General features: G+C 36.9%; 64 protein-coding genes (2 of these 64 only partly in view). 41 read left to right on the top strand and 23 right to left on the bottom strand.

Features of this window, described 5'->3' with window-relative positions; all coding sequences use genetic code 11:
• The 7 genes from G415_RS0103085 to G415_RS10645 form a co-directional block, all read right to left on the bottom strand.
• Positions 1-28, bottom strand: partial view of a hypothetical protein gene (locus G415_RS0103085; RefSeq protein ID WP_022670125.1) — the 5' end (the start) only. It extends 539 nt beyond the left edge of the window; the window shows 28 of its 567 coding nt (coding positions 1-28); it begins with the start codon at positions 26-28; its stop codon lies off the left edge, out of view.
• Positions 25-873 carry an MlaD family protein gene (locus G415_RS10650; RefSeq protein ID WP_022670124.1) on the bottom strand — a complete coding sequence of 283 codons (849 nt, stop codon included), beginning with the start codon at positions 871-873 and terminating at the stop codon, positions 25-27. Before G415_RS10650 ends, G415_RS0103085 begins: the two co-directional genes overlap by 4 nt.
• Positions 858-1,616 (bottom strand): ABC transporter ATP-binding protein, encoded by a 759-nt coding sequence (locus tag G415_RS0103075; protein WP_022670123.1) that lies wholly within the window; start codon positions 1,614-1,616, stop codon positions 858-860. The genes G415_RS10650 and G415_RS0103075 overlap by 16 nt, the downstream gene beginning before the upstream one ends.
• Positions 1,613-2,677 carry an MlaE family ABC transporter permease gene (locus G415_RS09635; RefSeq protein WP_022670122.1) on the bottom strand — a complete coding sequence of 355 codons (1,065 nt, stop codon included), beginning with the start codon at positions 2,675-2,677 and terminating at the stop codon, positions 1,613-1,615. Before G415_RS09635 ends, G415_RS0103075 begins: the two co-directional genes overlap by 4 nt.
• On the bottom strand, positions 2,658-3,563 hold the full coding sequence (locus G415_RS0103065; protein ID WP_022670121.1) for a DMT family transporter: 906 nt from the start codon (positions 3,561-3,563) through the stop codon (positions 2,658-2,660). Before G415_RS0103065 ends, G415_RS09635 begins: the two co-directional genes overlap by 20 nt.
• Before the next feature lie 9 nt (positions 3,564-3,572).
• Positions 3,573-3,935, bottom strand: coding sequence for a roadblock/LC7 domain-containing protein (locus G415_RS0103060; protein ID WP_022670120.1), 363 nt, complete (start codon positions 3,933-3,935; stop codon positions 3,573-3,575).
• 64 nt (positions 3,936-3,999) lie between these two features.
• Positions 4,000-5,028 carry a hypothetical protein gene (locus G415_RS10645; protein ID WP_022670119.1) on the bottom strand — a complete coding sequence of 343 codons (1,029 nt, stop codon included), beginning with the start codon at positions 5,026-5,028 and terminating at the stop codon, positions 4,000-4,002.
• A 199-nt stretch (positions 5,029-5,227) separates the two neighbouring features.
• Here G415_RS10645 and G415_RS0103050 point away from each other — a divergent pair, with 199 nt between their 5' ends.
• Positions 5,228-7,240, top strand: a complete 2,013-nt coding sequence (locus G415_RS0103050) for a methyl-accepting chemotaxis protein (protein ID WP_022670118.1) — start codon at positions 5,228-5,230, stop codon at positions 7,238-7,240.
• 73 nt (positions 7,241-7,313) lie between these two features.
• The gene (locus G415_RS09625) at positions 7,314-8,951 is read left to right on the top strand and encodes a phosphoethanolamine transferase (RefSeq protein ID WP_022670117.1); all 1,638 of its coding nucleotides are present in this window, start codon (positions 7,314-7,316) and stop codon (positions 8,949-8,951) included.
• On the opposite strand, the gene G415_RS0103040 is transcribed toward G415_RS09625, so the two are convergent.
• Positions 8,914-9,453 (bottom strand): glycosyltransferase, encoded by a 540-nt coding sequence (locus G415_RS0103040; RefSeq protein WP_022670116.1) that lies wholly within the window; start codon positions 9,451-9,453, stop codon positions 8,914-8,916. The two genes, G415_RS09625 and G415_RS0103040, sit on opposite strands and share 38 nt — an antisense overlap.
• A 6-nt stretch (positions 9,454-9,459) precedes the next feature.
• Positions 9,460-10,059: a Uma2 family endonuclease gene (locus G415_RS0103035; RefSeq protein WP_022670114.1), complete on the bottom strand. Its 600-nt coding sequence runs from the start codon at positions 10,057-10,059 to the stop codon at positions 9,460-9,462.
• 76 nt (positions 10,060-10,135) lie between these two features.
• On the opposite strand from G415_RS0103035, the gene G415_RS0103030 reads away from it, so the two are divergent.
• From G415_RS0103030 to rpmB, 13 genes are all read left to right on the top strand, one after another.
• Positions 10,136-11,602: an ASKHA domain-containing protein gene (locus G415_RS0103030; protein ID WP_022670113.1), complete on the top strand. Its 1,467-nt coding sequence runs from the start codon at positions 10,136-10,138 to the stop codon at positions 11,600-11,602.
• A complete protein-coding gene (locus G415_RS0103025) occupies positions 11,602-11,880 on the top strand; it encodes a SemiSWEET family sugar transporter (protein WP_022670112.1) in 279 nt (92 codons plus the stop codon). The genes G415_RS0103030 and G415_RS0103025 overlap by 1 nt, the downstream gene beginning before the upstream one ends.
• Positions 11,870-12,643 (top strand): exodeoxyribonuclease III, encoded by a 774-nt coding sequence (gene xth / locus G415_RS0103020; protein ID WP_022670111.1) that lies wholly within the window; start codon positions 11,870-11,872, stop codon positions 12,641-12,643. The genes G415_RS0103025 and xth overlap by 11 nt, the downstream gene beginning before the upstream one ends.
• 1 nt (position 12,644) lies before the next feature.
• Positions 12,645-13,487 (top strand): glycine--tRNA ligase subunit alpha, encoded by an 843-nt coding sequence (locus G415_RS0103015; RefSeq protein ID WP_022670110.1) that lies wholly within the window; start codon positions 12,645-12,647, stop codon positions 13,485-13,487.
• Complete coding sequence (gene glyS, locus G415_RS0103010) at positions 13,484-15,499, top strand: glycine--tRNA ligase subunit beta (protein ID WP_022670109.1); 2,016 nt, start codon at positions 13,484-13,486, stop codon at positions 15,497-15,499. Before G415_RS0103015 ends, glyS begins: the two co-directional genes overlap by 4 nt.
• 2 nt (positions 15,500-15,501) lie before the next feature.
• A complete protein-coding gene (gene guaB, locus G415_RS0103005) occupies positions 15,502-16,956 on the top strand; it encodes an IMP dehydrogenase (RefSeq protein ID WP_022670108.1) in 1,455 nt (484 codons plus the stop codon).
• The gene (locus G415_RS0103000) at positions 16,949-17,482 is read left to right on the top strand and encodes a phospholipase D family nuclease (RefSeq protein WP_022670107.1); all 534 of its coding nucleotides are present in this window, start codon (positions 16,949-16,951) and stop codon (positions 17,480-17,482) included. The genes guaB and G415_RS0103000 overlap by 8 nt, the downstream gene beginning before the upstream one ends.
• Positions 17,458-17,868 (top strand): hypothetical protein, encoded by a 411-nt coding sequence (locus tag G415_RS0102995; RefSeq protein WP_022670106.1) that lies wholly within the window; start codon positions 17,458-17,460, stop codon positions 17,866-17,868. The genes G415_RS0103000 and G415_RS0102995 overlap by 25 nt, the downstream gene beginning before the upstream one ends.
• On the top strand, positions 17,861-19,657 hold the full coding sequence (gene lepA / locus G415_RS0102990) for a translation elongation factor 4 (RefSeq protein WP_022670105.1): 1,797 nt from the start codon (positions 17,861-17,863) through the stop codon (positions 19,655-19,657). The genes G415_RS0102995 and lepA overlap by 8 nt, the downstream gene beginning before the upstream one ends.
• Before the next feature lie 3 nt (positions 19,658-19,660).
• On the top strand, positions 19,661-20,332 hold the full coding sequence (gene lepB, locus G415_RS0102985; RefSeq protein WP_022670104.1) for a signal peptidase I: 672 nt from the start codon (positions 19,661-19,663) through the stop codon (positions 20,330-20,332).
• A gap of 3 nt (positions 20,333-20,335) precedes the next feature.
• Positions 20,336-20,890 carry a CDP-diacylglycerol--glycerol-3-phosphate 3-phosphatidyltransferase gene (gene pgsA / locus G415_RS09620; protein ID WP_022670103.1) on the top strand — a complete coding sequence of 185 codons (555 nt, stop codon included), beginning with the start codon at positions 20,336-20,338 and terminating at the stop codon, positions 20,888-20,890.
• An 11-nt stretch (positions 20,891-20,901) separates the two neighbouring features.
• Positions 20,902-21,102: a YgaP family membrane protein gene (locus G415_RS0102975; protein ID WP_022670102.1), complete on the top strand. Its 201-nt coding sequence runs from the start codon at positions 20,902-20,904 to the stop codon at positions 21,100-21,102.
• A 65-nt stretch (positions 21,103-21,167) separates the two neighbouring features.
• The gene (gene rpmB / locus G415_RS0102970; RefSeq protein WP_022670101.1) at positions 21,168-21,362 is read left to right on the top strand and encodes a 50S ribosomal protein L28; all 195 of its coding nucleotides are present in this window, start codon (positions 21,168-21,170) and stop codon (positions 21,360-21,362) included.
• Here rpmB and G415_RS0102965 read toward each other — a convergent pair.
• From G415_RS0102965 to G415_RS0102910, 12 genes are read right to left on the bottom strand one after another with little or no spacing between them, the layout of a single operon-like run.
• A complete protein-coding gene (locus G415_RS0102965; RefSeq protein ID WP_022670100.1) occupies positions 21,359-21,883 on the bottom strand; it encodes a ferredoxin domain-containing protein in 525 nt (174 codons plus the stop codon). The two genes, rpmB and G415_RS0102965, sit on opposite strands and share 4 nt — an antisense overlap.
• Positions 21,858-22,580 (bottom strand): sigma-70 family RNA polymerase sigma factor, encoded by a 723-nt coding sequence (locus tag G415_RS09615; protein ID WP_022670099.1) that lies wholly within the window; start codon positions 22,578-22,580, stop codon positions 21,858-21,860. The genes G415_RS0102965 and G415_RS09615 overlap by 26 nt, the downstream gene beginning before the upstream one ends.
• Complete coding sequence (locus G415_RS0102955; RefSeq protein ID WP_022670098.1) at positions 22,577-22,900, bottom strand: hypothetical protein; 324 nt, start codon at positions 22,898-22,900, stop codon at positions 22,577-22,579. The genes G415_RS09615 and G415_RS0102955 overlap by 4 nt, the downstream gene beginning before the upstream one ends.
• The gene (gene ligA, locus G415_RS0102950) at positions 22,901-24,904 is read right to left on the bottom strand and encodes an NAD-dependent DNA ligase LigA (protein ID WP_022670097.1); all 2,004 of its coding nucleotides are present in this window, start codon (positions 24,902-24,904) and stop codon (positions 22,901-22,903) included. It abuts the gene before it with no gap.
• Between the two features lie 11 nt (positions 24,905-24,915).
• Positions 24,916-25,605 (bottom strand): UDP-2,3-diacylglucosamine diphosphatase, encoded by a 690-nt coding sequence (locus G415_RS0102945; protein ID WP_022670096.1) that lies wholly within the window; start codon positions 25,603-25,605, stop codon positions 24,916-24,918.
• Positions 25,602-26,264 carry a rhomboid family intramembrane serine protease gene (locus tag G415_RS0102940; protein WP_022670095.1) on the bottom strand — a complete coding sequence of 221 codons (663 nt, stop codon included), beginning with the start codon at positions 26,262-26,264 and terminating at the stop codon, positions 25,602-25,604. Before G415_RS0102940 ends, G415_RS0102945 begins: the two co-directional genes overlap by 4 nt.
• Positions 26,245-26,700: a DUF2062 domain-containing protein gene (locus G415_RS10640; RefSeq protein ID WP_022670094.1), complete on the bottom strand. Its 456-nt coding sequence runs from the start codon at positions 26,698-26,700 to the stop codon at positions 26,245-26,247. The genes G415_RS0102940 and G415_RS10640 overlap by 20 nt, the downstream gene beginning before the upstream one ends.
• Positions 26,701-26,703: 3 nt before the next feature.
• The gene (locus G415_RS10635) at positions 26,704-27,312 is read right to left on the bottom strand and encodes a DnaJ domain-containing protein (protein WP_022670093.1); all 609 of its coding nucleotides are present in this window, start codon (positions 27,310-27,312) and stop codon (positions 26,704-26,706) included.
• Positions 27,309-28,172 (bottom strand): sigma-70 family RNA polymerase sigma factor, encoded by an 864-nt coding sequence (locus tag G415_RS0102925; RefSeq protein ID WP_022670092.1) that lies wholly within the window; start codon positions 28,170-28,172, stop codon positions 27,309-27,311. The genes G415_RS10635 and G415_RS0102925 overlap by 4 nt, the downstream gene beginning before the upstream one ends.
• Positions 28,154-29,581: a cysteine--tRNA ligase gene (gene cysS / locus G415_RS0102920; protein WP_022670091.1), complete on the bottom strand. Its 1,428-nt coding sequence runs from the start codon at positions 29,579-29,581 to the stop codon at positions 28,154-28,156. The genes G415_RS0102925 and cysS overlap by 19 nt, the downstream gene beginning before the upstream one ends.
• A 7-nt stretch (positions 29,582-29,588) precedes the next feature.
• On the bottom strand, positions 29,589-30,554 hold the full coding sequence (locus tag G415_RS0102915; protein ID WP_022670090.1) for a LysM peptidoglycan-binding domain-containing protein: 966 nt from the start codon (positions 30,552-30,554) through the stop codon (positions 29,589-29,591).
• Positions 30,551-31,333 (bottom strand): tetratricopeptide repeat protein, encoded by a 783-nt coding sequence (locus G415_RS0102910; protein ID WP_022670089.1) that lies wholly within the window; start codon positions 31,331-31,333, stop codon positions 30,551-30,553. Before G415_RS0102910 ends, G415_RS0102915 begins: the two co-directional genes overlap by 4 nt.
• Before the next feature lie 129 nt (positions 31,334-31,462).
• Here G415_RS0102910 and G415_RS0102905 point away from each other — a divergent pair, with 129 nt between their 5' ends.
• The 5 genes from G415_RS0102905 to G415_RS0102885 are packed head-to-tail and all read left to right on the top strand — an operon-like array spanning position 31,463 to position 39,249.
• Complete coding sequence (locus G415_RS0102905; protein ID WP_022670088.1) at positions 31,463-32,275, top strand: DsbA family protein; 813 nt, start codon at positions 31,463-31,465, stop codon at positions 32,273-32,275.
• On the top strand, positions 32,272-35,364 hold the full coding sequence (locus G415_RS0102900; RefSeq protein ID WP_022670087.1) for an AsmA-like C-terminal domain-containing protein: 3,093 nt from the start codon (positions 32,272-32,274) through the stop codon (positions 35,362-35,364). Before G415_RS0102905 ends, G415_RS0102900 begins: the two co-directional genes overlap by 4 nt.
• Positions 35,365-37,785, top strand: a complete 2,421-nt coding sequence (locus tag G415_RS0102895) for a homocysteine S-methyltransferase family protein (RefSeq protein ID WP_022670086.1) — start codon at positions 35,365-35,367, stop codon at positions 37,783-37,785. It abuts the gene before it with no gap.
• Positions 37,778-38,932, top strand: a complete 1,155-nt coding sequence (locus G415_RS0102890; RefSeq protein ID WP_022670085.1) for a sigma-54-dependent transcriptional regulator — start codon at positions 37,778-37,780, stop codon at positions 38,930-38,932. Before G415_RS0102895 ends, G415_RS0102890 begins: the two co-directional genes overlap by 8 nt.
• The gene (locus G415_RS0102885; protein WP_022670084.1) at positions 38,929-39,249 is read left to right on the top strand and encodes a DMT family transporter; all 321 of its coding nucleotides are present in this window, start codon (positions 38,929-38,931) and stop codon (positions 39,247-39,249) included. Before G415_RS0102890 ends, G415_RS0102885 begins: the two co-directional genes overlap by 4 nt.
• A 28-nt stretch (positions 39,250-39,277) precedes the next feature.
• On the opposite strand, the gene G415_RS0102880 is transcribed toward G415_RS0102885, so the two are convergent.
• Positions 39,278-39,700 carry an FKBP-type peptidyl-prolyl cis-trans isomerase gene (locus tag G415_RS0102880; protein WP_022670083.1) on the bottom strand — a complete coding sequence of 141 codons (423 nt, stop codon included), beginning with the start codon at positions 39,698-39,700 and terminating at the stop codon, positions 39,278-39,280.
• Between the two features lie 149 nt (positions 39,701-39,849).
• Here G415_RS0102880 and G415_RS0102875 point away from each other — a divergent pair, with 149 nt between their 5' ends.
• Together G415_RS0102875 and brnA are read left to right on the top strand one after the other, a co-directional pair.
• Positions 39,850-40,437 carry a hypothetical protein gene (locus G415_RS0102875; RefSeq protein ID WP_022669862.1) on the top strand — a complete coding sequence of 196 codons (588 nt, stop codon included), beginning with the start codon at positions 39,850-39,852 and terminating at the stop codon, positions 40,435-40,437.
• A 246-nt stretch (positions 40,438-40,683) separates the two neighbouring features.
• On the top strand, positions 40,684-40,932 hold the full coding sequence (brnA, locus tag G415_RS0102870; protein ID WP_022670082.1) for a type II toxin-antitoxin system BrnA family antitoxin: 249 nt from the start codon (positions 40,684-40,686) through the stop codon (positions 40,930-40,932).
• A gap of 84 nt (positions 40,933-41,016) precedes the next feature.
• Here the strand turns inward: brnA and G415_RS0102865 are convergent, their stop codons facing one another.
• Positions 41,017-42,090, bottom strand: a complete 1,074-nt coding sequence (locus tag G415_RS0102865) for an ATP-binding protein (protein ID WP_022670081.1) — start codon at positions 42,088-42,090, stop codon at positions 41,017-41,019.
• Between the two features lie 66 nt (positions 42,091-42,156).
• On the opposite strand from G415_RS0102865, the gene G415_RS10440 reads away from it, so the two are divergent.
• The 19 genes in view from G415_RS10440 to lptC are tightly spaced (at most 22 nt apart) and all read left to right on the top strand, a layout consistent with a single transcriptional unit that may run on beyond the window.
• Positions 42,157-43,434: an ATPase domain-containing protein gene (locus tag G415_RS10440; protein ID WP_026939541.1), complete on the top strand. Its 1,278-nt coding sequence runs from the start codon at positions 42,157-42,159 to the stop codon at positions 43,432-43,434.
• Complete coding sequence (gene kdsA, locus G415_RS0102855) at positions 43,431-44,246, top strand: 3-deoxy-8-phosphooctulonate synthase (protein ID WP_337587580.1); 816 nt, start codon at positions 43,431-43,433, stop codon at positions 44,244-44,246. The genes G415_RS10440 and kdsA overlap by 4 nt, the downstream gene beginning before the upstream one ends.
• Positions 44,230-45,270, top strand: coding sequence for an LptF/LptG family permease (locus G415_RS0102850; protein WP_022670079.1), 1,041 nt, complete (start codon positions 44,230-44,232; stop codon positions 45,268-45,270). The genes kdsA and G415_RS0102850 overlap by 17 nt, the downstream gene beginning before the upstream one ends.
• 7 nt (positions 45,271-45,277) lie before the next feature.
• Positions 45,278-46,090 (top strand): pyruvate, water dikinase regulatory protein, encoded by an 813-nt coding sequence (locus G415_RS0102845; RefSeq protein ID WP_051129532.1) that lies wholly within the window; start codon positions 45,278-45,280, stop codon positions 46,088-46,090.
• Positions 46,091-46,112: 22 nt separating this feature from the next.
• On the top strand, positions 46,113-46,604 hold the full coding sequence (locus tag G415_RS0102840; protein WP_026939539.1) for a hypothetical protein: 492 nt from the start codon (positions 46,113-46,115) through the stop codon (positions 46,602-46,604).
• 2 nt (positions 46,605-46,606) lie between these two features.
• Entirely contained in the window at positions 46,607-46,978 is a 372-nt protein-coding gene (locus G415_RS0102835) for a hypothetical protein (RefSeq protein ID WP_022670077.1), read from the top strand.
• 2 nt (positions 46,979-46,980) lie between these two features.
• Entirely contained in the window at positions 46,981-48,036 is a 1,056-nt protein-coding gene (locus G415_RS0102830; protein WP_022670076.1) for an AI-2E family transporter, read from the top strand.
• A complete protein-coding gene (purM, locus tag G415_RS0102825) occupies positions 48,036-49,031 on the top strand; it encodes a phosphoribosylformylglycinamidine cyclo-ligase (protein WP_026939538.1) in 996 nt (331 codons plus the stop codon). Before G415_RS0102830 ends, purM begins: the two co-directional genes overlap by 1 nt.
• Complete coding sequence (gene purN / locus G415_RS0102820; RefSeq protein WP_022670074.1) at positions 49,024-49,692, top strand: phosphoribosylglycinamide formyltransferase; 669 nt, start codon at positions 49,024-49,026, stop codon at positions 49,690-49,692. Before purM ends, purN begins: the two co-directional genes overlap by 8 nt.
• Entirely contained in the window at positions 49,682-51,109 is a 1,428-nt protein-coding gene (gene gatB, locus G415_RS0102815) for an Asp-tRNA(Asn)/Glu-tRNA(Gln) amidotransferase subunit GatB (RefSeq protein WP_022670073.1), read from the top strand. Before purN ends, gatB begins: the two co-directional genes overlap by 11 nt.
• Positions 51,106-52,383 (top strand): dihydroorotase, encoded by a 1,278-nt coding sequence (locus tag G415_RS0102810; protein WP_022670072.1) that lies wholly within the window; start codon positions 51,106-51,108, stop codon positions 52,381-52,383. The genes gatB and G415_RS0102810 overlap by 4 nt, the downstream gene beginning before the upstream one ends.
• 2 nt (positions 52,384-52,385) lie before the next feature.
• Positions 52,386-53,213, top strand: a complete 828-nt coding sequence (gene accD, locus G415_RS0102805; RefSeq protein WP_022670071.1) for an acetyl-CoA carboxylase, carboxyltransferase subunit beta — start codon at positions 52,386-52,388, stop codon at positions 53,211-53,213.
• Positions 53,214-53,564: a hypothetical protein gene (locus tag G415_RS0102800; protein WP_022670070.1), complete on the top strand. Its 351-nt coding sequence runs from the start codon at positions 53,214-53,216 to the stop codon at positions 53,562-53,564.
• A 2-nt stretch (positions 53,565-53,566) separates the two neighbouring features.
• Positions 53,567-54,544: a 2-hydroxyacid dehydrogenase gene (locus G415_RS0102795; RefSeq protein WP_022670069.1), complete on the top strand. Its 978-nt coding sequence runs from the start codon at positions 53,567-53,569 to the stop codon at positions 54,542-54,544.
• A complete protein-coding gene (locus G415_RS0102790) occupies positions 54,526-54,795 on the top strand; it encodes an acylphosphatase (RefSeq protein ID WP_022670068.1) in 270 nt (89 codons plus the stop codon). Before G415_RS0102795 ends, G415_RS0102790 begins: the two co-directional genes overlap by 19 nt.
• Complete coding sequence (locus G415_RS0102785) at positions 54,786-55,340, top strand: tetratricopeptide repeat protein (RefSeq protein ID WP_022670067.1); 555 nt, start codon at positions 54,786-54,788, stop codon at positions 55,338-55,340. Before G415_RS0102790 ends, G415_RS0102785 begins: the two co-directional genes overlap by 10 nt.
• A complete protein-coding gene (locus G415_RS0102780; protein WP_022670066.1) occupies positions 55,330-56,301 on the top strand; it encodes a KpsF/GutQ family sugar-phosphate isomerase in 972 nt (323 codons plus the stop codon). The genes G415_RS0102785 and G415_RS0102780 overlap by 11 nt, the downstream gene beginning before the upstream one ends.
• Complete coding sequence (locus tag G415_RS0102775; RefSeq protein ID WP_022670065.1) at positions 56,302-56,823, top strand: KdsC family phosphatase; 522 nt, start codon at positions 56,302-56,304, stop codon at positions 56,821-56,823.
• Positions 56,810-57,203, top strand: partial view of an LPS export ABC transporter periplasmic protein LptC gene (lptC, locus tag G415_RS0102770; RefSeq protein ID WP_022670064.1) — the 5' portion only. Its footprint extends 143 nt past the window's final position; only the first 394 of its 537 coding nucleotides appear in the window; its start codon is at positions 56,810-56,812; its stop codon lies beyond the right edge, outside the window. Before G415_RS0102775 ends, lptC begins: the two co-directional genes overlap by 14 nt.

The raw sequence follows: 57,203 nt of genomic DNA, 5'->3' as shown, positions 1-57,203 counted from the left end.
CAGAAACAGCCAATATTTTTTTCTTCATTTTACATTTTCCTTTCTGCCTTTTATTATAAGGGCAGGGTTTTTGCGTATCTCTATAATTAATTGCTTTAACTCAACAGTTGTTGAATTTATCTCCTTTATAGTGTCATAGCTCTCTTTTAATGTTGTTTGGTCAAGCTTTTTTAAACTACTGCTAAGTTGTTTTATTAGATTATCAAGATGCGAAACTGTTTTAGAAATCACAACTGCATCATCTTTGGCTTTGGATGTAAATTCATTTGCATTGTCAAGGAATTTGTTAAACTTGTCTGCACTAACATTCAACTTTTCTGACACATTTGCGAGATTTTTCATTAATTTTTTAAAGTTGTTTTGGGTATTGTTATCAAGCATAGAATTTATCTTGGACACGATAGCATTAATTTTATCTACAGTCCTTGGTAGTTTATTCATGATATCCTTTAAGCTGGATTCAACAGCGGGTATACACTGATACTTTAAGCCCAAGTTTTTAGGACACGCATAAGACTTATTCCTATCCATCAAGTCTATGTATGATATACCCGTAAGACCGTTTGATGATATTTGGGCAACTATATGGCTATCTATACGCAAATCCTTTCTAATAAGTGCATATATAAGCAAGTAGTCAGGGTTTTTCTTTGATATTCTAACCCCAACAACCTTTCCAACAGTTAAACCTTTATACTTCACGGGTGAATCCGTATGAAGACCGTTAACATTTAGATTGGTACATACTACATACTTTTTATAACTCCTTGATGTACCACTACCACCTATAATCCATACAATCATACCCATACCAACAACACTAAAAAGTATAACGAAAAAACCTACAGCAACATAATTTACCTTTGACTCCATTGATATTTCCTTCCTCTTAATCCATTAAACATCTTTTTTAACCAATCATCTTCAATGTCCATAATATCAGATGGTTTACCTTCTGCCAATACTTTACCCTCTCTTATCACACATGCCCTTTTTGCTATGTTAAACAGACTATCCAAGTCATGAGTAATCATAACAACAGTTATACCCAACAGTTCATTCAACTTTCTAATGGTATTATCAAAATCATCTGCACTAACAGGGTCAAGTCCACTTGTTGGCTCGTCAAGAAATATTATCTCTGGGTCAAGAGCTAAAGCTCTTGCCAATGCGGCTTTTTTCCTCATACCGCCAGAAAGTTCATATGGATACAGATTGGAAACCCAACTCTCAAGACCAACAAGTCTTAACTTAAAACTCACAAACTCATCTAAAAGATTTTTGGATAACTTTACTCTTTCCCTAATTGACGCCAAAATATTCTCACCGACAGTAAGGGATGTGAATAAAGAAGCAGCTTGAAACATAACACCGTACCTATTCCTAATAGCCTGTTTTTCTTCTTCCCTTGCCCTATTCAAATTAACTCCAAATACCTCTATAGTGCCCGAGAATTTTTCAAGCATAAGGATAGAGCGTAAAAGCGTTGTTTTACCAGAACCGCTCTTTCCCAGTATCGCATATATATCACCCTTATCCACTGTTATATCTATTCCTTTTAAAACGACCCTATCTCCAAATTTAACTCTAAGGTCTCTAACTTTTATAATACTCATACTCCAGCCAACCTAAATAACACCGAGAATATAGCATCTGCTATTATAACGGCAAATATTGAATCTACAACGCTTATAGTAACACTTTTTCCTATACTCTCCACATTCTTCTGAGTCCTAAACCCTTTAAATGAACCTATAGTTGCAACCAAAAACGCAAAAGCTGGCGCTTTCAATACGCCTGCAAGGAATGTTTTTATACCAATGGCATGGTGAAGCCTAAGCAAAAAATCTGAGAATGTAACATCAAGAGCTAATTTTCCAACAACTGCACCGCCAAAAACACCCATAACATCTGACAACACAATAAGTAGCGGAAAAACTATAAACATAGAGACAATCTTTGGAAAAACAAGCACATCTAAAGGGTCTATACCCATTGTTTTTATAACATCGATTTCTTCTGTTACTTTCATTATGCCTATTTGGGCGGTATAAGAGCTTGCAGACCTGCCAGCCATAAGAATTGCAACAAGCAAAGGACCTAATTCTCTTAAAACCGAAATACTAACCAAATCAACAACAAAAATATTTGCACCAAACTGCTTTAATTTTATAGAACCGTGATAAGCTATAACGGCACCAACCAGAAAGGATATGGTTGCAAGGATAGGAACAGCTTTAAATCCCATAATCTCTACATCATGAAGAATGGATTTAATCCTTATCCTTTTAGGATTTAAAAGTATCTTCACACTATTTAAAAAAACCTCGCCAACAAAACCTAAAAACAAATAAAACTCTTTTAGTCTATCTATTGTCCCTTTACCTACGGATTCTATAAAACCTATGTTGATAGAGGCCTTTTTCTTTTCTTCTGTTTTCCAATTTGCCTCAACGATATTTTTGAGTTTTTCCTGATTCAAAGTAAGTTCTAAATTTTTACCCAACTTGACAAGGTAACCTAAAAACAGTGTATCAATCTCTTTTAATTCTTTCGTGTTTATGACATCTACGCTTTTCTTATACTTTGAAAATTCAGAAATAAATCCTTTTAGAGTCTGGTATGTGGCTACGCCTTTTAAGAAAAGCGTTCTGTTTTTAACTTTTAATTCTAACACTTTTTAAATCCCGGGTGTTTGTTAAAACAACTCCCGCAATAACAAGAAAGCCACCTATAAGCTCATACAAACAAAATCTCTCTTTGAGCAAAACAACAGATGTTATAACACCAAAAACAGGCACAAGATTAACAAATACGCTCGAACGGGATGCTCCAATCTTTTCTATTCCTTTATACCAAGCACTGAAAGCAAAAATAGTGGAAAATACAACCATATAAGAAAGACTTAACCACGCTTTCAACGGATAATTGCCTATATTTCTAATGTTCCCAAACACAATTGCTGGTAGAAAAAACATCAAAGCTCCAAGAAATGCTGTCAAACAAACAGCTTCAAACACATCAATCCTTTTTAAAGCCTTTTTAGAAATGACAGAGTAAAAAGCCCACATTGTCGTTGCTACAAGCATAAAAAGGTCACCTAAATTAAATTGGAAATTATACAATATCCCAAAATTACCTTTCGACACGATGAATACTATCCCCAAAAAAGATAAGGCAACACCAATTTTACTGAAAAACGATAAATTTTCTTTAAGTAAAATCCAAGCTATCACTGCCGTTATGATAGGGTTTGCTCCGCTTATCAAAGATACATCTGAAGCTTTGGCAAATTTAAGTGCAAACAGAAAGAAAACACCGTATAGAAAAATTCCACTCAAAGCCATTAGAAAAATATAGGTAAAATTGCTTTTTAGTTTGAGTATGAGATTAAAAACTGATAACCTAAACACAATAACAAATAGAATACCAACAGCAAAAAATCTAATAAAGGCAAAAACAAAGGGGTGTATATAGGTTATCCCAACCTTCGCTATGGGAAAACCAACACCCCAAAATACGCAAGCTAAAACCAATAATAAATAGGTATAAAAATTTTTCATTCAACTAAATTAAAAAGCTTTTTGTATTTTTTCCGCAGCTCCTTTAATTTCCATATAAAGAAGACCAAGTTTTACTTTGTCGTTTGTAATAACCATCAAAACAGCTTCTTCGCCTGCGGATGTTATTACAATATAACCTTTGTCACCTTTAATTGTAACCTGTTGCGGGATGCCTTTTTCAAGTTCTTCAACGGCCCTTTCAGATAAAGATAACAAAGCTGCACTCATAGCTGAAACTCTATCCTCGTCCATATCAGACGGTAAATAACTACTTATCATTAAACCATCAGCTGTAACCAAAGCAGCTCCTTCTATATTCTGAGATGAATTAACAAGCTCTTGAAGCGTTCTGTTTATAAGTTCCTCTTTCATTTAGATATACCTCCCTAAACAAATTGCTTTTATTAAAAATACATAAAAAAGCTCTTTAATCAAGTTAAATCTTAAAGCCTATTCTAAAGGCTCCCCAATGCTTATCCCTCAATTTTATTTCGGACGAAATGTCAAACATTAAAACACCAACATCTCTTGGATAGGATTGAAGAAGATACTTTCTTGTATTTTTAGCAGCAGAAATACCCGTAAAGTCATTGAATATTCTCTTTGAACGATTGCCTATCAAATCTTTTTTATAATCGCCAGTTAAAGGTTTATCATAAATTGAGTTGTGTGCAGGTGCATAACCATTGTCATCAACTATGATAGCAAAAGCAAACTTTTTATGTTTCTTGAGAATTTCATCTTCTATTGGTTGAATATACTCTTTGGCAAAATCTGTAAATTTTGTATTGTATTTTTGTGGATTCGTGTTTTCTATAGGAACATAGTTTCTATCCCACAAATCTTCTTCTGTTATAACACCATCACTTATCGCCTTTTCAAATGTATCCTGAACCCTTTTTACAGCTTCAAATAGTATGTTAACTATATTCTCAAAATTCTCATCATGGTTCAGATTAAACTCTATAATATCCCATTCTCCTTCCCTTCTCATATATGAACCATCTTCTTGTTTAACCATATCAACAGACTTATAATAAAAGCCGTTTTTTATTATCATGTCTAAATACACGCTAAACAGCTGCGGGTAAGGACAGATAGTTGTCCCAAGCAAAGCACCTCCGACACCGGTTGGACAATACATACATCTATCTTTGTGGATTTTTATTGTTATACTCTTATCATCACCTTCAACTTCATACCCATTAGCAAAAAACATAAAATCATTTAGATTATCTAAAATTTCCTTATAAAGTTCCGTGTTCAATTCTTTTCCATCTATAAAAGGGAAAGTTCCCTTCTGCATCTGGTAGCGAGCAAGCCTTTGAGCTGCGGTTTTCATCGATGGTATTAACATAGCTTTACTCATAATACCTAAATCGAAAGTTGCACCCATTGTGCTTGCCCATAAAAGATGAGCCCCGTCTAATTTTTCGAATCTTTCTTGCTTCTCCTTCTCGCCCATTTTTAGCCTCCTTCTTTTATGGATGTTTGAAGTCATACTACAAAAATATTTTAAACAAGGCAAGGAAATAGTTAAAATTAAACAAACACTTGTTCAGATATTCATGGGACCTTTAATTATACTTAACATTGACATTTAAGATTTTCTGGTATAATTTCTTATACGAAAAATTTTTGTAAAAAAGGAGGGACATCAAAAGATGAAAAATGTAAGCTTACGGGCAAAAATAACTGCCGCAATATTTTTAACGGGCATTCTTATAGTATTTTTAGGCTCTATTTTCACCATTAACTTGTCAAAAAGTGGTATGAAACCACTGCTCATAACAACTATAAAATCAGAAGATGAGCTTGCTTTAAAGTTCGTTCAATCAACCTATAATAGCCTTCAAAATACATTAAAGAAAAATTTAGATGTTGCTTGGATGATGGCCATAGGAAATAGACCTGTAAGACTATCAGACAACAAAATAACAATTAAAGCTGTCAACCAGATAACACACGAAACAGAGACAATTGAAATACCGATTCTACTTGCTGGTGAGAAGATTTTAACGGTAAACAATCAGCTTACAGATGAAATTACAAAATTAACAGGTGCAAAAGCAACGATATTTCAGAGATTTAAAGATGGTTTTGTAAGGGTGTCAACGAGCATAAGATACAAAGACGGTAGAAGAGCCATAGGAACATATATACCAAACTCATCAGTCGTTGCTCAAACCGTCCTGAAAGGTAAAACATACTATGGAAAAGCCTATGTTGTTGATAGATATTACATAACGGCATACAAACCGATAAGAGTTGCTGGAAAAGTTGAAGGCATCTTGTTTGTTGGTGTTAGCATGAAAAAGTTCGCAGATGAACTACAAAAAACTCTCGCATCCATAAGAATAGGAAAGAGAGGCTATGCATTCATAATTGACGACAAAGGAACAACTGTAGTCCATCCCGATAAAAGCTTAATAGGAAAGAATGTTTCAGGTTTCTCTTTTGGAAAAAAGATGATCGAAGAGAAAAATGGAATCATTCAATACAAATTTAAAGGTGTTTTAGGAACAGTCGCTTTTAGGTATTTCGCTCCACTGCATTATATTATCGGAGTAAAAGTAATAAACAAAGACTTTACTATGCCGATAGTATCGTCAATCTTAAAATCATCAATTATAGCATTCATAGGTATGATTATTATTGCCCTCGTTGTCTCTACCCTGTTTGCAAAATCTGTTGTAGGAAGAATCAACAAACTGGTTGAAGCATTCGATAAATCTCTTTACGACTTGACGATATACCTTCAGAAAGCATCAAATGACGAAATATGTAAGATAACAGAGAAGTTCAATGAATTTACAAGGAGAAGAGCAGAAGCTGTAAGATTACTCAAGTCAATTGGAATAGATATACAAAGCTCTGCAGAACAATTTTCCGCATCAAGCAATCAACTAAAATCAAGTATGGAAAACATTGAAGAGAAGATGGAAGTAATAAACCACTCTATAAACGATGTTAGAGAAGCTGTTGACAGCATAGCATCAAACACAGAAGAAGTAAGCGGCTTTGTTGAAAATATTGTTGAGAACACAAGAAATGGTATAGATAAAATTACGACTGCAAGTTCGGTAATGGACGAACTTGAAGAGAACGCAAAAAGCACAGCAAAAGCCATAAAGAAGCTGTATGACACCTCAAGACAGATAGGAGAGATAGTTAATGTGATAAACGACATAGCAGAGCAGACAAACCTTCTATCTCTGAATGCTGCAATCGAAGCAGCACGAGCAGGAGAAGCTGGTCGTGGTTTTGCCGTTGTTGCAGATGAAGTGAGAAAATTAGCCGAGAAAACACAACATTCAACTCAAGATATCAAAGAGATTATAAAGAAGATTCAACTCGATGTTGACGAAGCTGTAAGACGTTCAAAAAAGAGCGAAGAGTCAGCATATAACGGCAAACTACATACAGAAGAAGTTAAAGAAATTCTCAACGAAATCGGTCAAGAGATGGAAAGCGCATCCAGTCAATTCAACAATATTGTAGCTGCGATAGAAGAGTTATCTGCAACATATTCAGAGATAGAAAACCAAGCAAAGGATATAAAAATAGCAACAAAAGAGATATCAAATGTTGCTGACAGCGTTGAGATAAAATCAAAACAGCTCCTTGAAAAAGCCAACCAGATAGCAGCAACTGTCTCAAAATACAAAATAAGTTAAAAGGCGCCCTGTGCGCCTTTGTCTTTTTAAACCACTTGTCATGCTTCTTTCTAAGTGCTAAAATTCCACTGCAATGAAAAGATTGAAACTTGAAGCAACTCAAACTCAAGTCATCGTAATATCTACAATCTTCATGATTATAGCTTACAATTGGGTTTTTTTTAGCAAATCTTTCACAGCTTTTCCAAATATATTTTTTATGCTGGCTTTGGCTCTGTTGCTGTTTATTACGATAACAACAGCACTTTACATAATAGCCAACAAATACACATTAAAGCCCTTCTTGATATTCCTGTTTATAACCGCTTCGCTTGCCGCATACTATATGCAGGAGTACTCAACAATCATAAACTCAAAAATGATAGAAAACATTTTCGAAACTGACAAAAGAGAAGTATTAGACCTTTTGAATATAAAAATGTTCTTAATGCTTCTATTCTTGGGTATTTTGCCTTCAATAATCCTTCTCAAAACAAAAGTAAAATATCGAAAACCAAAGGACGAGATAAAGGTTAGACTCAAGCTTTTTGCATTAAACCTTATACTCATACCAATTCTCTACTTTGTTTTTCCAAGAACTTGGGCATCCTTCTTTAGAACTCACAAACGATTAAGGATGTATTCGAACCCAACATTTTACATGTACTCCTTCGGTGAATACATAGGAAAAAGATATTTAACCAAACCCATTAAGTTTAGACACATCGCACTTGACGCTCACCTTGCACAAACGGAAGGAAAACCTAAGCTATTTATCTTTGTTGTTGGTGAAGCTGCACGGTATGACCATTTTTCACTAAACGGATATAAAAGAGATACAAACCCCAATCTCGAAAAGATAAAAGATTTATTAGATTACCCAGATATGCACTCATGCGGCACTGAGACTGCCGTAAGTGTCCCGTGCATGTTCTCTCCCTATACACGAAAAAATTTCTCAGTCAAAAAGGCAAGACACACAGACTCTTTGATGGATGTGTTAAAAAGAGCTGGAGTAAATGTCTTGTGGCGTGAGAATAATTCAGACTCAAAAGGTGTTGCTGTAAGGATAAAAAACTATCAAGATTTTACATCAGCCCACATAAAACCATACTGCAACAAGTTTGGATGCTATGATGAAGTCCTGCTTTACAAACTTCAAGACTGGATAAACAACATTCACAACAATAGGCCTATATTTATCGTTTTGCATCAAATGGGTTCACACGGCCCTGCATATTACAAGAGATATCCACCGCAATTCGAAAAATTCAAGCCAGTTTGTAAAACAAACCAGCTTCAGGATTGCACAAGGCAAGAAGTAATAAACGCATACGACAATACAATTTTATATACTGACAAATTTTTGAGCGATGTAATAAAGTTTCTGAAAAAAAATGAGAAAAAATACAGAGTGGGAATGTTTTACGTGGCAGACCATGGCGAAAGCTTAGGAGAAAACGGAATTTACCTGCATGGATTTCCGTATTTCATAGCACCCGATGTTCAGAAACATCCGGCTTCTGTTGCTTGGTTCTCTAAGGATTTTGGTATAGATTTAAAATGTGCAAAAAAACTCGAAGACAAACCTTACAGTCAGGACTATGTATTTGACACAATGCTCGGTCTAATGGATGTAAAAACAAAGATTTACAATCCTAAGCTTGATATGTATTATCCTTGCAGAGAAAAACTCAGCCAGAAAGAACAAAGTGCTTCAGGTAAAGATTAAGTCTATCTGTTGATATTAACTCAATGTTTTCAAGATTAATCTTACTAAAGGAAAAGACATTATAATCATAATCTAAATACTCAAGCGACATATAGTAATTGATCATCTTTCTTAGATTCTCTGAACCTTTCTGAAACCATAAAAAATAAATCCGCTTGTTTGAAGGCATTGCATCTTTACCTTCAAACTCCGTCTGCAAAATGTTAAGCAACTCAAAAAAATTGTCGCTCAATTTAATATCAAGGTCAAGGTAAAGGCCACCATAATGGTAAAGCAGCAAAAATCTTATTATGTCAGACTGAAATCTGAAATGAAAACCCTTAAATTTCGATAAATCATATCCAAACTCATCGAGAAATCTATTTATCTGGCTTGTTTTAAGAAGCTTGTATGATTCTATCTGAGCAAAAATCTTGCTGTTATGTTTTATAAATATCTCATACTTCTTTGGTATAGTATCATCATATCCATACCAGAGCTGAAAAATATTTGGATAACTCATAATCTTTTACGGTTCAGACGGTGGCTGCTTTTTATCTGTATTGTCTTCTTTCTTTTCTTTCTCAAAAATCTCCCATAACTTAAACTCTATATCAAATGTCTTAAATTTAAACTCCTCATCCCAATTGAATATTTCGGGTGCAGTGTATTTCTCGTCTTTGAGCAAATACCTTTCGACATACTCAGCATCGGGATTGATTATGATATACTCTTTAACCTTAAACATCTCATAGAGCTTTAACTTTTCCCTTCTATCCTTTATCTCAGTTGACTTTGACAGAATCTCTATAATCAAATCAGGTGCACCTTGAATGTTGTCTTCTGTAATCTTGTTTTTATCGCAAACAATCAAAATATCCGGCTGCACCACATTATACTCATCAAACACCACATCCGTTGGCGCTTCAAAAAACACGCAACCATTCAATTTATCTTTCTGTTTGTAAATCTCTCCTGTTATGTTCCTGCTTATAACCTGATGCTTAATCTTTGGAGCAGGGCTCATATTATATGCAACACCGTTGATAATCTCCCACCTTTCATCATCCGGCCAGTTTTTATAATCGCTGTATGTGTATTTTTTATCCACTCTTTTTGTTGCAAGCATTTTGCCCCCCTTTATTTTTATAAATTCTAAACCATAAGGTTTGATTTTTCAAAGTCTTTTTTGTAAATTGCTGCCTATGAAACTCACAGTAAAGGTTGACGGTTCAACAAAAGAGATAGAGTTTTCAGAAAAGGAAAATCTCCTAAAACTGCTCCATTCAAACGGCATATACATAAACGCATATTGCTCTGGTCGTGGTATATGTAAAAAGTGTATAGTTAAATTTACAAAAAATGCACCAAAAACTTTAAAACTGGAAGAAGAGACTTTTGGCAAAAAAACAGAAGAAGGATACAGGCTTGCCTGTCTTCACAGCTTAAACAACGACGCAGAGATAGAAGTTAGCCTTGCAAAGCCTGTGTTTGCAGAGTTTGATGCCGAAGTATGCTCTGACGATGAAAAAACGCATGTTGCAATTGACATAGGAACAACAACCATAGCTGTAGCTGTTATCAAAAACAGAAAACTATTCAAAACCGCACATATACTAAATCCGCAGGTAGCATTCGGCGCAGATGTGATATCAAGAATAGCGTATTCAAATGAAGGAAACTTGAAAGTCTTAGCTGAATCATTAAAAAAGGCTCTAAAGGAGACGATAAGCTCTCTATGTGCAAACAAGATAGAGTCAATTGTGGTTTCTGCAAACCCAACAATGCTTACATTCTTACTTGAAAAAGACCCAAAACCAATCGGCGAATATCCATACACACCACCATTTAAAGGAAGTTTTGAAGGCGAACTATTCAGCTCAAAGCTCTATATTCCACCTGTTGTAAGTGCGTTTGTCGGTGCAGATATAACAGCAGCACTCTCTATTTTACCAGAAGATAAAGATTACCTTTTTATAGACATAGGGACAAACTGTGAGTTTATTTTAAAGAAGGACAATAGCTATTTTGCATCGAGCGTCCCAGCAGGACCAGCATTGGAAGGTGCGAACATAGATTATGGAACAATTGCCCAAGATGGTGCAATATACAAGGTTGAGTTTAAGGATACCTTCAAGGTTTACACAATAAACGACAAACCAGCCATAGGAATAACAGGTTCAGGACTTATAAGCTCAATAGCACTTCTAAGAGAGTTTGAGATTATCGATAATGAAGGCAGACTTTTAGAAGCATGGGAGACAGAAGCACCGTTTAGCCTGATAAACCGCATTAAAAAAGAAGGGTTTTTGCTTGATAAAAACATATATCTAACGCAAAACTCTATAAGAAACTTTCAGCTCGTTAAGGCATCTCTCAACGCTGCATTAAAAATTATACTCAAAAAAACAGATTTAAAAATCCCAAAGAGAATATACATAGCTGGTGGGTTTTCAAAATCCTTAGCCAAAGAAGAGATTTTAAAAAGCAGCCTGTTGTCTTTTGACGGTGAATTTGTTATGCTTGGAAACAGCTCTTTGGCTGGCAGCCTAAGGCTGTTCTGTAAAATGAACAGGGAGAAGGTTGAGAGAATTAGTCAGAAAATAGAGTATTTAGAGATTGCAAACGAGAGCGAGTTTGAAAAACTTTACATAGAGAGCATGGGATTTTAATGGACGCAAGGCTCATCAATGTTATAGGTTTTACAGCGGCGGCTTTGACAACCTTTAGCTTTGTTCCACAGTTTTTAAAGCTATTAAAAACAAGACAAACAAAGGGTTTAAGTCTTCTTATGATGGTGCAAATAGCCGTTGGCTTGGTTCTGTGGATTGTTTATGGATTATTAAGAAAAGACATCGTCTTAATAAGTGCAAATACCATAGGCTTCATGATAGTTTTAGCGACAATCACGTTATACTTCAGAATAAAGAAGGAAAAAGATGGAGTTTAAAATAGCAAGCTGGAATGTAAACTCGATAAGGGCAAGACTAAGCCTTGTGCTTGAATTTTTAAAAGAGAGAAATCCCGATGTCTTATGCATTCAAGAGACAAAGGTGGAAGACAAGCTGTTTCCCAAGGAAGAGTTCGAAGAGCTTGGGTATAAAGTTGCCTTTAAAGGAGAAAAGAGATTTAACGGCATCGCCACAATATCAAAACACCCTATAACGATTGAGCCTTTAGAATTTGAAGGAGAGAAAAACCAAAAAAGAACTCTAATAACAAAGATAAACGGTATAACGATAATAAATCTTTACTTTCCAAATGGACAGACACCAGAAAGTGAGCACTTCAAATACAAGATAGAGTTTATCTATAAGCTTAAAGATTTTTTACTGAAACATTATACCAACGAGAAAAACTTGATAATTCTTGGCGACTTCAATGTGGCAAAGGAAGAGATAGATGTTTACGACAAAGATGCTATGGAAGGCAAGATAGGGTTTCACCCAAAAGAGAGAGAAGCTCTAAACGAGCTATATGAGTTCGGTTTTGTTGATTTATTTAGAAAATTCTCAAAAGAGAAGGCGTTTAGCTGGTGGGATTATAGAGCAGGCAACTTCTGGAAGAATATAGGTTTAAGGATAGATTACATCTGGTCAACGCCAGAGCTTGCTCAAAAATGCAAAGAGTGTTTCATAGACAGAACATACAGAAAAAAGAAAAAACCGTCAGACCATGCACCTGTCGTGGCGGTTTTCGAACTGGAGGGATAAAATGAACTATCAAGATGTAATACTCAAACTAAACGAATTTTGGAAGAGTAAGGGATGTATAATTTTACAACCTTACGATGTTGAAGCAGGAGCCGGCACATTCCATTGGGCTACAACATTGAAATCCTTAGATAAAGATGATTGGAGTGTTGCATATCCTGCACCATCAAGAAGACCAACAGACGGCAGATACGGAGAAAACCCAAACAGACTTCAACACTATTATCAGTATCAAGTTTTAATCAAACCATCTCCTGAGAACATCCAAGAGATGTATTTAGAAAGCCTTGAGTTCTTAGGCATAAATTTAAAGGAACACGACATAAGATTCGTTGAAGATAACTGGGAATCACCAACACTCGGCGCATGGGGGCTTGGATGGGAAGTCTGGCTTGATGGAATGGAAATAACCCAATTCACATATTTCCAGCAGGTTGGCGGATACGATTTAAAGCCAATCCCTGTTGAGATAACATACGGAACCGAAAGATTGGGAATGTATATACAGGGTGTTGATAATGTATTCGACATGAAGTGGAACGATAGATACACATACGGATATATTCACAAACACGACGAATACGAGTATTCAAAGTACAATTTCGAAGTGGCAAACACGCAGATGCTGTTTAAACTGTTTGATATGTTTGAAGAAGAAGTGCAAAACTGCCTGAATGCCAAACTTGTAAGGCCGGCTTATGATTACTGTATGAAATGCTCGCATGTGTTCAACCTGCTTGATGCAAGGAATGCAATAAGCGTAACGGAAAGGGCAACATTCATAAAAAAGGTTAGAGAGATGGTGGCAAAAGTCGCCCGTTTATATGTGGAGGGTGAATTATGAAAAAACTACTATTTGAACTGTTCGTTGAAGAGCTACCCACAAGCGAGATGGAGCATTTAGAAGAGCAGATATTAAATTTAACCGAAGAGACATTAAAGGAGAATAGTGTCATTTTTGATAATCTCAAGTTTTATATGACACCAAGAAGATTGACATTAAAATTTGAGTTTGACGAATTTTTAAAAGCCGAAGACAAAAAAATAATGGGACCACCAAAAAGCGTCTGTTTCAAAGATGGTAAACCAACAAAAGCATTAGAGGGCTTCTTGAAGAAGAACAATGCAACCGAAGATGACATAATCTATGAGAACACCAAAAAAGGCGAGTATGTTGCTATCGTCATAAAGGGCAAAAAGACTTCCGCAGAGCCACTGGTTGTTGAATCAATAGGACAGATTCTAAAAAAGATACATTTCAACAAGCAGATGCGTTGGGGTGAAGGAGAGTTTGAGTTCGTAAGACCCGTTCACGGCGTTGTTTTTACAATAGACGACAAAATCGTGGACTTTGAATTTATGGGTAAAAAAGCAGGCAATCTGACAAAAGGACACAGATTTTTATCCGAAGGCGAATTCGAAGTAAATTACGACAATTACGAAGAGAAGTTAAAGGAAAATTTTGTAATCGTTGACCAGAATAAAAGAAAAGAGTTGATACTCGAAAATCTAAGAAGAGAGAGTGCATCAAGGAGTGCAGAGCTCGTTTACGACGAAGAGCTTTTAAACGAAGTTGTAAATCTAACCGAATATCCCGTTGTTGTAATGGGAAGTTTTGAAGAGAGATTCTTAAAACTGCCGAAAGAAGTGCTAATCACATCAATGAAAGACCACCAAAGATACTTCGCATTTCTAAAAGACGGTAAATTGCTTAACGAGTTCGCTGCAGTATCAAACATAAAAACAGACAATATGGATTTAATTAAAGAAGGATACGAGCGTGTCTTAAGGGCAAGATTTTCAGATGCCGAATTCTTCTTTGAAGAAGACAGAAAGCACAAGTTAGAAGAGTTTGTGCCAAAGCTCAAAGAGATGATGTTCCATGAAAAACTCGGCACTCAGCTTGACAGAACCAACAGACTCGTTGAACTTGCTGGGTTTATAGCAGAGAAGCTATCGTTTAATAGTAAAAAGGCAAAAAGGGCAGCTTACCTATCAAAGGCAGATTTACTAACGCAGATGGTGTATGAGTTTGCTGAACTTCAAGGCGTGATGGGAAGAGAATACGCTCTTTTAAACGGAGAAGATAAAGAAGTAGCAGAAGCAATATACGAGCAGTATCTGCCAAAAGAAGACGAAACCCCTAAAACTCCTGCCGGCATAAGCTTATCAATAGCAGATAAAACAGATATACTCGTCGGTGGCTTTTTTGCCAATCTAAAACCAACAGGAGCAAAAGACCCATACGGACTAAGAAGGTCTGCTCTTGGCATAATAAGAACACTAATTGAGAATGGCCTATTTTTAAACTTAAAGGAAGTGCTTGAGAAATCTGCTAAACTTTATCAGAAGAGTGTAAACTTTGATGAGATTATCGACTTCTTCGTCGTAAGATTTGAAAACTATTTTGACGAGTATCCATTTGATACACTAAAGGCAATCACATTCAGATTCGATAATCCATATGATGTTTACTTAAGACTAAAGGCACTTGATAACTTTAGAAAATCAGACGAAGACAAGCAGAAGCAGTTTGCAATAAAGCGCGTATTTAACATAGTTAAGGATTTTGACGGCTTGGAAGTTAATGAAAATCTGTTTAGCTATGAAGAAGAGAAAGAACTATTCAGCAAAATCAAAGAGCTTGAAAACAAAAAAGATGAGTTTATCTCTAAGAAGGATTATCTTGGACTTCTAAATGAGATAGCATCACTTAAACCACAGATAGATAAATTCTTTGACAATGTTATGGTCATGGACAAAGATGAGAAGATAAAGAATAATAGGCTCTCTCTATTAAACAGACTGAGAAATATTGTTTTAAACATAGCAAACTTTAAATTTTTGGAGATTTAGCCATGAGATTGAAAAGCGGATACGGATTAACATTTGACGATGTGTTGCTTTTGCCAAACAGGTCTGACATTCTGCCAAAGGAAGTCGATACAACAACGGCTTTAACAGAAAGGCTTGTTCTAAAAACGCCAATTATCTCTGCTGCTATGGATACGGTTACTGAATATAGAATGGCAATAGCGATGGCAAGGCACGGCGGATTGGGAATAATTCACAAGAACATGTCTATAGAAGAGCAGGTTAGACAGGTCATAAGGGTTAAAAAATCAGAAAGCGGCATGATTCTTGACCCTATAACCATAAGGCCAGATGCAACAATAAACGATGCACTAAATTTAATGAAGCAGTATCATATCTCTGGAATCCCTGTAACGCTTGAAGATGGAACACTTGTTGGCATCATAACGAACAGGGATGTGCAGTTTGAGAAAGATTATTCAAAGCCTATTAAAGATGTAATGACAAAAGACAACCTGATAACGGCAAAAGAAGGCATAACACTTCAGGAAGCAGAAGATTATCTAAAGCAGTTCAAAGTTGAGAAACTGCCCATCGTGGATAAGGATTTCAAAATCAAAGGATTGATAACCATAAAAGACATTCGCAAAAAGAAAGAGTATCCTTTGGCAAGTAAAGACATACACGGAAGGTTGATGGTTGGTGCTGCTGTTGGCACCAAAGACGGATTTGAGCGCGCAAAGGCTCTGATAGATGCAGGAGCCGATGTTATTGTTGTCGATTCGGCTCACGGGCATTCTGTTTATGTTCTAAATCTTGTCGAGAAGATAAAGAGTGCCTTTCCCAATGTTGTGCTTGTTGGCGGCAATGTGGCAACAAAAGAAGGCACAAGAGACTTAATAAAGGCAGGTGCAGATATTGTAAAGGTCGGTATAGGGCCTGGTTCAATTTGCACAACAAGGGTCGTGGCTGGTGTTGGCGTGCCGCAGATAACGGCAATAAGCGAATGTTCTGAAGAAGCAGCTCTATATGACAAAAAAATCATAGCTGATGGTGGAATAAAATTTTCAGGCGATATAGTTAAAGCTTTGGCTGCCGGTGCTGCATGTGTGATGATAGGCAACCTTCTTGCAGGAACAGAAGAATCACCCGGCGAGAGTGTGATTTATCAGGGCAGAAAATACAAGATATACCGCGGAATGGGCTCAATCGAAGCAATGAAGGAAGGCAGCAAAGATAGATACTTTCAGGATGAGATGGAGCCAGAAAAGTTTGTTCCTGAAGGTGTCGAAGGCCGAGTGCCTTACAAAGGTGAAGTGGGAGATGTTCTATATCAGCTTGTTGGCGGGCTAAAATCGGGAATGGGTTATTTAGGATGCAAAACAATTGAAGAGCTGCAGCAGAAGGCAACATTCATTCAGATAACAGAAGCATCGCTAAGGGAGAGTCATGTTCATGATATAATAATGACGAAGGAGCCACCAAACTACAATGTTTAGGATATTTTTAAAAGGCTTTTTGATATTTTTAATCATATCTTTTCCATATCTAACTTATGCTCGTGATATATGCGTCTATTTCACACCATCATACGCTGCATTAGATGCGATAATAGAACAGATAAACGAAGCTGAAAAAACCATTGATGTGGCGGTGTATAACTTTACATCAAGACCACTTGCAAGGGCTCTTCTAAGGGCTAAAAAGCGTGGTGTAAAAATCAGGGTAATTTTAGACAGAGAAGCAAATGGAGAATCAAACAGATATTCAAAATACGAATTTTTAAAGTCAAACGGTATAAGCGTTAGGTTTGCCGTTCCACACATAGCTTGGGACAGGGAAGGGTTAATGCACAACAAGTTTGCCGTTATAGACAAAAAAACCGTTATAACAGGCTCTGCAAACTGGACTGCATCGGCTTTTAAGATAAATGACGAGAATGTGATTATTATAAAACGAGAAGATATAGCCAATGTGTATGAGAAGGAGTTTGAGTATCTATGGAAAAGGTCGATGCTAAGATAAAGCGTCTAATTGATGCCAACTTCAACAGATTAAGAGAAGGCTTGCGTGTTGTTGAAGATATAGCCCGTTTCGTTCTTGACAACAAGAGATTAACCGAAGAGATTAAAAACATGCGCTCTGAAGTTGGAAACCTGCAAAAAGAGTATGACTTTTTGGATTTTAGAGACACGCCAAACGACACTGGAACAACACTTTCAAGTGATATAGAGAAAAAGAGAGAAAACATCAACGAGATAATATCCGCAAACCTAAAAAGGGCAGAAGAGTCAGAAAGGGTGCTTGAAGAGATTTTTAAGCTGTTTGACATAAAAGTATCCGCTAAATTTAAGCAGCTAAGATACAAAACCTACACCTTAGAAAGGGAATTACTAAAAAGTCATGAGTAAGAATATAAGGAATTTTTCGATAATAGCTCACATAGACCACGGCAAGAGCACTCTTGCGGATAGATTGATAGAGCTAACAGGTGCCTTAAGCAAAAGGGAGATGAAAGAACAAATCTTAGATACATTAGAAGTTGAAAGAAAGCATGGTATAACAGTAAAAGCTCAAACCGTAAGACTGACATACAAATATAAGGGTGATGAGTATATTTTGAACATGATAGACACACCCGGACATGTCGATTTTGGATATGAAGTTTCAAAGAGCTTAAAAGCCTGCGAAGGATGCCTGCTGGTTGTCGATGCAACTCAAGGTGTTGAAGCACAAACAATAGCAAACGCATACTTAGCCATAGATAACGATTTAGAGATAATTCCAGTGATAAATAAAATAGACTTGCCCAGTGCAGATGTTGAAAAAACAAAGCAGGAGATAGAAGATGCTCTTGGCATAGATGCAACAGATGCCATAGAGATATCAGCCAAAAATGGAACAAATGTCGATAAAGTGCTTGAAGCGATAATAGAAAAGATACCACCGCCAAAGGGAGAAGAAGATGAAAGCCTAAGGGCTTTGGTAATAGATTCGTGGTATGATAACTATCGCGGTGTTATATTTATCGTAAGGGTGTTTGACGGTAAGGTGTCAGTTGGCGACAAAATTATGATGTATTCGACGAAAAAGGAGTATGAAGTTGAAGAGATGGGCTATTTTACGCCCAAAAACAAAAAAACCGACACGCTTGGAGTAGGCGAAGTCGGATATGTCATAGCAAATATAAAAAATATTCAAGATGCAACGGTTGGCGATACGATAACACTGGCTAAAAACCCAACCGATAAGCCATTTGAAGGGTTCAAAAAGCCCAAGCCGTTTGTGTTTGCAGGCGTCTATCCGACAGATCCAGAAGATTACAATGATTTAAAAGAAGCCTTAGAGAAGCTTCAATTAAACGATGCATCTTTGACGGTTGAAAAAGAGAAGTCAGAATCTTTGGGTTTCGGTTTTAGATGTGGTTTTTTGGGCGTTTTGAGTATGAACATAACAAAGGAGAGACTCGAAAGCGAATTTGGACTTGACATAGTAATGACAACGCCGAGCGTTCTCTATAAAGTTGAGCTTACAAACAAAGAGATAATAGAGATTTCAAACCCTTCCGATTTACCACCACCGCAGAAGATAAGGGCGATCTATGAGCCATTTGTTGAAACAGAGATTATCACACCCGCAGAGTTCGTTGGCAACCTATTAAAATTACTTCAAGACAAAAGAGGACAACAAAAAGAGATACTATACATAGCAGCAGATAGGGTATTGATAAAATACAAAGTGCCGCTTGCAGAAATCTTAGTGGATTTCTATGATAAACTAAAATCCTATTCTAAAGGGTATGCATCTTTTGATTATGACTTTTTGGGCTTTGAAAAGAGTGATTTAACCAAGTTAACGATTCTTGTAAACTCAAAAGAGATAGATTCATTCTCATTAATCGTGCCGAAAGAAAAAGCCTACAGAATAGCAAGGGAGGTTTTAAAAAATCTGCGTCAATACATACCGAAACAGCTATTTGAGATAAGATTACAGGCAAAGGTGGGCGGTAAAATCATAGCGAAAGAGCAGATAAGTGCATTAAGAAAAGATGTTCTTGCAAAATGCTACGGTGGTGATATAACAAGAAAGAAAAAATTACTTGAGAAACAGAAAGAGGGCAAAAAGAAGATGAAACAACTTGGAAACGTAAGCATATCAAAAGAAGCGTTTATTAAACTTGTTGAGATAAAGGGAGATTAGAGAATGAAAGACAAGGCCGTTGATTGGATTAAATCAATTTTTATAGCACTCTTAATAGCACTTTTTATAAAGGCATTCTTTGTTGAAGCATTTGTAATTCCATCAACTTCAATGGTTCCTACACTGCTCGTTGGAGACCATGTGCTTGCAAATAGATTTATATATGGCATAAGAATTCCAAGCATGTATATAGGAAAAAGTGAAATAATTCCGGACGGCGGTAAAATTATAATACCTATATCACATCCAAAAGATGGCGATATAGTAATATTCAGATTTCCCAAAGACCCATCAATCTACTTTATCAAAAGATGTGTTGGTGTCCCCGGCGATGTTCTAATGATGAGAAACAAAACATTGTACAGAAATGGTAAAAAAGTAAAAGAACCATATGTTATTCATAATGACCCGACAATATATCCAAGAAATATACCCGCATCAAGCCCTTTTAATTTACCAACTGGATGGGGTTCACGAGACAACTGGGGACCTATAAAAGTTCCGCCACATGAGTATTTTATGATGGGAGACAACAGAGACAACTCCTACGACTCAAGATATTGGGGTTTTGTTCCAGAGAAAAACATTGTCGGTAAGGCTTTTATTATTTACGGTTCTTGGACATGGAGTCCTTTCGACATAAGATTTAACAGATTTTTCAAATTATTAGATTAACAGATGAATAGTGTACTAACTTTACCAAACATAATAACCATATTTAGAATCTTTCTTGTTTTGCCTGTAGTCTTATCTCTAATAGACGAGAAATTTAAAATAGCAACTGTGCTTTTTATCGTTGCAGTCTTAAGTGATATGCTTGATGGTTTCATAGCAAGAAACTTCAATAAAACAACAAAACTCGGTGCAATATTAGACCCATTAGCGGACAAACTTCTTTTAAATTACACCTTTATCGTTCTTACGGTAAAGGGCTTTATTCCGCAACTACTTTTGGGAGTTGTTCTGCTTAAGGATTTAATACTCATATCCGGCAGTGTTGTTGAAGTTTTATCAGCAAAGCAGATAGACCAAATAAGGATAAAAGCTTCACTTAGCGGTAAAACAGCAACATTTTTTCAGGTTTTAGTAGTATTTTTGATATTTTTAAAAGTCTTCGAAATTTATTCAAACAAGACGGTCTTCAACATAACCGTGTATTCAGCCATAGTTTTATCAATCATTTCTCTAATATCATATGTAAATCAGTATAGAGAAAGAAATAGTCTTTTATAAGGAGGAAAAGGATGCGAATTTCTACAAAACCAAACATTGGTGGCAAAGACAGAGAGCTAAGGCTTTTGGGCGGTGCTGCTTTAACGCTTGTTGGGTGTTTGACAAAAAACTGGGCAATAAAGAGTGCCGGATGTGTTTTTCTCATTACAGGCATAGCAAGAAAATGCATTTTTTACGATCTGCTGGGTGTAAATACGGCGGATAACTCTTGAGTTGAAGCATCATTTTTGATATAAGTTTGCGGTTAAAGAAAAGAGAAGTAAGGGGGAATGAGAAAATGGCAAGAAGATGTGAAATCTGCGGCAAGAAGTCCCAAGTATGGTATAAAGTCAGCCACTCGCACATTAGAACCAAGAGAAAATGGTATCCAAACATACAGAAGGTTAGGGTGGTAGTTGACGGAAAAGTAAAGAGAATGAATGTCTGCACCCAGTGCCTAAAGGCTGGCAAAGTGCAGAAAGCTGTCCATTAAACCTTTATCTTTCTATCAAAAAACGGATTTTTGGTGGTTGCTGAAAGCGGAATGCCGTAGGCACCACCAATCTCTTCTTTAAAATAACCTATCTCTTTTGCTGCTTGTCCAATAGAAATCATTATACGGTTATCTATACCAAAGATTGATGCAAGTTTGACCACGCTTCCTATAGCTATACCACAATCTGTTGCAGAAACAGCACACACGCCGCCTTTTTCTTTACACTCATCACAACTCTTAAAACCACAGAAACCGCAGTTGAAGTTATGACAAAACAGCTTAAAGCCAATCAAAATAATGTAATCTATGTTTTCGCAATTTATAGCGTCTCTTTTGTAAAATGTAAAACCACTTCTTTGGGTAATCTCTGCCATCTTCTCAAAAATCTTCTCTTTGATACTCTCATCTGTTATCAAATCAACGACGACATCGTCTCTTCCAACACTCTTTGGCGCCGTTATGGCATCAGCTATCAAAAGTTTCGATACTATCTCAAGCGCTTCTTTTACCAGATTCACTTTCTATCCTCCCTTGAACAAATGCTCTCAGTTTTAAAAGTGCTTTTGTTTTTATTTGAGAAACCCTTGACTCTGTCTTACCTATTATTGAAGCTATCTCCTTCATATTTAAATCTTCATAGTAATACAAACTCAACACTGTAAGCTCAATCTCACTTAAATGTTTCAAGCCTTCTTTAAGCAGCTCTTCCATCTCTTCACCTTCAAGTAAATCAAGCGGGCTTTTTGCATGGCTATCTATCGATTCGATAAGCACGGCGTCGGTATCTTTAACAGTCTCATCAATACTCAACATCGTGGCATTTGACTGCTTATAAATAAGTTCGTTGAATTCGTTTATATCCATTCCGGCTCTTTGAGCTACTTCTTCGTCTGTTGGGTTAAATTTTCCTTCATCCATAAGCTCCTTATAGGCAGAGTGAATCTTTTTTAACTTATCGCGAGAGTATCGAGATACCGTATCAACGCTTCTGAGTTTGTCTAAGATATATCCCCTTATCTTTGTGTTTGCATAGGATTTAAATTCAGATAGACTTTTGCTCTCGTCCCAATTCTCAATAGCTTTAAGAAGGCCCATCATACCTATTTGAATAAAGTCCTCTTCATCGTATCCTTCGGGCATTCTTACGACTAACTTCTTCACCATCCTTTTTACTATGGGATAATAGGCTTTTATTATCTCTTCTTTATCTATCATGCACCTTCAGTGGCTTCTTTTTGCTCTTTTTGGCTCTCTGTCTCTTCACTTTCAGATTCGCCCTCTTCTTGCTGAGACTCTTCTTCTTGCTCTTGCTCGTGCTCTTCTTCTTTTCTAAACATTAAGCTAAAATAGTTAACCACCGCTGCCGTTGCAACACCAAACAGGTAAAACGATATAACAGTGAAAAATGTCTTTATAAATGCTTCAAAAAAATCAACACCTTTATATGTAAAGATAAGTGTGCAAACGGCGGTTGCAACAAGAGCATAAAAAGAAGAAATCCACTTAGGGTCAAGCAAGAGTTCGTCTTTTTCCACTTAGCCCTCCAACATATCGAGCAATTCCTGTTCGGTTATTATATTAACACCAGCCTTTTGAGCTTTCTGCAGTTTTGAGCCGGGATTTTCGCCAACAACAAGATAATCAAGGTTTTTACTTACGCTATTTCTCACTATACCACCGTGTTTTTCTACAAGTTCTTTGAAATACTCTCGCGGTTTAGATAGGGTTCCAGTAAAAACAAAACTCTTTCCTGCTATGCTTGACTTCTTCTTAGTCTCATCTTCAAAATGTATGCCGTAAGAGAGCAGTTTGTCTATGGTTTCAAGGTTCTTTTTTTCAGAGAAGAAAGAAACGACGCTGTCAGCTATCTCTTCACCCACACCGTTTATCTCAAGCAACTGCTCTTTTGTGGCCTTTTTTAGGTTCTCCAAGTTTTTAAACCTCTCAGCGAGTAATTTTGCAACAAACTCACCCACATGCCTTATTCCCAGTGCATAAATGAACTTAGCAAAAGTTGTGCCTTTGGAACGACTTATAGCCGTAATTAAATTTTCAGCAAGCTTTTCACCAACCCTATCAAGATTCATAAGAGTCTCTTTGTCAAGCTTGTATATATCGCTTACATCCTTCACAATTCCTTTATCCACAAGTTGCTCAATAATCTTATCGCCAAAACCGTCAATATTCATTGCCTTTCTCGATACAAAGTGCTTAATTGACTCTTTCAAAACCTTTGGACAGTTTATGTTTGAACACCTGTAATATGCTCCGTCTTTGACAACCTTAGAACCGCAGATAGGGCAAAAATCAGGCATCTTGAACTTCTTCTGCGTGCCATCTCTTAAATCCTTTACCACTTTAACGACTTCTGGTATAACATCTCCAGCCCTTTGAACAAAAACCGTATCGCCAATCATAATATCCTTCTTTTCTATCTCATCCATCGTATGCAAAGATGCCCTTGATACAACAACGCCACCAATATTCACAGGCTCTAAAATTGCAACAGGCGTTAAAATCCCAGTCCTTCCGACATTCACTTCAATATCCTTGATTTTTGTTGTTGCCTGTTGTGCTGGAAACTTAAACGCAATAGCCCATCTTGGAGACTTCGTCGTATTGCCAAGCTGTTTTTGATAATCAAATCTGTCAACCTTCAAAACTATACCGTCAAGCTCATAGGGTAGGGTATCCCTTTTTGCTTCAAGCTCCTTTTTGTAACTTATTGCTTCATCTACTCCATGGCATAACCTATTCAAATCGCTTATTGGAAAACCCAACTCTTTCAAAAGATTTAAAGCTTCTGATTGTCTCGATATCTCTTTAGAAAAACCTTTTATATCTCTGATGTAATAAAGAATCATAATCAAGTTCCTTTTTGCCGTCTCTTTTGGGTCAAGCTGCCTAACTGAACCTGCTGCTGCGTTTCTCGGATTGGCAAAAAGTGGCAAACCTTCTTTTAAACGCTCTTCGTTAATCCTTTTAAACTCATCCTTCTCAAGCAGTACTTCTCCTTGCAAATCTAAATATTCAGGCGGATTCTCAATAGGCAAAACAAGTGGCAAGTTTCTTATCGTTCTGATATTCTGCGTCACATTTTCACCAACAAGACCATCACCACGGGTTGAAGCAGTAGTTAGCTTGCCGTTCTCATAGATTAAGTTTATCGACAAGCCGTCAAATTTAGGCTCAACACTGTAATCTATAATCTCATCAGGGCTTAATCCCAAAAATCGCTTAACCCTTCTGTCAAACTCAACTATCTCTTCATCACTAAACCCGTCTTCAAGCGAAAGCATTGGTATCTTATGCTCAACCTTTTCAAATCTATTTAAAGGTTCACCGCCAACTTTAACCGTTGGAGAGTTAGGGTCGTAAAACTCGGGAAACTCTTTCTCGAGTTTTTTGAGTTCTTCCATCATTGCATCGTATTCAGCATCCGATATAACAGGGTCATCAAGCACATAGTATCTGTAATTGTGATAATGCAGGAGTTTTCTTAACTCATTTATTCTCTTCTTTGCTTCTTCTTTTGTCATTTTTACCCCCTTTAGATGCTTTTTAGTTCAAACTGGCCATTCTCATATACGGCATAGGTTGGATGTTTAATGAATTCACCTGTATTTATGTATAATCCATTTTTGATTTTTTTAAATACAGGCTCATGGGTGTGTGCCAAAACAACAACATCAAAGCCTTCTTCTATTTTGCTTTTGGCAAACTTCTCAAGGGCAATTGATGTTCTTCTATAACTCTTATCCCTTAGGCTATTTTTACTAAAATCAGATGCAATTTTTGAAAGTTTAAGTAAAACACTCTTAGAAACACAATAATTGATAAAATCAAGAGTAATCCTGTTTTTTAAAAAAGCTCTAAACAGTCGATATGCCCTATCGTTCGCATCAATCGTATCTCCATGAGCCAAAAAAACTCTAAACTTATCAATTATTTCTTCCTTAAACTCATAAACAACTTCAGCATCAACAAACTCTCTTATATTTTTTAGTCTATACTCGTGATTTCCTTCAAATAGAACAAGCCTTCTCTTTTTTGCAATCAACGATAAGACTGAAATCAGCTTTCTGTGATGTGGATAGACAAAGCCCTTATATCCATAGTAAAACTCAAACAAATCACCCAAGATATAAATGGCGTCATACCTATGATAGGTATCGAGAAGAAAATCAACTATATAAGACCCAAAAGGATAGTGTGCATCGGATAAGAATAGACACTTCATCTAAACTCACGAGCCAGTATAATCTTTGCAACGACAAAACCAAACACAAATCCGCCAATATGTGCAAACCATGCAACACCGCCTGTATAGTTTGCAGCAATAGAAATCATACCGTTGAAATACTGCATAAGAAACCAGAATCCTATGAACAGCCACGCAGGAATTCTTATAAATGTGATGAAGATAAAGATTGGGACAAGTGTCAAAATCCTTGCCGAAGGAAAAAACACAGCATAAGCACCTATAACAGCACTTATTGCTCCACTTGCACCTATCATAGGTATTTCTGAAGTTGGATTTACAACTCCTTGAGCCAAAAATGAAAGAAAACCGCCTGCAAGATAGAAAAAGAGATAATTAACATGTCCTAATCTATCTTCAACATTATCACCAAAAATCCACAAAAATAGCATATTGCCGCCTATATGCAGAAATCCACCATGCAAAAACATCGACTCAAACATTCTTACAATCGAGTGAAAGAAATCATGATAAACAAACATCATCGAAGGTATAAACGCATGGTTAAGCAGAAATACGCTTCTCTCTTTATACGGCAGGCTAATCTCATGCATGAACACGATGATATTAACAGCAATAAGCAGATAGTTAATAATAGGTCTTGAAGACGATGGATTGTCATCTTTCAGTGGAATCATACGCTCTTCTCCCTTTATATTTCTCAACAAAATATTTTATCACAAAATAACTTAAAATTGACATAAAAATGCCAAAAATCACGCTGCCAACAAAAATATCCCATATAGCATACTTGCCATCATGAATATAATGCTCAAATGTAAACGGCCTAAGATTAAAAGGACGGGTGTCGTTTAAGATAATTGCTCCTATTTTATAGTCAACATAGTAAACAATCGGCGTTGTCCAAGGGTTATTCAACCAAGAACCCGTTATTGTTGCAACTTTATTCAGGCCAAAGATAATCGAAAGTACGATAGCCAATATCGTATGAAAGCCGAAAAATGGAGAGATGGAGATAAAAACACCAACGGCAAACGATAGGGCTATTTTGTGTGGCGTATCGTTTAAAGAAAAGAGTTTCCTTAAAAGTTCCCTATATGAAACCTTAGCCAAATCTTACCTTTTTATTATTTTCTTCAAGAGCGAAAATCCGCTTGACGCTTTACTAACTCTCTCATAACCCTTTAATGCTTTTTTGTTGTTAGGGTCTATACCTAAAGCTTTTTTATAAAACTTTTTTGCCGTCTCCTTAAGATTTATCTCTTCGTAAACTTCACCCATAAAGGCATACACATCAGGGTCCCATGGATTGAGCTCGGTAGCCCTTTTATAATACTTCAACGCTTCATGGTGCTTCCCTTTTTTAAATAAAGCTAACCCTTTAAGCAGGTTCACTTCGTAATTATCGGCATCCTTAACCTGTCTCAATGTCTCAAATGCAGTATTGTAATCGCCTTTTGAGATATAAACATGGGCTTTCTTTATCAAAATCTCATCTGGAGATACGGTTTTCTCTGAAGATTTTGATTTACTCTGAAGATAACCACTACTTTTAAGAAGGTTATAGGCATAAGTTATCTCCTTAAACTTTTGCTCCTTTATCCTTCTCTCTTCTTCGTTTGTTGCAGTATCTGGATGCAGTTTCTTTGCGAATTGTAAAAATACCTTTCTTAGCTCTTCTTCTGTTATATTCTCTGATACACCCAAAACTTCATAAGGGTTCATCTGTAATTCTTAAACTTCCTTCTAAGTTTATTCATTATATTGTTTTCAAGCTGCCTAACCCTCTCTTTACTTATACCATATTTTTCACCAATTTCCCTTAATGTTCTTGGTCTTCCATCATACAAGCCGTATCTTAGCTTTATGATATCTTTTTCTCTTTCTGGTAATGTCTCTATGAACTTATTGACTTCTTCAATCAGAGAGTCATGTATGTGTTTATCTTCAACGGATTCTTCTTCAAGGCTTATCAAATCACCAAGCGACACATCCTTATCATCATTCACATACTGGTCTAACGAATCAAACCTAAAACGGGCAAACTCAGCGTTTTTGAGCTCCTTCTCGCTTATATCTGCCATCTCCATTAACTCTTCTTCCAATGGCTCTTCGTTGAACATTCTCTTGTAATCTTCTTTTAGACTTTCAAGCTTCTGTATTCTATTCTTTGCCTTTAGCGGTATTTTAATCGGAGTTCCCTGCTCGGTTATGTATTTCATTATAGACTGTCTTATCCACCATGCAGCATAAGAGATGAATTTTATATCCCTGTCAGGGTCAAACTTCTTAGCAGCTTTGATAAGCCCAAGATTTCCTTCGTTTATCAAGTCAAGCAGCGGTATTCCTAAATTCCTATACTTCTTCGCAACACTAACAACAAACCTAAGATTATGCTTGACAAGTTTCTTTAAAGCTTCTTTATCACCCTTTTTTATTCTATACCCAAGCTCTTTTTCTTCTTCTTGAGAAAGAACAGGAATTTGAGAAATCTCCTTAAGATAGTTTGCAAGGGCGCTGCTTTCTGCAGCATCTATCTCATCGTCTATAATAATCTTTTGGTCTTCTATTTTTTCACTTTCCATCTGGTATAATCCTTCGCATCTTCAAGTATTATGCCTTTTTCGGCAAGTTCGTCTCTTATCGCATCAGCCGTTTTGTAATCCTTTCTCTTTCGTGCTGAAGCTCTCTCTTTTATCTTGCTTTCAACCCACTCAACATCAATATCTTCAGGTATAAACCACTTTGCGGACGATGTGCCAAACACACCCAAAACCTTCGATATCTTATCCATAGCATCAAGAAACGCATCTTTATATCTCTTTAACGCTGGTTTATTCGACTTTTCGACACTGTCCAAATACTGATTGAACAGTTTTACAGTGGCAAACACTTCACCTATAGCCTTTGGCGCATTAAAATCATTATCCATCGCATTTTCAAACCTATCAAGAAGAGTATCAATAGAACTTTCAAGCTCTTTATCTTCTTCTGTGTTTTTATCAAACGGCGCATTCTCTATTCTCTGAATAAGGTTATAGTATCTGTTTAAGGCTTCTTTTGCTGCCGTCAAACCTTCAAAAGAGAAATCAATCGGGCTTCTGTAATGTGTTAGAAGGAGAAAATATCTCAATGTCTCACCGTTGAACTGCTTAAGCACATCCCTAATTGTAAAGAAATTGCCGAGTGATTTACTCATCTTCTCTTTATTAATCCTAACAAAGCCGTTGTGTATCCAATATCGAGCAAACTCTTTGCCTGTTGCTGCTTCAGACTGTGCTATCTCATTCTCATGATGTGGGAATATTAAATCTTCTCCACCGCCGTGAATATCAAATGACTCACCCAAATACTTCATACTCATTGCAGAGCATTCTATATGCCAGCCGGGTCTTCCCTTGCCCCACGGTGAATCCCAGGCAGGCTCATTCTCCTTTGACTTCTTCCACAGGGCAAAATCAAGCGGATTTCTCTTTTTATCGTTTATCTCAACCCTTGCACCACTTTTTAACTCTTCAATGTTTTTATGCGACAGTTTGCCGTAATCCTTAAACTTCTCAACGCTGTAATAGACATCACCATCAACTTCATAAGCATATCCCTTATCTATCAGCTTCTTTACAAGCTCTATGATTTCCTTTATGTGCTCTGTGGCTTTTGGCTCAACTGTAGGCCTTTCTATGCTGAGCTTCTCCATATCTTCGTAATACTCTTTAATGTATCTTGATGCTATCTCATCGCAGCTTACACCTTCCTGATTTGCCCGCTTGATAATCTTATCATCAACATCGGTAAAATTTTTAACAAAAACAACATCGTATCCTTTAAACTTCAAATATCTGTAAATAATGTCAAACGCAACGGCACTTCTTGCATGTCCGATATGGCAGAAGTCATACACCGTAACGCCGCACACATACATTCCAACTTTGCCGTCTTTTAAGGGCTTAAACTCTTCAAGACTTCTTGATGCAGTGTTGTAAATCTTTAGCATCTTTTTATCACCTCAATACATATTCTTGTGTTCTATCTGGCATCTCCTTTAATCCATTAGAAGCAGGGAAGAATATACCGATATATTCATCATACTGAGACACAACAACACCTTCTCCAATATCTATAGGCTCATAAGCATTCTCATTCAGTCTTGCAAGTATAACCTTTTTACCTAAAACTATGGGTAATTTTTTAGATGCTTTAAAGAATAGAAACATGCCCATACCACTCTGAAACTCATTGTTTGCTACAAGAATCTCTTTAACCTTAATATCTCCAACTTTCTCAACAGGTGGATTATCCTTAACGCTGATAAAAGGATAGACGCTGCTTACAACATCATCTGGTGTTATTTCAGCAAATGCACTAACAATTTTAGCCTTAAACACGCCATCTTTTATCTTTTTTTCAACCTTTATCTCACCAATAGGCAGATATACAGGGTCAAAATTGTGGTTATAGTGGCTTAAATCTTCATTTTTTCTATAGACATAAAGCTTTTCAGGAAGAGATTCTTTTGATGCAACAAGATAGATCGTATCACCTTGAGATACTTCAACATGAGAGTATGTGTCAAACTTCATCTTGGCAACTTCAAACTGCTTTTTCTCCCAGACACATAGATGATTTCCACAGGTTGAATAGAACTTGTCTTTTTCAAACCAGACAGCAGAGACATACTTTCTCTCCTTTAATACGGGCTTTGGTTTTTTTGTTGGTTTCTTTTTAAGAGAGTATATCTCAAGCCCATGCTTACCAACAAGCAGGATCTCACCAGGAAAGATAAGGTCTGGGTCATTGATATATGTGTTGTTATACCAGAGTTTGCCCCAATAGAATGGGTTTTTATAAAACTTCTTCGATATATCCCACAAAGTATCACCTTTCTTAACAATATAAAGCTTCTCCCAACCGTAAGAGTTAACGGTCATTAAACCTATCAACAAAATAACTAATACAATCTTTCTCATTCTTTACTCCTTGCCTTTATTTTTTTTACATAAACACTTTTAGGAAACCTTTCAAACAACAATTTTTTATAATACCCTTTCTTCCTCTTATCATCTTTAAATAGCCTGATTAGAGTAAAAATAGCAGCATCCGTTTTTCCACCTTGTTTTAGCGATGCATAAGGAAACTCTTTAATCAACCTGTTAAACAGCTCGACGGCTTTATCTTTCTCGTTAAGATGCAAATAACTCCATCCCAACCAATACAGAGAGTTATCATACAAATCCGTATTTTTAAACTCCTTTGTAAACTCTTCAAATAGTTTGGCTGCTTCTAAATAATTGCCTTCTTTATACTCTTTTAAGGCCTGGTTGTAAAGAGACTTATAATTTAATTCCTGTTGTGGCTTTTGAATTGTGAGCTTTGAGACTTCAACAGGAGTAGGAACAAGATTTTCTGCTATTTTTGGCTCAGTTTTAATCTTTTTTGCTTGCTTCTTCTCTTTGTTTTGAGACTCTGAACTTGCCAAACTATCAATCACAGAAGCCGGTGGAATATCATCAAGAGATGCTTCTTTTCTCTCTTTTGCTAATCTTTCTTTTATCTTCTCAAGTTGAAGTGCTACAGAGTCTATTCGCTGACTGTTTATCTTTATTAATTGAGAGTTGAACTCAACCCTTGCCTCAAGCAACCTAATCCTTTTAAGAAGCGTGTCGTCATTTTTTCTAAAGGTAGAGACAGTGGAGCAGGACGACAAAAAAGCCACTATAAAACTCAAAACTATCAGCCGTTTAAACACTGTTTGCCCTCCCGTGTGTTGGATTTTACAAGGAAACTACACCCGTTGTCAACAAAACTATAAATTTAAACTTGTAAAGTGCCTAAAAAACTATATAATTAAGTTAAATAAGGAAAAAGGAGGAAAGGGATGAGAGCAAAACTGCTCATTGCTGGTCTGTCCATAGCATTCATGAGTTCAACGGCATTTGCTTCAAAAACGCCGTATGATGAGATATTAAAGAAGATGATACCACCAAACATTAATTACACCGTAAAAGTTGAGAAAAATAGCAAGATAAAAGGTTTCAACCAACTCAATGTAGCCATAGAAAACAAGAAGTTTGGAGTAATAGTCCACAGATATCTATGGATATCAAAAGACAAAAAAGAGATAATTCCTGTTCTGCTTACATACGAGAATGGAAAGCTAAAAAGGATTGAGCCCAAAAAACAGATAGAGAGAGTAAAGGTTGACCTTAAATGGTTAAAGGAACTTCTAAAAGAGCTTCCCGAAAGTGCAAAAAAATCATATGGAAAAGGGACAGATGTCTATATGTTTAGCGACCCGTTATGCCCATTTTGTAAAAGACAACTGCCACAACTTGTAAAACTTGCCGAAGAAGGCAAAATAAAACTCCACATACTCCCATTTGATGTTCACGGCAAAAAGGCAAATGAAGCTTCCGCCATCTTTTTAGACATAGAGAAAAAAGAGGGCTTAAAAGCTGCTATAGATAAGGTTGAGAGTGCAAGCTTTAAAGATGTTGAGAACATCATCAAAAACACAAAAAATCTAAAAGAACTAAAAAAGAAATACTCCCCAATTATCGATAAAATAGCAAAAGCGGCAATACAACACGGCATAAACGGAACACCTGCAACAGTCGTCATGTATTCAGACGGCAAAGGTTATATGCTTATGGGATTAAGCAATGTAGATAAGTTTATTAAGAAGAAATGAAAAAAGCGCTAAAGTATTCAGGAATTCTTTTAGCCATCATACTTGTTGCAAGTGTGGTGGCTATTTTTTTTACATGGAGAAGCATAAATGCAAACAGCATACTAAACATAATTGCACAAAAAAGGGTTTTACTTAAAAAAAACGGTATAAGCACAAAGATAACAGAACTAAAAGTCTATAAAGACTTTCCAACATTAACAATACAGGCAAAATCAATCCAGATAAACTCAAAAAAAGCAGATGCAGACATAAAAAACACCCAAATAGTCCTACCTATTCTAAAAATTGCAGTCTCAAAGATATTTGGCAAAACCTACATAGGCAAACTAACCAGCGATGCAATCTTTGTAAACATAAAACCAGAAAAACAGTCAAACAAAAAGCCATTTAACTTCAAAGAGATAGAATTACCCATAATACCCATCGATATAGAGACAAAATTCATAAGCATAAATGGTTTCAACATAAAAGCTAAAGGAAAACTCAAAGAAAACTATAAACTTGTAAGCAATTCAAATATAACAACATTTGAAGGAGAGATAAACAACACAGCTGTCCAACTTATTCTAAAAACAGGCAAAAAACATTTAACCCTAACGGCAACAGCAAACTATTTAACACTCAAAAATGCCAAAGCTAATCTCCCAAAAGTCTATCTATACTATTCAACAGACGGCCTTTTAAAAGCAAAAATAGAAGCAGAAAAGTTAATCCTGAAGCAGTTCTCCATAGATAAACCCAATTTAGAAGCAGTCTTAAACCTAAACAGATTGCCGATTATAACCGTCAAAAATCTAAATTTAGACTCAAGCAACGGCTTTAAAGTGAGTTTAAAAGGCAGTATAAACACAAAAAATCTTAAAGAGTCAAACATAGAAGCAGACATAAGCAGCGGTTATTTAGACATAGGCAGGTTTAATATCCCTAACAACATAAAGGATTACATAATCGCAGGTAAAATACGATTATCAGACATTAAAATCATAGGCAAACCATCTTTAGAATCTGTAAAAAACGGCAGAATGTACGCAAAATCCGTAAGATTCAGGATTGACAAAAAAAGCCCGTTTTTTCTTGTAAAAAGGGCAGAGATAAAAATAACGCCAACATTTATAAAAGCCGAAGCAAAGGGCTCTTTTGACAAGATAAAAACGCCTATCTCAACCTTTATAGTTTACAGGAAAAAGGGTTTTCCATGCGACATGCACCTAAACTTCTATGGAGAAGCAAGCGAGTTTGTAAGAATTTTCTTAGAAGAAAATATATTCTCAAAAGAAGACCTGATGGTTTTAGGAAAAACAAGGGAGCTATCAGGCAGTGTTGAAGCAAAAATAGATGTTTATGGATACAGATGGGCAGCAAAACCATACTTTAACTTCACAGTAAACATCTTCTCAAAAGGCATAACATTTAAAAACCCAAACATACCAAACGAGTATGTGAAGGCATACGGCAACCTTATCATAAAAAGGATTGTGAAGCAATCTAAGGTAAGCTCAGTGTTTATAATGTTTAAAAACTTCAAAGCAACAACAGAAAATTCAACTGTAAAAACCAAAAATTTAAAATTAATCATTAAACCAAAGCTTGCGTTTTACGGAGATTACGACATCTCTTTATCAAAAGAAGATTTGGAAGATTTACAAAAAAGGCTATTAGGCCTTAAGGAAATATTCACCGCCAAAAGGGTAATCCTAAAGGGAAATCTAAAAGGAAGAAAGGACAGTCTAAACATAAGAACATCTGCAACGGTAAAAACAGAAAACAGACAGATAGACGCAAGTTTTAAGGCTTTCTTAAACTATCCAACTATCGATATATACAATCTAAAGCTAAAGGGTATAGGAAACTTAACGCTTTCTGGAGAGATTGACTTAAAGAAAGAGAAGATACTGCTTGCAGAAGCCAAAGCAAAAAATTTAGATATAGATTCATTAAAAGAGTTTGTCCATATACCAAAAGAGATAGGCGGCAAAATCACAGGAGCGGTAAACTTTAAAATAAAAAACTCAAAGCCAATCTTCAAAAACGGCAATCTGTTAATAGAAAACGGCAGAATAGGAGCAATCAAAGATATAAATGCGATAATCTCGCTAAAGAATGAAAATCTAACCCTAAAAGGTGCAACATTCGACATTCTATCAAACAGGATAACAGCAAAAGGTTCATTCAATACACTCTCAAACCATATAAAACTCAAGCTGTTTGCAGATAATTTCACACTTGACTTTGACAAAATTAAACCATCAAAGGAGAAGAAACCATCATACAGCTTCAAAATCCCACCTTACGGCTTGGACATCTCTGCTTCAATAAACAACCTAACAGTAAAAAACAAAGAGATGGTAATACCTATCGGCTCAACTAAGATAGATATTTTAAACAACACCGACATTCTAAAAGCAAGCTTATCTTCCAAAAAAACGATAATAAAGATAAATTACACAAAAAAAAGAAACAAAACGCTTCTGTATGTAAGGGATAGGGCAATCTGGAATGCTATAACAAAATGCAACAACAAAAACCTTTTGATGCTTATCAAGGGAACATTTTTCAACAAAAAGAAAGACCTTTTTGATTTAAGCACGATTTATGGGGATTTGATATTCACAGCAAAAGACGGATGCTTCAACAAAACACCTTCAGCTATAAAGATATTCTCAATTCTCAATCCATTTGAAAGCTTCACCAAAGGCATGGTTAAATCAAGAATAGATTACTCAGAATTTCACGGCAATCTAAAATTAAAAAGCGGTATAATAGAAGCAGAAGAGAACGACCCGATAATGATTAAAGGCAATCTCAACATATTCGCATACGGCAAATACGAGATATTAAAAAGCAGAATAGACGCATACATAACATTCATAACATTCTCTGCCATCAACAAGACCATCTCAAGCATTCCTGTAATTGGATGGATAATAGGTGGCAAAGAGAAAAGTTTTACAGGGCTATCCTTCCATGTAAAAGGCAATATAAATGACCCAAAAATTAAACCGATACCGTTTAAAAATCTTGCAAAAGGTGTGCTTGGTGTTGTAAAAAGAACACTCATGATACCGCTTAAGATTTTTGGGGTGAAGTAAATGAGAAACTTTAGAGAAGAGCTCGGCAAGAAAATCCTGATACTCGACGGTGCAATGGGCACCCAGCTTCAGGAAAAAAACATTCTAAAAACCGGAGATTGTCCGGATTATTTAAACATAACGCATCCTAAGGAGATAGCAGAGATTCACAAGGCATACCTTGATGCAGGTGCAGACATAATCGTAACAAACACATTTGGCGCAAACCCTATAAAGCTTGCAGAGTTCGGCCTTGAAAAGGAAGTGTATAAGATAAATTACGAAGCTGTAAAACTCGCAAAAGAAGTTGTGAAAGATAAAGGCTTTGTCTCTTTATCCGTAGGCCCAACGGGTAAGTTTATAGAACCAGTAGGAGAAGCAGAGTTCGACTACATCAAAGAGATATTCAAACAACAGATAAAACCGGCCGTCGATGCCGATGTTGATTTGTTTTCTCTTGAAACATTTATGGACATAAAAGAACTAAAAGCCGCAATAATTGCAATCAGAGAGCTTACGGACAAGCCAATCATAGCAATGATGACATTTGCAGAAGACGGAAGAACAATACTCGGCACATCACCCGAAGTGTTCGCAAAGACAATTGAGTGCATGGATGTTGATGTTATTGGTGCAAACTGTTCAGTAGGCCCAGATCTTTTAAACGAGTTTGTTAAAAAGATGGCAAAAGTTACAGAGATGCCGCTAATTATTCAGCCAAACGCAGGCATACCAAGACTCGTTGACGGAAAAACGATATTCCCTGTAGGCCCTGAAGAGTTTGCAAGCTATACAGACGATTTCGAAGAGTATGCCGCAATCGTTGCAGGCTGCTGCGGAACATCTCCAGAACACATAAAACTGCTTGCCAAAAAGCTAAAAGACAAGCCAGTCAAAAAAAGAAAAATAGAGCCATCAACTGTGCTCACAAGCAGAACAGAGCTTGTTGAGTTCGGCTATGGAAGGCCGTTTCTGTTTATCGGCGAAAGGCTCAATCCAACAGGCAAAAAACATCTAAAAGAGCAGTTAAAGGAAGGAAAAACAGGCCTTTACAGAAAAGAAGCGATACAGCAGGTTGAACACGGAGCAAAGGCACTCGATATCAATGTTGGCGTCCCGATGATAGACGAACCCGCTATGATGAAAAAATGCGTCTTGGCTGTTGAGAGTGTCGTCTCTGTGCCGCTTGTAATAGACTCATCAAACATAGACGCTTTAGAAGAAGGCCTAAAAGCAGCAGACGGTAAGGTGTTGATAAATTCTGTAAATGGCTCTAAGGAAAGCATGGACAGAATCCTGCCTTTGGCAAAAAAATATGGAGCGGCTGTTTTAGCGCTTCTGCTTGATGAGACAGGCATACCAGAGACTGCCGAAGAGAGAGTAAAAATCCTGGAAAGAATTGTAAAAAAGGCAGAAGAATACGGTATAAGAAAAGAAGACATAGTTGCTGATGCTTTAGCCTTAACAGTCGGAAGCGACAAAAAAAGGGCACTCGAAACCCTAAGGGCAATAAAACTCATTAAAGAGAGATACGGCATAACAACCGTGCTTGGCTTGAGCAATGTCTCGTTTGGCTTACCAAACAGAAAATTGATAAACGCATCATACATGGCAATGGCTATATACAACGGACTTGATAGTGCAATCGTTAATCCTTATGACGAGTTGCTCTGGCAGATAAAATACGCAAGCGATTTAATCGTTGATAGAGACAAAGATGCATCAATATACATAAACAATTCAGCTGATATTACACTCTCCAACCAAACTCAAAAAAAAAGTAAATTAGAGCTGATAAGCTCGCCATTTGAAAAGGGCAGTCTTGAAGATAAGCTGTTTATGTGCGTCATAGAAGGCAACGAAGAAGAGATTGAAGGATTTACAAAAGAGATGCTAAAGAACAAAGAGCCACTTGCAATAAGCAACGAGATTCTAATACCCGCCTTAGATGTTGTGGGCAAGCTTTACGATAAGGGCATATACTTTCTGCCGCAGATGATAAAATCGGCAAATGCGATGAAAAAGGCGTTTAATATCCTAAAGGAAGAGATAAAGAAAAAGGCAACAAAACAGAAAACAGGCAAAACAATCGTCATGGCAACAGTCAAAGGAGACATACACGACATAGGCAAAAACATCGTATCGCTTCTATTTGAAACAAACGGCTTTAATGTGATAGATTTGGGCAAAAATGTTGACGACGAGACGATTCTTAAAGCGATAGAAGAGTATCATGCAGATGCCGTTGGTTTATCGGCTCTTATGACAACAACGATGATAAATATGAAAAATGTGATAGATAAGATAAAAATGAAGGGGCTTAAAGTTAAAATAATGGTTGGTGGCGCCGCTGTTACAGAAGATTTTGCCAAAAAGATTGGCGCAGATATGTATGCAAAAGATGCAATAGAAGCTGTAAGGTTGGCAAAGGAACATGTATAGGGTTTTAGTTGTTGATGATGACGAGCAGATGAGAGTGGCTTTGTCTGCCACATTGAAACACCTAAATTACGACGCAAAAGTGGCAAAAGACGCAAAAGAAGCGCTAAAAATACTAAAAAAAGAGAAGTTTGATGTTATATTGAGCGATTTGAAGATGCCCAAGATGGACGGCGTTGAGTTTTTAAAGGAAGTAAGAAAGTTGGGTATCTCATCGCCATTTATTATGATAACAGCATTTGGCGATGTGAAAACTGCCGTTGAGACGATGAAGCTTGGAGCGTTTGATTTCATATTAAAACCATTTTCACAACAGGCTCTAAAGAAGGTGTTAGACCTTGCCATATCCCACAGTTCTATTCAACCAGAAACCGAAATAAACCAAGATTCAGAAACTGAAGAGTTCATATTCACAAGCCCAAAGATGCAAAACATAGTAAAACTTGCTCAAAAGGTGGCAAAAACAGACGCAACGGTGCTTTTAATAGGCGAAAGCGGAACGGGAAAGGAAGTTTTAGCAAGATACATTCACTCATTAAGCAGAAGGTCTAAGGGTAAGTTTGTCGCTGTAAACTGCGCTGCTATCCCATCAAACCTGCTTGAAAGCGAGATGTTCGGATACGAAAAGGGAGCGTTCAGCGGAGCAGTAAAATCCCACCCGGGCAAGTTTGAGCAGGCAAACAAGGGCACAATTCTGCTTGATGAGATAAGCGAGATGCCGCTTGAACTTCAGGCAAAACTATTGCGTGTAATTCAGGAGAAAACCATAGACAGAATAGGCTCAACCGAATCAATAAGCGTTGATGTTAGAATAATCTGCACAACAAACAGAAACATAGAAGAAGAAGTAAAAAAGGGCAACTTTAGGGAAGATTTGTATTACAGAATAAGCGTATTTCCAATAAAAATACCGCCATTAAAAGAGAGAAAAGAAGAGATAATCCCATTGGCTGAGCTGTTTTTAAAGAAGTTCTCAGCAAAATTTAAGAAAAATATCACACAGATTTCAGAAGATGCAAAAGAGTTGCTTTTGAATTATCCGTGGCATGGCAATGTCAGAGAGCTTCAAAATGTGATAGAAAGAGCTGTTGTCTTATGCGAAGGAGACACAATTACAAAAGATGACATATTTTTGCACAATTTAGAATGAGTGGGTGGATTTATCTATTTATAGCCATACTACTTGAAGTTAGTGGAACAACATGCATGAAGCTATCAGAAGGGTTTTCACACATTCTGCCTTCTGTTTTGCTGTTTGTATTCTATATAGCAAGCTTCTATTTTATGACGCTTGCATTAAAAACGATTGATGTTAGTGTTGCCTATGCCGTCTGGTCGGGTGTTGGAATAGCACTTATAACACTTATAGGCTTCTTCTTTTTCAAAGAGAGCTTAAACTTTATAAAAATCTTATCGCTTCTGCTTATAGTTATCGGGATAATAGGCTTACATCTGCAGGCAAAATAGAGCAGGGCAGAGTATCTGCCCTGTAAAATCAGCTAACCTTTACTATCTCAACATCAAAGATAAGGTCTTTACCAGCCAATGGATGGTTAAAATCTATCGTTATCGTATCTTCTTCAACTTCAATAATCGTAACAGGAATATTTGCCGTCTGTGTCTGAGCTAAAAGCTGCATGCCCACTTTTGGCTCAATCTCTGGTGGCAGCTGGTCTTTAGAAACCTTCTGGACAGCTTCAGGGTTTCTTTGCCCATAAGCATCTTCTGCCTTTACAACAACCTGTTTTTTCTCGCCTTCTTCCATTCCTTCGAGCTCTCTCTCAAGCGCAGGAATAATGCTTCCTTCTCCAAAAACAAACTCAAGCGGCTCTTTGCCTTCACTTGAGTCAAAGATTGTCCCGTCGTCCAGTCTTCCAACATAATGCATCTGGACGGTCTTTCCACTCTCGACTTTCATCAAAAATCCTCCAAAAAACTAAATTAAATAATTATCTCACAACAGCAGATAAAAAGCAAGTTTTTGTTCTGCGAAATTAGTCAATTTTCCCTTGACATCACCCCCCGAGTTAGAATGCCAAAAAATAATTAAGGGAGAAGGAGAGAAAGATGAAAAAGGAAAGGAGAAGTTCTTTTTCATTTGCAGGGAAGAAGTTGTTGTTTTCTGTCTCTGTTGTTGCAGTGTTAGGAATTGGTGTATCAAAGGCTAATGCAGGAGACATTTATGCAGTTTTTCCTAATGGAAAAAAGGTAGATGTTTCTAAAATTGTTAAAAATTACACAGCAGAAGTAGATATGCCAACTTTTGTTTACATGTCAAATTATGACGGTAAAGATATTAGGGAGTTTAATGAAAAATTTGGAGATTTAGGAAATCCATTTATTTTTGGTATAGATTCATACTTTGGTGGTGTAACTTACAACCAAAATGCAATTAATAAGATTGTATTCTGTGGTGGTGCAAATTGTTACTTTGTAAAAGATGGAAAAGTTATAAATAAAAATTACCCAAGAATGTTTGAGAATTCTGTTTTAGGTTACATTATAGACAATGGTAATAAAGACATGAACTTAAAACCATTAACAGATGTATTATTTAGATTTGTTCAAAACCACCAATACGGCGGTGGAGGAGTAGGTACTAATAAGTTCCTCTTCTTCCGCAAGTTCCTCCTCTGGTTCTGCTGGCGGAAGTAGTGGCGGAAGTTCTGGTGGAGGAGTATCTGGTGGTCATGAATAAATTTTATATATTTTTATTCTTATATTATGTATTTACTTTTATTATGTATTTACTTTTTAATAGTTATAAAATATGTCGTCTTTCCAATGCGGGAGTGTGAAGGTGAGTATCCAAGCTCACCACTCCTGCTTTTTTAACCTATCTTCTTGGTCACTTATTTTCTTATTACCTGAAAATAATACTCTTGTAATGGGAAGCAATCTATGAAAAAAATATTAACAAAAGAGTTTGATGAGATGTTTGATAAAGGTGAAGACATATCAGATTATTTAGACATTTCCAATGCAATACCCGCAAAACAACTAAAAGAGAGTTTGAAAACCAAAAGGGTCAATGTGGACTTTCCCGTTTATATCGTCAACAAATTAGACTTAGAAGCAAAGAAAATAGGCGTAACAAGACAGTCTTTAATAAAGATGTGGATAGCCGAGAAGCTATCTGAAACCAAATAACTTTCCTATCCTGAAGGCTTCTTTTTTGTCTTCTCCAATTTTATCTCTTTCTCTTTAAAACTTCACAGATATCTTTTTTATCGCCTAAAGCTTTAGCTTCTCCATCCCTTTCTCATAAATCCTGCTATTTCCTTTAACTTCCAATGTAAGCGGGTCATAAAAGAGTATCTCTTTTTCAGCGTAAAAATTTATAATCTTCTTCACCTGCGTTGGTAATTCTTCTTTTGCTATAAATCTGCCGTTTTTTACTATCTCTTTTGCTATCTCTTTAAATATCTTTCTTTTGTTGAAGTCTTCTTCGTTTGTGAGTAAGTCAACCATCTCAGTATATGCCAAAAACGCCCTATGCTCTAAATACTCTTTCAATGTCTTAAACTCTTTCTTCTCAAACATCATTCTTTGTATATCTGGAATACAACCACCAAGATAGTCATAGATAAGATTTATCTCTTCTTCTGTGTATCCTTCAGAACTTAACCACTCTACAACTATACTCTTATCAAGATGGTCAACCTTGAAGAATTTACTTGTCTTCTTCAATTTTGCATCATTATAAATCCTATCTATAAACACAGTGTTTGAGCTTAGGATAACAACATGAGACAGATGAGTCTCTTTTGTTAGTCTCACACAGAAGTTTAGAAACTCTTTGAGCAGTTCTCTATCTCCGTTTATGTATATATCTTCAAGTGTTTGAATTTCGTCAATGATGATTATAGGTTGTCTGTTTTTCTTTGTTCTGTTTTGTATCTCTTCCATTAGAACTTTGAATAAGTCTTTCTCTTTGTTTTTTACTTCATTTAGCAGTTCTGCTTTTATGTTGAATACTCCAATGTTGAAGCTTGCTGAGAGTTTCTCTTCTTTCTTGCCTTCCTTTTGTGGTGTAAGTATGGCTTCAAGGAAACTGTTGTAATTGCTTACCAAATATCCTCTTAGGTTTATATACTTCACCCACCAATTACCTTTGGGTTTTAAGTTCTCAAAATCTTCAAACAGCTCCTTTTCAACGACATACTCAATGAGTGTTGTTTTGCCTGAAGATTTTGGGCCATAAACCCAAAGGATTAACTCTGGTAATTGATTGAACCAGTCAAGGAAGAAGTTTATCTCTTTATCTCTATCTATGAGTTTTTTGTTTCTGAAGGTTCTTGTGTTCATGGGTTGCTCCTTTAGTGTTTTTATTTTATAGTTTATAATTTTTTCTGATTTTTGTAAAATTGTAATATGAAAAAAAGCAAAGTCTCTTATATTTGTAAAAATTGTGGATATACTTCTGCTAAATGGATGGGCAGGTGTCCAAACTGTGGCGAGTGGGGAACATTTGAAGAAATCTCAAATACGCCAACTGCAAAAAGCATCTCTCACAAAAAGCCTGTTAAATTAGCAACCGTAGAATCTTTACAAAGCGAGTTGAAATTCAACGGTGAGTTTTCAAAGATATTCCTAAGAAAACTTACAAAAGGTGGTGTGTATCTAATCTCGGGCACGCCGGGTGTCGGAAAATCCACATTCCTTCTTCAACTTGCAAAAGACATATCAAACTCAAAAAACAGGGTTATCTATATATCCGCAGAAGAGTCTCTATCCCAGATTGCTCAGCGTGCAAAGAGATTATCAGCAGAAGATATAGAAGCTATAACAACAAACAAAATTGACGAGATAGTCTCTCTGATCGAGAGCGAAAAGCCCGATGTGGCAATTATCGACTCCATACATACGGTTTTTGACGACAGCTTAGACTATGTAATTGGTGGAATACAGCAGGTCAAACACTGCTCAGAAAAGCTAATAGATGCAGCAAAAAGACTATCCGTTGCAATATTTGTTGTTGCTCATATAACAAAGGGTGGCGTTATTGCAGGGCCAAAAACACTTGAGCATATGGTTGATGTCGTTTTAATGATGGAAGGTGATAAAAACACCAATTTAAGGGTGTTGAAGTTTACAAAAAACAGGTTTGGGCCTACAGATGAAGCCTTGATTCTTGAGATGAGAGAAGATGGCTTAAAAGAAGTTAAAGACCCGACACTTAAATTTGTCAAGATAGAAAAGCCTGTTGATGGTGTTGCATACGGTGCCGTTTTGGAAGGCAGAATCCCTATAGTGCTTGAAGTTGAAGCTTTATGTGTTGAAACGCCTTTGGGTATTCCACGCAGGGTCTCTGTCGGGTTTGACTTAAATAGACTCCACATGCTGCTTGCCGTTTTAGAGAAGAGATTGAACATGCCGCTTTTTAAATACGATGTATATGTAAATGTGGCTGGCGGCATAAAGGCATCTTCAACGCTGTTTGATGCTGCTGTCTGCTGTGCAGTTATCTCTTCGTTTAAAAGAAGGGCTTTAAAAGAGAAAACCGTTGTTCTCTCAGAAGTCGACTTATCAGGCAATCTCAGACTCTTTGAAAAAGACATAAGTGTCATACAAAAACTTGAAGAGTTGGGCTTTAATGTTTTTAGTGCCTTAAATGTTAAAAATATCAAGGGTCTTTACGAGATGATATAGCTTGTGGTATTATCAAAGGTATGAATAAGCATTTCTTTATTGCAGGTCCTTGCGTTATAGAAAACGAAAAAATAACGCTATATACCGCTGAAAAGCTAAAGGAAATATCAGAGAGATTTAAAATAAAGATTATATTCAAATCTTCCTTTGATAAAGCCAATAGAACTTCTATCGACTCATTCAGAGGTCCCGGCATAGAGAAAGGTCTAAATATTCTAAAAAAGGTAAAAGAAAGCTTTGGTTTTCAAATAATAACGGATATACACATACCTGCTCAGGCTAAAACAGTTGCAGAGATAGTCGATGTTATTCAGATTCCAGCCTTCTTATGCAGACAGACAGATATGATTGTTGAAGCAGCAAAAAACAGCAAAATTGTAAATATAAAAAAGGGTCAATTTATGGCACCGTGGGATATGAAACATGCTGTTCAAAAAGCCAAAAAAACCAAACAATGTGAAGTTTGGCTAACAGAAAGAGGCGTTAGCTTCGGATATAATAACTTAGTTGTGGATTTCAGGTCTTTAAGGATAATGAGAGAATTTGCAGATAGAGTGATATACGATGTTACACACTCAATGCAGATGCCTTCTGCTTCAAATGTCAGCGGCGGAACAAAGCAGTATGCTAAATGGCTTGCCTTTGCTGCAGCAAGCGTCGGTGTTGATGGCCTGTTTCTTGAAGTCCATCCAAAACCCGAAGATGCTCTATCTGATGCTTCTGTGATGCTCTCGCTTGAAGAGTTTGAAGAAATCATACCTGTGATTCTGAATCACTGGGAAATAACAGATTCCTATGAAAAAAATTCATAAATACATAACAAAAAACTTCCTGCTGGTTTTTTTAATATCCTTGTTATTCAGCTCTCTTCTGTTTATCCTTTCTGATTTTTTTGGCTCCTTGTCGCTTATCTTAAAAAACGATGTGTCGCTTAAATACATTGCAGAGTATTATATATTTTTCTTGCCTTATGTTGTTTATCTCAGTATGCCGTTAATATTCGGACTTTCAGCCTTAATAAGCTTAGGCTATTTATCAATGAGAAACGAGATAATCGTCATGCGTTCAAGCGGTTTAAGTATATTCAAAATTGCTATGCCAATCCTGTTGCTCTCATTTCTCGTCGGATTAATTATGTTCGTTGGCAAAGAGAAACTGGTTAATTACGGGCTTCAACGCTCTTCCTTTATAAGACACTATTACTTCAAAAACAAAAAGAGTATCGAGTGGATAAAGGTTTCAGATTATTTTATAAAGGTTGGAGATATAAACATTCAAAACAGGTCTGCTTTTGACATCACGGCATACAAGGTGAAAAAGGATTTTAGCGGCGTTTCAGAGATACTCAAGTGCAGCAAGTTAACAATAAAAAGAAAAAGCATTAAGTTGCATGAGTGCTTAAGGATTGAGCTTCCTTCGATGACAGAAAATAGCATAAAAAGCAAAAAGATAGACTTTAAAGGCGACTTTTATTCTCTGCTCTCATTATCAAAGTTCAAAGAGCCTTCTTTCTCATATCTTATAAAAAAACTCAAACAGAAAAAGGATATGGATTATTACCTTTCGATGGTTACTTTTAGGGTTGTCTATCCATTGTCTTGTTTTATCTTAACGCTTCTGTCTTTTGTGTTTGTTCTAAGAATAACTCCAAGAAAGAGCGGCTTTATAAGGAATGTGTTTGTTGGTGGCATAGTCTTTCTTGTGTATATTGGCGGATTTGAGATGATTAGCTCGATGGGAAAATACTCAATGGTCAATCCAATAATCTCTATTGTTGTTTTTGTGCTTTTCTGGGTGGCTTTTTCATTGTATAATCTTTTAAAATTGGGTATTTGAGGTGTCTATGGAAGAGAAATTTATTTACATAATATCGGATGGAACGGGTGAGACAGCGTCAAAAATAGTTAGAGCCTTTTTAGTTCAATTTAGAAATGTAAATGTAAGGCAGAGAAAATTCATAGAGATAAGAGAAAAAGAGCAGATAGATGAGATACTGCAAAAGGCACTTTATGAAAAACCGCTCATTGTAAGCACAATAGCAGATAAAAACTTGAGAGACTATGCAAACGAAGTCTTCTCAAAAAATGGCTTAATGGTAATTGATATATTCGGATACTTTATTGGACAGTTTGAGCAGTTCTTTGGCCAGAAGGCAAGGAATGTCTCAGGACTTTTACATAAGATAAGCGACCAGTATTTTGAGAAGGTTAAAGCAATAGAATACACAGTTGAACATGATGACAACAGAAGCGTAAGAAACTTAGATGAAGCAGACATCATACTTGTCGGACTTTCAAGAACAAGCAAAACACCTTTAAGCATATACCTTGCACAAGAAGGTGGATATAAGGTTGCAAATTTTGCTATAGTTAAGGGCGAGAAGTTGCCTGATGCTCTTTTTAAGGTTGACCAGAACAAGATTGTTGGTTTAACTATAGACCCGATGAGACTGTATGAGATAAGAAAGCAGAGAGCTAAGAAGTTGGGTATAGAAAACTCATCGTATGCTTCTTTGAGCCGTATATACGAAGAAGTGGAGTATGCAAACTCGTTGTTTAGGCAACATCCAAAGTGGCTTGTGATAGATGTAACAAACAGGTCTGTTGAAGAGTCGGCAAGTGAAATAGTATCAAAACTGTTTGGAAGAAAATTATAACTGTTTAAGGAGGTTTTTAAAAATGGAGAATTTAGCTGCTATCTCTCTGGTAGTAATTGCACTTGTGTATGCAGGATTGGCTTTAGGTGGTCTTGTGGGCATTGTAATTTTAATCAAACTCTACGGCGACCTTAAAAAGAAGGTCGAAGAGCTAAAAAAACAGGTCGAACCGTATCAGTCAAAAGTAGATGATATGCTCTATAAAGTTCAACAGATGGTGGACATAGCTGAAGGCCTTGCAAACGATGTGAAAGAGCTCTCTTCTAAAGCAAAAGAGACGGGTATTGAAGTGATGGATAAGGCAAAAGAGACTTCCTTCGAAGTTATGGATAAGACAAAGATGTCTGTTAACGAAATCTCTTCTCTCGTTGTAGATACAAAGAAAAGGGTTGAAAATCATACCAATTATGTATTTGACAGAATCAAATCGATTGAAGAGAAATTGGATGATGTTTATGCATTTCTGGTTGGAATTACAAAATTCACATCTAAATTCTTTAAAAAGGAGGCATAATTATGCTTAAAAAAATCTTAGCTGTCGGAGTGATAGCATCCGTAGGTGTTGCAGCTTACCTTGCAAGCAAGAAGGTTGATTCTGAAAAGATTTCTGACTTAAAGGAAAAACTCCCAAAAATAGAAACAGGAAAAGTAAAAGAGAATATATTCAAGCAAAAAGAAGAAGTTGAAGAGAGAATAACTCAGCTTGCAACAAAGATAGCAGACACAGCAAAAGAGTTGATAGAAAAAGGCTCAGAGCTTGCAAACGACAAAAAGCAGGCTCTTGTTGAACTTATAGAAGATGCCAAAAAAGCCATACAGGAAGAAAGAGAAAGATTAAAAGAGATTAGGGCAAGGCTCGACAACCCAGAAGATGAAGAGGTCATTTAACCTTGACAAAAAGCCACTCTGGTCTGTTTGAGTATTTTATATTCTTAGTGTTTCTCATAGGCGGAGTATATCTTTTATTTTTCAAGCTTACATTTATCACAATCATCGTCTTTTTATCTTATCTTATAGCTCAGATATCTTATCCGTTTGAAAATATGCTTTTAAAATTCAAGATTCCACGCTGGATTACAGGCCTTTTAGTATTGAGTATAATTATGGGCGGCATGGCTTTAATCTTCATCATAGCCGTGCCAGCCCTTATCAACCAGATAGCAGGCATAGAAAAACAGATACCAGACCTAATAAACGGTATAAACAGAGAGATAGGAAAACTCTATGCCTATTTAGGTTCAAAACTGGCTCACAACAAAGAGATTTACATGATAACAAACAGTGCGCTTGAGTCAGTCAAAGGTTATTTAGTCTCGTTTGCTGTAAACTCCGTCACAGGACTCCTAAAGGGCGTATCTGCGCTTGCTGTATTCCTTCTTATGCCCATTATCTCGTTTTTTATGATTATATACAGGGATAAATACAAAGCCATTGTAAGAAGCATCATCCTAACCGTTCTTGGAGAAGATTATCTCTCCGTCTTTCAGGACATACACAATGTGATAATCGGATACATAGTTGGGTTGCTTATTCTAATGATAGTCGTATCCGCACTAAGCGTTGCGGGATTGTATGTTGTTGGCGTTGATTATGCTCTGCTTTTTGGCGTCTTGGGTGGTGTGCTTTACATTATTCCGTATCTTGGAGCGATAATAAGCTTTATCCCACCAATAATAGTCGCACTCGTTGTTCATCACAGTTTTCTTATGAGCGTTGAAGTGTTGGTTGTTCTTCTGTTTATTCACTTTATCTCTGGCAACATCATAGCACCGTATATATACTCAAAACAGCTTGAACTTGACCCATTAGCTGTATTGCTTGCAATCCTATTTTTTGGTAAGCTCTTAGGCGTGTGGGGTGTGATTTTATCTGTGCCGTTGTTGGGCATTATTGTTGTGAGCTATGAAAAACTCGTGCCAATTCTCATAAAAAGGAGAAGCATGTGATAGATTACAAGTCTGCAGGCGTTGACATAGACAAAGGCAACAGGTTTGCCAAAAAGATAAAAGAGCTGGTTGAAGTTTTGCCAAAAGATGGCATCATCTCTTCGATTGGCGGATTCTCTTCACTGTTTGAGTTAAACAAGTTCGGCTGTGATATTGTGCTTTCGTCTGCCACAGACGGCGTTGGAACAAAACTAAAAGTCGCCCAAATGGCTGGCATCCACAATACTGTCGGCATAGACCTTGTTGCAATGAATGTTAACGATATAATCACAAGCGGCACAATGCCCTTGTTCTTTTTGGATTATATAGCCTACTCTGAATTAGAAGATAATGTGCTTGTTGATATAGTAAAAGGCATTGTTGATGGTTTAAAAGAGTCAAACTGCGCACTGGTTGGTGGTGAAACAGCTCAGATGCCTTCGATGTATGAGAAGTGTGAATACGACCTTGCCGGTTTTTGTGTCGGAATTGGCAAAAAAGAAGAGCTTTTGCCCAAAAAATTGGAAGATGGAATGGCAATTTTAGGTTTTGAATCGAGCGGTTTTCACTCAAACGGATACTCACTTTTGAGAAAACTCTTTTTTGAGATTGGTGGATACAAGATTGACAGTCTCGTTTTGGGCAAAAGCGTTGCTGAGATTCTGCTTAAACCCACGCGTATTTATGTAAAACTCTTTGAAAAGATAAAACCATTCGTCAAGGCTTGCATCCACATAACAGGTGGCGGTTTTTATGACAATATACCGCGTGTTTTGAATAATAAGTTCGATGCAGTAATAGAAAAGAATAGCTTGCCAAAGGTTGATATTTTTGAGTTTGTAAAGGAACTTGGAAAGATAGACGAACATGAGATGTATAGAACATTCAACATGGGCATAGGTTTTGTCGTAATAGTTGACGAAAAAGATATTGCAAATATAGAAAATGTTGCAGGTGAGAAATTTTACAAAATAGGTTATATCACAAAGGGTAAAGGAGAAGTAAAAATTGTATAGGTTAGGCGTTCTTCTCTCAGGCAGGGGCTCAAACTTCAAAAACATTCTCAACTCAATAAAATCTGGATTTATCAAGAATGCTGAAATCGTTGTTGTAATAAGCAACAAAGCAGATGCAAATGGACTCAACATAGCAAAAGAGAACAAGATCGACGCATACTTCATCGACCCAAACGGCAAAAACAGGGAAGATTACGATAAAGAAGTCGTTGCAAAACTAAAAGATTACAGAGTTGATTTTGTTATACTCGCAGGCTATATGAGAATTCTTTCAAGCTATTTCATTAGAAGCTTTGAAAATAGGATACTAAACATACATCCTGCTCTTCTACCTTCGTTTAAAGGACTTCACGCCCAAATGCAGGCTTTAAAGAAGGGTGTTAAATTTGCAGGTGCAACGGTGCACTTTGTTACAGAAGAGTTAGACGATGGACCCATCATTGTTCAATCTATTGTTCCCGTATTTGACAACGATGATGAAGAGTCTCTAAGTGCAAGAATCCTAAAAACAGAGCATAAAATATACCCTTTAGCTGTAAAGCTATTATGCGAAGATAAACTTTTAGTCGAAAATGGCAGGGTTAAAATAAAGAATGCAGAAGTGCCTGATGAGAACTTTTTTATAACCAATCCGTTAATTGGGGGCGAAGATGGAATATGAAGCTGTCATAGGTTTAGAAGTTCACATACAACTTCTAACAAAAACAAAGATTTTCTGTTCATGCTCAACGGACTTTGGAGCACCACCAAACACCCATGTCTGTCCTGTCTGTTTGGGTATGCCGGGTGTTTTACCTGTTTTAAACAAGCAGGTTGTTGAGTTCGCTATAAAGCTTGGTCTTGCTCTAAACTGCAAGATAAACAGATTCTCAAGATTTGCAAGGAAAAATTACTTCTATCCAGACTTACCAAAAGGATACCAGATATCACAATACGAGCTGCCCATTCTCGAAGGCGGGTATGTTGAGATATTCGTTGATGGTGAATATAAGCAGATTGGTCTTGAAAGAATACACATGGAAGAAGATGCAGGAAAAACAATACACAAGCCAGATGGCAGTTATGTCGATTTAAACAGGGCAGGTGTTCCGCTGCTTGAAATAGTATCTTTACCAGTGATGCACTCACCAAAAGAAGCTGGTGAATACTTACGCTCACTAAGGAGAATTGTCAGATACTTAGGCATCTGTGATGGCAACATGGAAGAAGGCTCACTAAGGTGCGATGCCAATGTCTCTGTAAGACCTAAAGGTGAAACAAAACTCGGCACAAAGACAGAGCTTAAAAATATGAACTCATTTAAACATGTCGAAAAGGCGCTCGAATATGAGATAGAACGACAGATAGAAGTACTTGAAGATGGTGGCAAGATTATTCAGGAAACACGACTGTGGGACGAAAACAAGGGTATAACAAAACCAATGAGAAGCAAAGAAGAAGCTTTTGAATATAGATACTTCCCAGACCCAGACCTTGTGCCGATTTTGATAGACGACAACTGGATAGAGAAGGTTAAAAAGGACTTACCAGAGCTCCCAAAGGATAAGCTTAACAGATTTATAAAAGATTATGGTATAAAAGAAGAAGACGCGAGGGTTTTAGTTGAAGAGAAGGAGCTTGCAGACTATTTTGAAAAGGCAACAGAAGGATATAATAACCCTCAAACTATAGCAAACTGGATATTGAGCGAGCTTTTAGGCTATCTAAACAGGGACAACAAAGAGATAAAACAGACACTAATCAAACCAGAACAGATAAAAAAACTTGTTGAACTCATAGATAAAGGCACAATCAGTGGCAAGATAGCAAAAAGCGTATTCAAAGAGATGTATGAGACAGGCAAAGAGCCAGAAGAGATAGTAAAAGAGAAAGGACTTATCCAGATAACAGACAAGGGTGAACTTAAAAAGATTGTTGATGAGATAATAGCAGCCAACCCAAAGGCAGTTGAACAGTATAAGTCCGGCAAGAAAAACACGATTGGATTCTTTGTTGGTCAGGTTATGAAGAGAACGAAGGGTAAGGCCAATCCAAAAATAGTAAACGAGATACTAATAGAAAAACTGGGGGAAGTATGAGAACAGTAATAAGAAATGCTTATGTAATAGCACCAGCAAATAACTTTGAAGGTTTTGCCGACATCTCAATTGTTGATGGCAAGATTGAGTCTGTTGGCGATGTTGTTGGTGTATCGATTGATGAAGAGATTGATGCAACTGGCCTGATTGCTGCACCGGGTTTTGTTGATATACACGCACACCTAAGAGACCCAGGCCAAACGCACAAAGAGACCATAGAGACAGGCCTTAAAGCAGCCAATAAAGGTGGATTTACGACGGTCTGCTGCATGCCCAATACAACGCCAACAATAGACAATGTCCAGACAGTTGAGTATATAAAAAGAAAAGCAGAAAAATTAGATATTTGCGATTTGTATCCGATAGGAACAATCACAAAGTCTGAATTAGGCGAAGAGCTAAGTGACATGATAAGTTTGAAAGAAGCAGGCTGTGTTGCGTTTTCAGACGACGGCAGACCTGTGATGAATGCTGAAATCTTAAGAAAAGCTCTGATATACGCTGAAGATTTGGGTGTTGTGCTTACGCTTCACGAAGAAGATTTAAACATCTCTGGCGATGGTGTTGTAAACGATGGCAAAATCGCTTTTGAGCTTGGTTTGAAAGGCATACCCAATGTGTCTGAGTCTTCAATTATTGCAAGGGATGTTGAGATAGCAAAAAGCACAAATGCACGAATGCATATATGTCATGTAAGCACAAGGGAATCTGTAGAAGTTCTAAAAAGGGCAAAACTCGACTCATCAAATATTACATTTGAAGTTACACCACACCATCTATCCCTTACAGATGAAGAGATAAAAGATTACAACACATTTGCTAAAGTCAATCCGCCATTAAGGTCTTTTGAAGATGTTGAAGCCATACACTCAGCATTTGCATCTGGCATTGTTGATGCAATAGCAACAGACCATGCACCGCACGATGAAGATTCAAAACGCTGCACGATGCAGAAAGCAGCATTCGGAATAAGCGGGTTTGAGACGGCATTTGCTGTTGTGAATACCTATCTTGTTGAGAAGGGTATTGTATCTTTGGCTGATGCCATTACACTAATGACTGTAAAACCAGCAAGATTGTTTAATTTGGATGCTGGAACACTCGACGAAGGCAAAAATGCCAACATTGTTCTGATTGATAAGAATACAGAGTGGGTTGTCGATAGATTTAAGTTTATATCGAAAGGCAAAAACACGCCATTTCACGGAAAAAAACTAAAAGGGAAGGTTGTAAAGACATTTTACAAAGGAAGGGTTGTATATAAGGGAGACTAAAAATGGGTTTGTTTAGAAGAAAAAAGAAAAAGGAAGACAAGAAGTGGATTCAATGCAAGAAGTGTAATGAGACATTCTATGTTGAAGAGCTTGAGAAGAACTTCTGGGTCTGTCCAAACTGCGGCAATTATTTTAGGATCTCTGCCAGAAACAGAATAAAGATAACAGCAGATGAAGGAACATTTAAAGAGTTTGACTCAAAGATAACAACAAAAGACCCGCTGAACTTTGTTGACCTTAAACCTTACAAAGATAGACTCAAAGAAGCCATAGAAAAAAGCGGCCAGAAGGAAGCCGTTATAAACGGTGTATGCACAATTGATGGTGAACCGTGTGTTTTAAGCGTTATGGACTTCTCGTTTCTTGGCGGCTCAATGGGATATGCAACGGGTGAAAAAATCATAAGGGCGATAGAAAAGGCGATAAAGCTAAAGATAGGACTTGTTATCATCAGTGCATCTGGTGGTGCAAGGATGCAGGAAGGTATACTCTCTCTGATGCAGATGGAAAGAACAGCTGCAGCTTTGAGTTTCTTAGGAAAACAGGGCTTACCTTACATATCCGTTCTAACAGACCCGACAACGGGCGGCGTTGCTGCAAGCTTCTCTATGCTCGGTGATGTAATAATAGCAGAACCAAACGCACTCATAGGTTTTGCAGGGCCACGAGTTATCGAGCAGACAATAGGACACGGCTTACCAGAAGGATTCCAAAGGTCTGAGTTTTTGCTCGAAAAGGGATTTGTGGATATAGTTGTTGAACGAAAGGAGATTCCAAAATACATAGGCAAGTTTTTAAGGTATTTTTCAAACAATGTGAAAAAGAGATAGATGGACGAGTATGACGAGCTGTCTATTTACAAAGTAAGACAGACGCCAGAAGTAAAAGAGATAGAAGTATTTAAAAAGTTTCAACAGAAACAAAACAGCGGCCAAGAGAAGCAGAAGAAAGAGAAGAAAAAAGACAACTTCAAGGAAGAGTTCTTAAAGCGGTTTGGACTTGATGAAGAGAAGTTCTCGATTAATTTGATAAAACGGGAAGGCAGGTGGATGATTGAGATATGCCACAAAGGAAGTGGCAGATGCGTTTATCAGGATTATGAGACGGTCTGCAGCATACTCAACAGAGCCTGCAGGCTGCCTGATAATCTTGTAGGATATAATGTTAACCTAAAGGCTTAAAGATGAAGGTTTTAATAACACGAAGGATACCAGAAAACGGCATAAACATATTAAAGTCAAAATTTGAAGTTATACTGAATAAAGAAAACAGAAACCTAACACATAAAGAGATAAAAGCGCTAAGCAGAGATGTATTTGGCATAGTAAGTATGGTTTCAGATAGAATAGATCAAGAGATTATAGAAAATGCAAAAAATCTAAAAATCATAGCCAATTACGGTGTTGGAATAAACAATGTCGATATAGAAGCTGCAACTAAAAAAGGTATTCTGTTTACAAACACGCCTGATGTTCTAACTCAAGCAACGGCTGAGCTTGGTTTTGCCCTTATTATCTCATTAGCAAGGAATATAACAGCTGCCGATAGATTCGTCAGAGAAGGAAAATTTGTCGGCTTTGACCCTGTGTTGTTTTTGGGTAAAGAGCTATATGAAAAAACAATTGGAATTATAGGAATGGGAAGGATTGGCTCTCAAATAGCAAGAATGTCTCGTTTTGGGTTTAACATGAGAGTCATCTATTACAATAGAAACAGGAACCCTTACGACAATCTCGTTGACGCAGAAAGGGTTGAACTCAAAGAGCTATTAAAAAGAAGCGATGTAATTGTTGTATCTGCTCCGTTAAACGAGAAAAGCAAACACATGTTGTCTTACGATGAGTTTAAACTAATGAAAAACGATGCAATCTTCGTAAACATAGGCAGAGGAGAGATAGTAAACACAGACGCTTTAATAGATAAAGCCCAAAAGAATCCAGACTTTAAAGTCGGCCTTGATGTATATGAAAATGAGCCAAACTTCGACAAAAGACTTTTAAATCTTAAAAACTGCATCCTGCTTCCACATATAGGCTCTGCCACTTTTAAAGCACGAGAGAAAATGGCAGAAATAGTTGCAGAAAATATAGTCAAAGTGTATGAAGGTGAGTGTCCTGATTTTGCAGTTAACGGAGGTCAGCTATGCAATGCAAAAGATTGAAAATAACCGGCGTCGTGCAAGGTGTTGGATATAGAGCATGGGCAAAAAGGCTTGCCGATATGCTTAATGTTAAAGGATATGTTAGAAATATGCCCGATGGCAGTGTTGAGATGGTTGTTTGTGCTGATGAGAAGATAGTGAATGTTATGATAAATGCAGCAAAGAAAGGCCCTGCCGCAAGCGTGGTGAAGAATGTTGAAGCGTTTGATATAGATTTTCAACCTAAAGAGGGGTTTGAAATATGGATGTAAGCAAAAAGAAAACAGAAGAGTTATTGCAATACGGCATAGAGAGTTTTCTAAAAAACAGATTTGATAAGGCAGAGATGTTTTTCTCTTTGGTTTTGTCAAAAGAGCCAACAAACAGGATAGCAAGATTTGGCGTTGTCTGTATAGATGCAATAGAAGATGGCATGATTGAAGCAAAGGATATGTTTAGCGTATTTGTATTTTCGTCAGAAGAGCAACAGAAAGCAATAGAAGAGCTGTTTGAGAAGTATCAAGACGGCTCATCTTATGTTGATGGAGATGTGGATTATCTTTACGACTTGCTATCACTTTACAATGTTAAAGCAACAAGCGTAGGCGAAGACCTTTACCTTTCAAAAGTCGAACCAGACAGAAACAGAGGCGTCAACACAAACATGCTGCTTGGCAGGGTGTATGAGAAGATGGGCGACTATTCAAAGGCGATTGATTATTTAGCAAAAGCCGTAAGAATGAAGCCGTTTGATGAGAATTTAAGAAAAGAGTTGTTTAACATAGTCAACAAGAAGAAAAACAGCGATGAGAAGTAATGTTCTTAACGCCATAGAAGAAGCTGTAAGGATAGAAAAAGATAGTATTGATAGGTTAAGCAAAAGGATAGATGAGTCTTTTTTTAAGGCAGTTGAGATAATAGACAACTGCAAGGGCAGGGTAATTTTCAGCGGGATGGGTAAATCTGGTCTTGTTGCAAAGAAGATATCGTCAACATTCTCAAGTATAGGTATAGCTTCTATATTCGTTCATCCATCAGAAGCAGCACACGGCGATTTGGGAGCAATAAGAAGGGAAGATGTCGCCATTCTCCTTTCAAACTCAGGGACAACTCCAGAGATACTTTTTCTTTTGCCTATGCTTAAACGATTCGGAATACCGATTATCTCAATAGTGGGCAACATAAATTCAGAGCTTGCAAAAAGAAGCGATGTTGTGCTTGACGCGTCGGTAGAAAAAGAAGCAACGCCAGTCAGCCTTGTTCCCACATCATCGACAACTGTTGCGCTCGTCATAGGCGATGCATTGGCTGCAGGTCTCATAGTAAAAAGGGATTTTAAGGAAGAAGACTTTGCCTTCTTTCATCCGGGCGGTTCCATAGGCAAAAAACTTCTTGTCAGGGTTGAAGACTTAATGCACACAGGTAATGAGATACCAACAGTCAATGAAGAGTGTGATTTTAGCTCACTTGTCTATGAGATATCGTCAAAAAGATTGGGCATGACCGTCGTATTAAATAAAAGCGGCAAGCTGACGGGCGTTATAACAGATGGAGACCTAAGAAGGGCTATAGAGAAATACAACGACAGGCTTTTCAAAATAAAGGCAAAAGATATAGCAACAAGAAACCCAAAGGTTATAGATAGATACTCACTTGCCGCAAAGGCTGCAAACATCATGGAGAAACACTCTATAACAAGCCTTGTCGTTATAGATTCAAACAATTGTGTTGAAGGTGTAATTCATCTGCACGATATACTCAAAGCAGGAGTTTTATAAATGGAGATAAAGCTTATTATTATGGATGTTGACGGTGTTCTTACAGATGGCAGAATTATATTAGACGACAACGGAATAGAATACAAGTTCTTTGATGTCAAAGATGGGCATATCTTTCATATCATAAAGGGTTTTGGTATAAAACTTGCCTTTTTAAGCGGCAGATACTCAAAAGTAACTCAAATAAGAGCAGAACAGTTAGAAGTTGACGACTGTTTCCAAAATCAGCACAACAAATTAGATGCATTTAAAGAGCTTAAAAACAAATATAAACTATCAAACGATGAGATAGCATACATAGGCGATGATGTCATCGACATACCACCTATGATATTAGCAGGTTTTTCTGCCTGTCCATCAGACGCACACGAAGAAGTGAAAAAGGTCAGCGATTACATATCAAAATACGAAGGCGGCAGGGGAGCAGTAAGAGACATCATCGAATACATAATGAAACAGCAGGGATTGTGGGATAAGATGATGGAGAAATACCTGCTCTTAGACAGATATGATATCGTTTAAGAAACTTACACTTCTTGTTGGCTATCTTGCTTTTTTTCTATTTTTTGGAGTCTTGGCGTTTCTGTTTTTGGGCTTTGTTCAGCGTGAAGTTGCACCACAGCAGAAGGTAAGGTTTGAAGTCAAAGAGAAGGCAAAGGGCGTTGATTTATGGAGAGTTGCAAATAACAAGCGATATCATCTCATCGCAGCTGATATGATTAAAAGAAAAGATGGCGTTATAGAGCTGTTTAAACCAAACCTGTGGATAATAGAGAAGAACAAACCCGATGTTTACATAAAGTCTGACAAGGCTTATGTCTATCCCAACAACAGTGTTCTGGCAAAAGGCAATGTTTATTTAAAAAGGGAAGATTTAAACATAAAAGGCTCTGATGTATTTT

Origin of the sequence: Hippea alviniae EP5-r (assembly GCF_000420385.1) — a bacterium.
GTDB lineage: Bacteria > Campylobacterota_A > Desulfurellia > Desulfurellales > Hippeaceae > Hippea > Hippea alviniae.
Note: the sequence above shows the minus strand (reverse complement) of the source record. Positions and strands in the feature narration are given on the sequence as shown.

What these genes read in the sequence shown, in the direction of transcription:
- G415_RS0102995 (WP_022670106.1), top strand. Translation starts at nt 17,458, where the DNA reads ATGGAAAAGGTCGATGCTAAGATAAAGCGTCTAATTGATGCCAACTTC.
- G415_RS09625 (WP_022670117.1), top strand. Translation starts at nt 7,314, where the DNA reads ATGAAAAGATTGAAACTTGAAGCAACTCAAACTCAAGTCATCGTAATA.
- lepA (WP_022670105.1), top strand. Translation starts at nt 17,861, where the DNA reads ATGAGTAAGAATATAAGGAATTTTTCGATAATAGCTCACATAGACCAC.
- glyS (WP_022670109.1), top strand. Translation starts at nt 13,484, where the DNA reads ATGAAAAAACTACTATTTGAACTGTTCGTTGAAGAGCTACCCACAAGC.
- gatB (WP_022670073.1), top strand. Translation starts at nt 49,682, where the DNA reads ATGGAATATGAAGCTGTCATAGGTTTAGAAGTTCACATACAACTTCTA.
- G415_RS0102780 (WP_022670066.1), top strand. Translation starts at nt 55,330, where the DNA reads ATGAGAAGTAATGTTCTTAACGCCATAGAAGAAGCTGTAAGGATAGAA.
- G415_RS0102790 (WP_022670068.1), top strand. Translation starts at nt 54,526, where the DNA reads ATGCAATGCAAAAGATTGAAAATAACCGGCGTCGTGCAAGGTGTTGGA.
- G415_RS0103000 (WP_022670107.1), top strand. Translation starts at nt 16,949, where the DNA reads ATGTTTAGGATATTTTTAAAAGGCTTTTTGATATTTTTAATCATATCT.
- G415_RS0103050 (WP_022670118.1), top strand. Translation starts at nt 5,228, where the DNA reads ATGAAAAATGTAAGCTTACGGGCAAAAATAACTGCCGCAATATTTTTA.
- accD (WP_022670071.1), top strand. Translation starts at nt 52,386, where the DNA reads ATGGGTTTGTTTAGAAGAAAAAAGAAAAAGGAAGACAAGAAGTGGATT.
- rpmB (WP_022670101.1), top strand. Translation starts at nt 21,168, where the DNA reads ATGGCAAGAAGATGTGAAATCTGCGGCAAGAAGTCCCAAGTATGGTAT.
- pgsA (WP_022670103.1), top strand. Translation starts at nt 20,336, where the DNA reads ATGAATAGTGTACTAACTTTACCAAACATAATAACCATATTTAGAATC.
- G415_RS0103065 (WP_022670121.1), bottom strand. Translation starts at nt 3,563, where the DNA reads ATGAAAAATTTTTATACCTATTTATTATTGGTTTTAGCTTGCGTATTT.
- G415_RS0102900 (WP_022670087.1), top strand. Translation starts at nt 32,272, where the DNA reads ATGAAAAAAGCGCTAAAGTATTCAGGAATTCTTTTAGCCATCATACTT.
- G415_RS0103035 (WP_022670114.1), bottom strand. Translation starts at nt 10,059, where the DNA reads ATGCTTGCAACAAAAAGAGTGGATAAAAAATACACATACAGCGATTAT.
- G415_RS0103060 (WP_022670120.1), bottom strand. Translation starts at nt 3,935, where the DNA reads ATGAAAGAGGAACTTATAAACAGAACGCTTCAAGAGCTTGTTAATTCA.
- G415_RS0102800 (WP_022670070.1), top strand. Translation starts at nt 53,214, where the DNA reads ATGGACGAGTATGACGAGCTGTCTATTTACAAAGTAAGACAGACGCCA.
- G415_RS0102865 (WP_022670081.1), bottom strand. Translation starts at nt 42,090, where the DNA reads ATGAACACAAGAACCTTCAGAAACAAAAAACTCATAGATAGAGATAAA.
- ligA (WP_022670097.1), bottom strand. Translation starts at nt 24,904, where the DNA reads ATGACAAAAGAAGAAGCAAAGAAGAGAATAAATGAGTTAAGAAAACTC.
- lepB (WP_022670104.1), top strand. Translation starts at nt 19,661, where the DNA reads ATGAAAGACAAGGCCGTTGATTGGATTAAATCAATTTTTATAGCACTC.
- G415_RS0102850 (WP_022670079.1), top strand. Translation starts at nt 44,230, where the DNA reads ATGAAAAAAATTCATAAATACATAACAAAAAACTTCCTGCTGGTTTTT.
- cysS (WP_022670091.1), bottom strand. Translation starts at nt 29,581, where the DNA reads ATGCTAAAGATTTACAACACTGCATCAAGAAGTCTTGAAGAGTTTAAG.
- G415_RS0102840 (WP_026939539.1), top strand. Translation starts at nt 46,113, where the DNA reads ATGGAGAATTTAGCTGCTATCTCTCTGGTAGTAATTGCACTTGTGTAT.
- G415_RS0102875 (WP_022669862.1), top strand. Translation starts at nt 39,850, where the DNA reads ATGAAAAAGGAAAGGAGAAGTTCTTTTTCATTTGCAGGGAAGAAGTTG.
- G415_RS0102835 (WP_022670077.1), top strand. Translation starts at nt 46,607, where the DNA reads ATGCTTAAAAAAATCTTAGCTGTCGGAGTGATAGCATCCGTAGGTGTT.
- G415_RS10635 (WP_022670093.1), bottom strand. Translation starts at nt 27,312, where the DNA reads ATGAACCCTTATGAAGTTTTGGGTGTATCAGAGAATATAACAGAAGAA.
- G415_RS0102915 (WP_022670090.1), bottom strand. Translation starts at nt 30,554, where the DNA reads ATGAGAAAGATTGTATTAGTTATTTTGTTGATAGGTTTAATGACCGTT.
- G415_RS0102975 (WP_022670102.1), top strand. Translation starts at nt 20,902, where the DNA reads ATGCGAATTTCTACAAAACCAAACATTGGTGGCAAAGACAGAGAGCTA.
- G415_RS10440 (WP_026939541.1), top strand. Translation starts at nt 42,157, where the DNA reads ATGAAAAAAAGCAAAGTCTCTTATATTTGTAAAAATTGTGGATATACT.
- G415_RS0103015 (WP_022670110.1), top strand. Translation starts at nt 12,645, where the DNA reads ATGAACTATCAAGATGTAATACTCAAACTAAACGAATTTTGGAAGAGT.
- G415_RS0102940 (WP_022670095.1), bottom strand. Translation starts at nt 26,264, where the DNA reads ATGATTCCACTGAAAGATGACAATCCATCGTCTTCAAGACCTATTATT.
- guaB (WP_022670108.1), top strand. Translation starts at nt 15,502, where the DNA reads ATGAGATTGAAAAGCGGATACGGATTAACATTTGACGATGTGTTGCTT.
- xth (WP_022670111.1), top strand. Translation starts at nt 11,870, where the DNA reads ATGGAGTTTAAAATAGCAAGCTGGAATGTAAACTCGATAAGGGCAAGA.
- G415_RS0102895 (WP_022670086.1), top strand. Translation starts at nt 35,365, where the DNA reads ATGAGAAACTTTAGAGAAGAGCTCGGCAAGAAAATCCTGATACTCGAC.
- G415_RS0102785 (WP_022670067.1), top strand. Translation starts at nt 54,786, where the DNA reads ATGGATGTAAGCAAAAAGAAAACAGAAGAGTTATTGCAATACGGCATA.
- G415_RS09615 (WP_022670099.1), bottom strand. Translation starts at nt 22,580, where the DNA reads ATGATAGATAAAGAAGAGATAATAAAAGCCTATTATCCCATAGTAAAA.
- brnA (WP_022670082.1), top strand. Translation starts at nt 40,684, where the DNA reads ATGAAAAAAATATTAACAAAAGAGTTTGATGAGATGTTTGATAAAGGT.
- G415_RS0102890 (WP_022670085.1), top strand. Translation starts at nt 37,778, where the DNA reads ATGTATAGGGTTTTAGTTGTTGATGATGACGAGCAGATGAGAGTGGCT.
- G415_RS0102925 (WP_022670092.1), bottom strand. Translation starts at nt 28,172, where the DNA reads ATGGAAAGTGAAAAAATAGAAGACCAAAAGATTATTATAGACGATGAG.
- G415_RS0102775 (WP_022670065.1), top strand. Translation starts at nt 56,302, where the DNA reads ATGGAGATAAAGCTTATTATTATGGATGTTGACGGTGTTCTTACAGAT.
- G415_RS0103040 (WP_022670116.1), bottom strand. Translation starts at nt 9,453, where the DNA reads ATGAGTTATCCAAATATTTTTCAGCTCTGGTATGGATATGATGATACT.
- G415_RS10650 (WP_022670124.1), bottom strand. Translation starts at nt 873, where the DNA reads ATGGAGTCAAAGGTAAATTATGTTGCTGTAGGTTTTTTCGTTATACTT.
- G415_RS10645 (WP_022670119.1), bottom strand. Translation starts at nt 5,028, where the DNA reads ATGGGCGAGAAGGAGAAGCAAGAAAGATTCGAAAAATTAGACGGGGCT.
- G415_RS0102880 (WP_022670083.1), bottom strand. Translation starts at nt 39,700, where the DNA reads ATGAAAGTCGAGAGTGGAAAGACCGTCCAGATGCATTATGTTGGAAGA.
- G415_RS0103030 (WP_022670113.1), top strand. Translation starts at nt 10,136, where the DNA reads ATGAAACTCACAGTAAAGGTTGACGGTTCAACAAAAGAGATAGAGTTT.
- G415_RS0103075 (WP_022670123.1), bottom strand. Translation starts at nt 1,616, where the DNA reads ATGAGTATTATAAAAGTTAGAGACCTTAGAGTTAAATTTGGAGATAGG.
- G415_RS0102905 (WP_022670088.1), top strand. Translation starts at nt 31,463, where the DNA reads ATGAGAGCAAAACTGCTCATTGCTGGTCTGTCCATAGCATTCATGAGT.
- G415_RS0102795 (WP_022670069.1), top strand. Translation starts at nt 53,567, where the DNA reads ATGAAGGTTTTAATAACACGAAGGATACCAGAAAACGGCATAAACATA.
- G415_RS0102810 (WP_022670072.1), top strand. Translation starts at nt 51,106, where the DNA reads ATGAGAACAGTAATAAGAAATGCTTATGTAATAGCACCAGCAAATAAC.
- G415_RS0103025 (WP_022670112.1), top strand. Translation starts at nt 11,602, where the DNA reads ATGGACGCAAGGCTCATCAATGTTATAGGTTTTACAGCGGCGGCTTTG.
- G415_RS0102845 (WP_051129532.1), top strand. Translation starts at nt 45,278, where the DNA reads ATGGAAGAGAAATTTATTTACATAATATCGGATGGAACGGGTGAGACA.
- G415_RS0102945 (WP_022670096.1), bottom strand. Translation starts at nt 25,605, where the DNA reads ATGAAGTGTCTATTCTTATCCGATGCACACTATCCTTTTGGGTCTTAT.
- G415_RS0102885 (WP_022670084.1), top strand. Translation starts at nt 38,929, where the DNA reads ATGAGTGGGTGGATTTATCTATTTATAGCCATACTACTTGAAGTTAGT.